This window comes from Xenorhabdus griffiniae, assembly GCF_015163655.1.
GTDB classification, from domain to species: Bacteria; Pseudomonadota; Gammaproteobacteria; order Enterobacterales; family Enterobacteriaceae; genus Xenorhabdus; species Xenorhabdus griffiniae.
In genome coordinates, this window is sequence record NZ_JADEUF010000023.1 from 1 (window position 1) to 43,070 (window position 43,070).

36 protein-coding genes are annotated in these 43,070 nt (G+C 43.8%); 7 read left to right on the top strand and 29 right to left on the bottom strand.

Annotated elements, in window-relative coordinates:
* Positions 1 to 44 precede the first annotated feature (44 nt).
* The gene (gene mdh, locus IQ211_RS05745; RefSeq protein ID WP_189758666.1) at positions 45 to 983 is read right to left on the bottom strand and encodes a malate dehydrogenase; all 939 of its coding nucleotides are present in this window, start codon (positions 981 to 983) and stop codon (positions 45 to 47) included.
* Positions 984 to 1,388: 405 nt separating this feature from the next.
* On the opposite strand from mdh, the gene argR reads away from it, so the two are divergent.
* Positions 1,389 to 1,859, top strand: coding sequence for a transcriptional regulator ArgR (argR, locus tag IQ211_RS05750; protein ID WP_047766260.1), 471 nt, complete (start codon positions 1,389 to 1,391; stop codon positions 1,857 to 1,859).
* Positions 1,860 to 1,935: 76 nt separating this feature from the next.
* Here the strand turns inward: argR and mpl are convergent, their stop codons facing one another.
* Entirely contained in the window at positions 1,936 to 3,306 is a 1,371-nt protein-coding gene (gene mpl / locus IQ211_RS05755) for a UDP-N-acetylmuramate:L-alanyl-gamma-D-glutamyl-meso-diaminopimelate ligase (RefSeq protein ID WP_189758665.1), read from the bottom strand.
* A gap of 182 nt (positions 3,307 to 3,488) precedes the next feature.
* Between mpl and fbp the strand changes: the two genes are divergently transcribed.
* From fbp to ppa, 3 genes are all read left to right on the top strand, one after another.
* Entirely contained in the window at positions 3,489 to 4,493 is a 1,005-nt protein-coding gene (fbp, locus tag IQ211_RS05760) for a class 1 fructose-bisphosphatase (protein WP_189758664.1), read from the top strand.
* Between the two features lie 426 nt (positions 4,494 to 4,919).
* Positions 4,920 to 8,093 carry an inverse autotransporter beta domain-containing protein gene (locus tag IQ211_RS05765; RefSeq protein ID WP_189758663.1) on the top strand — a complete coding sequence of 1,058 codons (3,174 nt, stop codon included), beginning with the start codon at positions 4,920 to 4,922 and terminating at the stop codon, positions 8,091 to 8,093.
* Between the two features lie 171 nt (positions 8,094 to 8,264).
* Positions 8,265 to 8,795, top strand: coding sequence for an inorganic diphosphatase (gene ppa, locus IQ211_RS05770; RefSeq protein ID WP_189758662.1), 531 nt, complete (start codon positions 8,265 to 8,267; stop codon positions 8,793 to 8,795).
* 66 nt (positions 8,796 to 8,861) lie between these two features.
* Here ppa and IQ211_RS05775 read toward each other — a convergent pair whose 3' ends face one another.
* From IQ211_RS05775 to tamA, 3 genes are read right to left on the bottom strand one after another with little or no spacing between them, the layout of a single operon-like run.
* Positions 8,862 to 9,209, bottom strand: coding sequence for a gamma-glutamylcyclotransferase family protein (locus IQ211_RS05775; protein ID WP_189758661.1), 348 nt, complete (start codon positions 9,207 to 9,209; stop codon positions 8,862 to 8,864).
* Between the two features lie 2 nt (positions 9,210 to 9,211).
* Positions 9,212 to 12,997 carry an autotransporter assembly complex protein TamB gene (gene tamB, locus IQ211_RS05780; RefSeq protein WP_189758660.1) on the bottom strand — a complete coding sequence of 1,262 codons (3,786 nt, stop codon included), beginning with the start codon at positions 12,995 to 12,997 and terminating at the stop codon, positions 9,212 to 9,214.
* Positions 12,994 to 14,736, bottom strand: coding sequence for an autotransporter assembly complex protein TamA (gene tamA, locus IQ211_RS05785; RefSeq protein ID WP_189758659.1), 1,743 nt, complete (start codon positions 14,734 to 14,736; stop codon positions 12,994 to 12,996). Before tamA ends, tamB begins: the two co-directional genes overlap by 4 nt.
* A gap of 137 nt (positions 14,737 to 14,873) precedes the next feature.
* Here tamA and msrA point away from each other — a divergent pair, with 137 nt between their 5' ends.
* The gene (gene msrA / locus IQ211_RS05790) at positions 14,874 to 15,521 is read left to right on the top strand and encodes a peptide-methionine (S)-S-oxide reductase MsrA (RefSeq protein ID WP_189758658.1); all 648 of its coding nucleotides are present in this window, start codon (positions 14,874 to 14,876) and stop codon (positions 15,519 to 15,521) included.
* 160 nt (positions 15,522 to 15,681) lie between these two features.
* On the opposite strand, the gene IQ211_RS05795 is transcribed toward msrA, so the two are convergent.
* The gene (locus IQ211_RS05795; RefSeq protein ID WP_074021057.1) at positions 15,682 to 15,888 is read right to left on the bottom strand and encodes a DUF1107 domain-containing protein; all 207 of its coding nucleotides are present in this window, start codon (positions 15,886 to 15,888) and stop codon (positions 15,682 to 15,684) included.
* A 335-nt stretch (positions 15,889 to 16,223) separates the two neighbouring features.
* Here IQ211_RS05795 and IQ211_RS05800 point away from each other — a divergent pair, with 335 nt between their 5' ends.
* Positions 16,224 to 16,796, top strand: a complete 573-nt coding sequence (locus IQ211_RS05800) for a YtfJ family protein (RefSeq protein ID WP_189758657.1) — start codon at positions 16,224 to 16,226, stop codon at positions 16,794 to 16,796.
* Between the two features lie 708 nt (positions 16,797 to 17,504).
* On the opposite strand, the gene cysQ is transcribed toward IQ211_RS05800, so the two are convergent.
* The 21 genes from cysQ to tsaE all read right to left on the bottom strand — a co-directional run bounded on the left by cysQ (position 17,505) and on the right by tsaE (position 36,901).
* Positions 17,505 to 18,248: a 3'(2'),5'-bisphosphate nucleotidase CysQ gene (gene cysQ, locus IQ211_RS05805; protein ID WP_189758691.1), complete on the bottom strand. Its 744-nt coding sequence runs from the start codon at positions 18,246 to 18,248 to the stop codon at positions 17,505 to 17,507.
* 142 nt (positions 18,249 to 18,390) lie between these two features.
* Entirely contained in the window at positions 18,391 to 19,011 is a 621-nt protein-coding gene (locus IQ211_RS05810) for a BamJ family beta-barrel-assembly machinery protein (RefSeq protein ID WP_189758656.1), read from the bottom strand.
* Positions 19,012 to 19,161: 150 nt separating this feature from the next.
* Positions 19,162 to 19,980 (bottom strand): DUF3037 domain-containing protein, encoded by an 819-nt coding sequence (locus IQ211_RS05815; protein WP_189758655.1) that lies wholly within the window; start codon positions 19,978 to 19,980, stop codon positions 19,162 to 19,164.
* A gap of 89 nt (positions 19,981 to 20,069) precedes the next feature.
* Positions 20,070 to 20,759, bottom strand: a complete 690-nt coding sequence (locus tag IQ211_RS05820; RefSeq protein WP_189758654.1) for a HipA family kinase — start codon at positions 20,757 to 20,759, stop codon at positions 20,070 to 20,072.
* Positions 20,760 to 20,953: 194 nt separating this feature from the next.
* On the bottom strand, positions 20,954 to 21,406 hold the full coding sequence (rplI, locus tag IQ211_RS05825) for a 50S ribosomal protein L9 (protein ID WP_189758653.1): 453 nt from the start codon (positions 21,404 to 21,406) through the stop codon (positions 20,954 to 20,956).
* A gap of 38 nt (positions 21,407 to 21,444) precedes the next feature.
* Entirely contained in the window at positions 21,445 to 21,672 is a 228-nt protein-coding gene (gene rpsR / locus IQ211_RS05830) for a 30S ribosomal protein S18 (protein ID WP_000135199.1), read from the bottom strand.
* A 4-nt stretch (positions 21,673 to 21,676) separates the two neighbouring features.
* On the bottom strand, positions 21,677 to 21,994 hold the full coding sequence (priB, locus tag IQ211_RS05835) for a primosomal replication protein N (RefSeq protein WP_189758652.1): 318 nt from the start codon (positions 21,992 to 21,994) through the stop codon (positions 21,677 to 21,679).
* A 5-nt stretch (positions 21,995 to 21,999) separates the two neighbouring features.
* Positions 22,000 to 22,398 (bottom strand): 30S ribosomal protein S6, encoded by a 399-nt coding sequence (gene rpsF, locus IQ211_RS05840; RefSeq protein WP_189758651.1) that lies wholly within the window; start codon positions 22,396 to 22,398, stop codon positions 22,000 to 22,002.
* A 134-nt stretch (positions 22,399 to 22,532) separates the two neighbouring features.
* Positions 22,533 to 23,270, bottom strand: a complete 738-nt coding sequence (gene rlmB, locus IQ211_RS05845; RefSeq protein ID WP_189758650.1) for a 23S rRNA (guanosine(2251)-2'-O)-methyltransferase RlmB — start codon at positions 23,268 to 23,270, stop codon at positions 22,533 to 22,535.
* 102 nt (positions 23,271 to 23,372) lie between these two features.
* Positions 23,373 to 25,811: a ribonuclease R gene (rnr, locus tag IQ211_RS05850; RefSeq protein ID WP_189758649.1), complete on the bottom strand. Its 2,439-nt coding sequence runs from the start codon at positions 25,809 to 25,811 to the stop codon at positions 23,373 to 23,375.
* 44 nt (positions 25,812 to 25,855) lie between these two features.
* The gene (gene nsrR, locus IQ211_RS05855; RefSeq protein ID WP_189758648.1) at positions 25,856 to 26,275 is read right to left on the bottom strand and encodes a nitric oxide-sensing transcriptional repressor NsrR; all 420 of its coding nucleotides are present in this window, start codon (positions 26,273 to 26,275) and stop codon (positions 25,856 to 25,858) included.
* A 177-nt stretch (positions 26,276 to 26,452) separates the two neighbouring features.
* Positions 26,453 to 27,751 (bottom strand): adenylosuccinate synthase, encoded by a 1,299-nt coding sequence (locus IQ211_RS05860; protein WP_189758647.1) that lies wholly within the window; start codon positions 27,749 to 27,751, stop codon positions 26,453 to 26,455.
* A gap of 193 nt (positions 27,752 to 27,944) precedes the next feature.
* Complete coding sequence (gene hflC / locus IQ211_RS05865; RefSeq protein ID WP_189758646.1) at positions 27,945 to 28,934, bottom strand: protease modulator HflC; 990 nt, start codon at positions 28,932 to 28,934, stop codon at positions 27,945 to 27,947.
* Between the two features lie 2 nt (positions 28,935 to 28,936).
* Positions 28,937 to 30,148, bottom strand: coding sequence for an FtsH protease activity modulator HflK (hflK, locus tag IQ211_RS05870; protein WP_189758645.1), 1,212 nt, complete (start codon positions 30,146 to 30,148; stop codon positions 28,937 to 28,939).
* Positions 30,149 to 30,171: 23 nt separating this feature from the next.
* Positions 30,172 to 30,294 (bottom strand): hypothetical protein, encoded by a 123-nt coding sequence (locus IQ211_RS19850; protein ID WP_262985587.1) that lies wholly within the window; start codon positions 30,292 to 30,294, stop codon positions 30,172 to 30,174.
* Between the two features lie 175 nt (positions 30,295 to 30,469).
* Positions 30,470 to 31,750, bottom strand: a complete 1,281-nt coding sequence (gene hflX / locus IQ211_RS05875; protein WP_189758644.1) for a ribosome rescue GTPase HflX — start codon at positions 31,748 to 31,750, stop codon at positions 30,470 to 30,472.
* 95 nt (positions 31,751 to 31,845) lie between these two features.
* Entirely contained in the window at positions 31,846 to 32,148 is a 303-nt protein-coding gene (hfq, locus tag IQ211_RS05880) for an RNA chaperone Hfq (protein ID WP_189758643.1), read from the bottom strand.
* Positions 32,149 to 32,268: 120 nt separating this feature from the next.
* Positions 32,269 to 33,210 carry a tRNA (adenosine(37)-N6)-dimethylallyltransferase MiaA gene (miaA, locus tag IQ211_RS05885; RefSeq protein ID WP_189758642.1) on the bottom strand — a complete coding sequence of 314 codons (942 nt, stop codon included), beginning with the start codon at positions 33,208 to 33,210 and terminating at the stop codon, positions 32,269 to 32,271.
* Complete coding sequence (gene mutL, locus IQ211_RS05890; protein WP_189758641.1) at positions 33,203 to 35,068, bottom strand: DNA mismatch repair endonuclease MutL; 1,866 nt, start codon at positions 35,066 to 35,068, stop codon at positions 33,203 to 33,205. The genes miaA and mutL overlap by 8 nt, the downstream gene beginning before the upstream one ends.
* A 46-nt stretch (positions 35,069 to 35,114) precedes the next feature.
* The gene (amiB, locus tag IQ211_RS05895; RefSeq protein WP_399494424.1) at positions 35,115 to 36,422 is read right to left on the bottom strand and encodes an N-acetylmuramoyl-L-alanine amidase AmiB; all 1,308 of its coding nucleotides are present in this window, start codon (positions 36,420 to 36,422) and stop codon (positions 35,115 to 35,117) included.
* Positions 36,423 to 36,436: 14 nt separating this feature from the next.
* Complete coding sequence (tsaE, locus tag IQ211_RS05900; RefSeq protein ID WP_189758639.1) at positions 36,437 to 36,901, bottom strand: tRNA (adenosine(37)-N6)-threonylcarbamoyltransferase complex ATPase subunit type 1 TsaE; 465 nt, start codon at positions 36,899 to 36,901, stop codon at positions 36,437 to 36,439.
* Between the two features lie 206 nt (positions 36,902 to 37,107).
* Here tsaE and queG point away from each other — a divergent pair, with 206 nt between their 5' ends.
* Entirely contained in the window at positions 37,108 to 38,265 is a 1,158-nt protein-coding gene (gene queG / locus IQ211_RS05905; RefSeq protein WP_189758638.1) for a tRNA epoxyqueuosine(34) reductase QueG, read from the top strand.
* 548 nt (positions 38,266 to 38,813) lie between these two features.
* Here the strand turns inward: queG and IQ211_RS05910 are convergent.
* Together IQ211_RS05910 and IQ211_RS05915 are read right to left on the bottom strand one after the other, a co-directional pair.
* On the bottom strand, positions 38,814 to 40,247 hold the full coding sequence (locus IQ211_RS05910) for a 4-hydroxyphenylacetate 3-hydroxylase family protein (protein WP_189758637.1): 1,434 nt from the start codon (positions 40,245 to 40,247) through the stop codon (positions 38,814 to 38,816).
* Positions 40,248 to 40,981: 734 nt separating this feature from the next.
* Positions 40,982 to 42,382 carry a tryptophanase gene (locus IQ211_RS05915; RefSeq protein ID WP_189758636.1) on the bottom strand — a complete coding sequence of 467 codons (1,401 nt, stop codon included), beginning with the start codon at positions 42,380 to 42,382 and terminating at the stop codon, positions 40,982 to 40,984.
* Positions 42,383 to 43,070 lie beyond the last annotated feature (688 nt).

Sequence of the window (43,070 nt, forward strand, 5' to 3'; positions counted from 1 at the left end):
ATATTTAACTTAATTCGTATATTAATAAATCATCAATAAATGAATTATCTATTAATAAACTTTTCGCCTAATTCGATATCTTTCTTCAAAACATCCAGCATGTTATTCAATGCTTTCTGTTCGAAGTCACTCAATTTACCAATATCTAAACGTTCTTCGATACCATTTTTACCTAAGCGAACAGGCTGTGCAAAGAAACGGGCATATTTGCCATCACCTTCGACATAGCTGCACTCAACAACATGGCTTTCGCCTTGCAAGCCACGGATCAGCGACAGCCCCAAACGAGCCGCTGCTTGTCCCATAGACAGTGTTGCAGAGCCGCCACCCGCTTTCGCTTCAACAACCTCAGTACCCGCATTCTGGATACGCTTGGTCAATGCTTCAACTTCTTCATCAGTGAAGCTAACACCAGGAATTTGCGACAACAGAGGCAGGATAGTCACACCAGAGTGCCCACCAATAACAGGAACTTCTATTTCTTCTACTTTCTTACCTTTCAGTTCAGCAACAAAGGTGTTGGAGCGAATGATATCCAGAGTTGTGACACCAAACAGGCGGTTCTTATCGTACACCCCTTCTTTTTTCAGTACCTCAGCGGCGATTGCTACCGTGGTATTGACTGGGTTGGTAATAATTCCAATTAATGCTTTTGGACAAGTTTTAGCAACCTGCTGAACCAGATTACGAATGATGCCCGCATTGATATTGAACAAATCGGAACGATCCATACCAGGTTTACGCGCCACACCTGCAGAAATTAATACGACATCTGCACCTACCAGTGCAGGAGTTGCATCTTCACCAGCAAAACCAGCGACTTTGACTTCCGTTGGGATATGGCTCAGATCGGTTGCCACGCCTGGAGTCACCGGAGCAATGTCATACAAGGAAAGTTCTGAACCTGAAGGAAGCTGGGTCTTGAGTAGAAGGGCAAGTGCCTGACCAATACCACCGGCTGCACCGAGAACTGCAACTTTCATCCTGATACTCCTTAAATTAAGTACTGTAAATACGATCTATTTGTATACACTATGTATTAAAACACCATGCATTAAAAACAATCTGTTAACAGCCAGATTATCCACTTAATAGCCTGATGATGGAACACCAAAGTCGTTTTATTCTAAACAAAATGCTTATCTGTTAATGAGATAACGGACACTTTTTCAAGAATTATTTCAGCCGTATTCCTCATCAATTAACGGATTACCTTACTCTTCCCTTTCAGGCCAAACAATCCCCAAACATCACCATTTAATTAACAATACATTTACTCTGTTTAATTCACTATGCTCTGTATGTTGGTTTATTCTTCCTCTTTCTTGAATAAAAATGCACTCTTTCGCATAATATCCGCCTGATAACGGATTCAACGATGGTGAAATATGCGTGTTCCTTCGAAACAGGAAGATTTGGTAAAAGCTTTCAAGGCATTATTGAAAGAAGAAAAATTCAGCTCTCAAGGCGAAATTGTTTCGGCACTTCAAGAGCAAGGGTTTGAAAATATCAACCAATCTAAAGTTTCCAGAATGCTGACGAAATTTGGTGCTGTCCGAACCCGTAATGCAAAAATGGAAATGGTTTACTGCTTACCCGCAGAATTGGGTGTTCCTACTGCCACCAGCCCATTAAAAAATCTGGTATTAGATGTCGATTATAATCACAGCATTGTCGTCATACGAACCAGCCCTGGCGCAGCACAACTCATTGCCCGACTATTAGATTCATTGGGAAAAGCAGAAGGGATCCTTGGCAGCATCGCAGGGGATGACACTATTTTTTCCACCCCAGCGCAAAACTTTACGACAAAACAACTTTACGAAGCAATTCTCCACCTGTTTGAACAGGAGCTTTAATCTTGTGGGTCGGTCTGCCGTATGACAATCTACTCAAAATATGCGTATGGCAGACCTAGCTATAAGAAAATATTGACTAAACCACGTTGGTTTTTTGCGCTAATGCAGCCAGTAGTTTTTCGTGAATACCACCAAATCCACCATTACTCATCAGCAGAATATGGTCACCGGACTGTGCCGTTTCTACTATCATCCTAACTAAAGTATCAATATCCGCACTCCAACGGGCAGGCTGGACGCACTGTTCAGCAATTTCAACAACCTGCCACGGAATATTGGTGGGTTGATAGAGGAAAACTTCATCGGCGCGTCCCAAAGAAGGAGCAATGTCATTTTTGCTCATGCCCATTTTCATGGTATTCGAACGCGGTTCCAGCACAGCAAGAATGCGAGCCACACCACCCACTTTACTTCTCAATGCTTCCAGTGTGGCTAAGATAGCCGTTGGATGATGGGCAAAATCATCATACACTGAAATACCATTAACTTCGCCGCGCAATTCAAGGCGACGACGGGCATTAATAAATTTGCCAAGTGCCTGACAGGCATCCGCAGGTTGAACGCCGACATGATGAGCTGCCGCAATTGCGATCAAACCATTATGCATATTGTGTTCACCGACTAATGACCACTTCACCTCCCCAACCTGCTCACCCTGATGGAAGACCTGATAGTGGCTGCTATCCTGGCTGGCTTTCTTCGCCTGCCAGTGACCACTTTCTCCGATCTGTTCTAATTCACTCCAGTATCCCATTGAGAGCACTTGCTTCAAATTAATATCATTATCAGGAACAATGATTTTACCGGTACTCGGCACAACCCTGACGAGATGGTGGAACTGTTTTTGAATCGCGCCCAAATTTTCGAAAATGTCGGCATGATCAAACTCAAGATTGTTCATGACCAATGTACGGGGGCTGTAATGGACAAATTTCGAACGCTTATCAAAGAAAGCACTGTCGTATTCATCCGCTTCAATCACAAAAAATGGACTTTCACCAATGTGTGCTGAAACGTCAAAATTCCCTGGCACGCCACCGATCAGAAACCCTGGTTTATAGCCACACTCTGCCAATATCCAGGTTACCATACCTGCTGTCGTTGTTTTGCCGTGAGTTCCCGCGACTGCCAATACCCAACGCTCCGGCAATATATGATCATGCAGCCATTGCGGGCCAGAGGTATAAGGAATGCCACGATCTAGAACGGCTTCTACGCAGGGATTGCCACGTGTCATGGCATTACCAATGATCACCATATCTGGAGCAGGATCAAGCTGTGCCGGATCGTACCCCTGGATCAGCGCAATGCCCTGTTTTTCCAGCAAAGTGCTCATTGGGGGATAGACATTGGCATCAGAGCCGGTCACTTCATGTCCCTGTGCCCGAGCGAGGATCGCCAACCCACCCATGAAAGTACCGCAAATGCCAAGAATATGAATACGCATTTATTTCTACCTGATTCATGAACTGTATCACTATTCTACCCCTCAAATCAGAGATTAAAAATGCAATAGCCTATGAATCATCAGATTCTTTAGCTAAACTGCCCGCGCCTAAGTGCGGCACATAAGTGCGACACATCAGTGAAGCACATTTCCTAAAAACATAACCAATTCAAGGCTTTGTCATGAAAACATTGGGCGAATTCATCGTCGAAAAGCAGCAAGATTTTCCGCATGCTACAGGTGAACTGACTGCACTACTGTCTGCCATCAAGTTAGGTGCCAAAATTATCCATAGGGATATCAATAAAGCCGGTCTGGTGGATATTTTAGGCACAAGTGGCGTATCTAATGTTCAGGGTGAAGTCCAGATGAAACTGGATTTGTATGCCAATGAAAAACTCAAGGCAGCACTGAAAGCACGCGGCGAAGTTGCAGGCATTGCTTCCGAAGAGGAAGACGACATCGTTATTTTTGATGGCGACCGAGCAGAAAATGCGAAGTATGTTGTTTTGATGGACCCACTGGATGGTTCTTCGAATATTGATGTAAACGTTTCCGTCGGGACTATTTTCTCAATTTATCACCGAATTACCCCGATCGGCCAGCCTGTCACCGAAGAGGATTTCCTGCAACCCGGTAATCGTCAGGTTGCAGCCGGTTATGTGGTTTATGGTTCATCCACAATGCTGGTTTACACGACTGGCTGTGGTGTCCATACTTTTACTTATGATCCTTCCCTTGGTGTATTCTGTCTGACCCATGAAAAAGTCCAATTCCCGGAAAAGGGCAATATGTACTCTATCAATGAAGGAAACTACATCAAGTTTCCGATGGGTGTGAAAAAATACATCAAATATTGTCAGGAACAAGACGAAGCAACCCAGCGCCCTTATACAACTCGTTATATCGGTTCTCTGGTTGCTGATTTCCACCGCAATTTGTTAAAAGGCGGTATTTATATCTACCCAAGTACGGCAAGCCATCCAACGGGTAAACTCCGCTTACTTTATGAATGCAACCCAATCGCATTCCTGGCTGAACAAGCCGGAGGCAAAGCCAGCGATGGCACAAACCGTATTCTGGATATCGTGCCAAATAAGCTGCACCAACGCGTACCTTTTTTTGTCGGCACCAAATCTATGGTAGAAAAAGCCGAAAGTTTTATGGCCGAATTTCCTGAACAATAAGCAGTATGATTAAGCCATAATTTAAAGAGGTGGGTTGCCACCTCTTATTCCATTTATTTTTCACTCCGTAGTTTTTTTCATTTCAACGACTCTCACCTTACAATCCAATAATCATATACACGCATATTGAAGTTAGATTGGTATATTCCTCCTGATACCTCATCGTCATTCCTGAAAAAAACTCTCTTTTGCATGAAAAATAACACCCAATTTCAGCATAAATAAAGCGATAACTTTGAGTTATCTACTGATAATCATTTTTCATTACGCATAACAACAAAAGCTTTCCTAATGTATGTAGGTATGGGAAATATTATCTTTTTTATATTAATGAGATAGCTATACCCAATAAAACCAAAATTTGGAACATCAAAGGTGTAATGCTAAAGCGCTGGCGACAGCCCATATTTTATGAGGAATTCATATATGGACTCGTATATAAATCATAAGGTTTTTCGGCTTTCTATTATCATGTATTCGCTTTTTTTACCCTTTACTCCTATGAGTGCGCTTTCAGCGGGTGAAAAGATTCAAGAGAATAGAATACCTTTACAAGAGTCAGAAAATGAAAGGTACGCCAATCAGGCGCGGAATAAGCAAGCTATTCTTGATGCGGAAGCCGGTGTCATCGCACAAAATATCCACAAGATGAGTAATATTTTATCCTCTTCCCCATCACAATTAACCGAGCAAGCAAAATCCTACGCTCTGGGGAAAATCAATGGTGCAATATCCACAGAAACACAAAAGTGGTTATCCAGATTTGGTACAGGCAGGATTAATCTCTCCATCGATAAAAAAGGAAAACTGGATAGCAGCGCTTTGGATTTGCTGTTACCTCTCTATGACAATAAAGCGGATTGGCTATTTTTCTCTCAGGTAGGTTATCGCCGTCACGATAGCCGCAATACCCTAAACCTTGGTCTTGGTGGACGTTATTTCACGCCTGATTGGATGTATGGCTTAAATACTTTCTTTGACAATGATTTTACGGGACAGCATCAACGGTTAGGTGTTGGGGGAGAAATCTGGACTGATTATGTTAAATTATCGGCCAATACTTACTGGCGCGTGAGCAAATGGCGTGATTCTCCCAAAGAACTGGACTATGAAGAACGACCAGCTAACGGCTACGATATTAATGGTGAATTTTTCTTACCCGCCTATCCAAACCTTGGTGGTAAGTTGAGTTATGAACAATACTTTGGCGATAACGTCGCCCTATTTAATCGGAAAACCAGGCAGAAAAACCCTAATCTTGCCCGTATTGGCCTGAATTATACCCCGATTCCACTGATGACAATGGGCGTGGATTATAAGTTCGGCAGCAGTGGACACAGTGAAGGGCTCTTCCTGGCCAATTTAAATTACCATTTTGGTATACCTTTTGCTGATCAGATTTCACCAAGTCATGTTGCAGCTATGCGCACACTGATGGGTAGCCGTTATGATCTGGTGACAAGAAACAACAACATCGTATTGGATTACAGGAAAAAGCCTGTGTTCAGCCTGGTCTTGCCAAATACCTTAAACGGATACAGTACCCAACATGTCCAAATCACGCCGAATATTACCGCTGAGGACAAACTGAAAAAATTATCATGGCAGGCTAACGAAGAATTCCGTAAAAACGGGGGAACTATCATCCCTCATGGCAAATCTGTTGAACTGGACTTGCCGAAATATTCTGTTAAGGGGATAAACAGCTATACCCTGTCTGCGACTTCTGAAATAACGGGCAGCAACAAGCCCATGACATCTTATATGAATGTGGTTGTTGAACCTTTTGCCATTAAAGAGCAAAGCATCAAACCCAGTGGCACAGGCCCTGTAATTTCCAATGGCAAACCGGCTTATGATCTGGCAGCAACCATCACCTATGGCAATAAAAACAATCCGCCGATTACAAACCAGGCAATACCGAAAGTGCAATGGAGCCTCGAGCCAGCAGATAAACATGCAACATTAGTCTGGGACTCAGCAGGCATGACCAATGATGCCGGCCAGTTAACTGCAACGTTGAGCAGCACTCAGCCACTAGATCCGAAAACAAAGATTTATCTGTCAATGGATGAGCAACCCAAATTGGAGATAAAAGGCGACAAGCCACTGAATTTCACCAATCTTGGTGATGCCATTCTAGCCAAAAATTTTGTATTTGAGCAAAAAGCGCCTTATGAGGCCATGGAACACAAGCCAATCACTGTGACTGCGGCTGTGTTCGATCTCAATGGCAACCCAATCAATAAAAAAATAGACATGAACTTACAATGGAGCGTCGAACCTACTGATATACCAGGATTATCTGTTAAGCCCGCTCCCGGCTATGAGAACTCATCTGATCAGGATGGTAATATTAAAGCGATTGTGACCAGTACCCAAAGCGCGAAAGGTGTTAAAGTTGGGGTATTGATTAATGAGCAACGTCAAAGCTTCTCTGAACCATTCGATTTTGTCACACCAAAAAGCCTGAAGTTTGCATTCGGTGTAATATCGCAGTCACCTACAGGGCCATTAACTGCTAATGGAAAGGAACGCTATACTTATAAGGTGCCAGTTATCGACGTAGACAGCAAACTTCCTCTGAAGAATCAATCTCTTGGTAAACTGGCAGTGGAACTATTGAGTGCTGAACAGCAAAATTATGTATTCCCAGACAAAACTAAGATTGAGTTTCCTGCAAATCCAATCACCGATGCTGAAGGTTATGTGACTCTCTCGATGACAAGCCAAGTCGCTATGGATGGTCTTTATTTTACCCTGTCCCCAGATCCATCCAGTGGCAATGAGGCAGATAGCATACAATCCGAACCGGTAAATTTCGATCCTATTCCGGTGCCGGTGGGGATTTTTATGGGTACGAAAGTTTCAAATAACAAGAAATATATTCAGGAGCAGGGAAGGCCGTATAACGTCCATGGAGATCTCGTAATTCAATTGACGCAAGATGGAAAAAACAATTTGTTTACGGACTATAACTTCCCTGATGGTGATGGTAACATTATCAGTCCGGTCACCTTCAAATCTTCCAATCCCAAATTGGTGAGCGTAGATACCGATCCAAGCGGTAACGGAAATATCACATTCTCCGAAAAACATTTCTCCAATGAGAGCTGGCCGGTAACAGTGACACTCATCAAAAAGACTGATCAGGGTATCAAGTATGGTTATTACTATACTTTCAACCCACGAAAATACATACTTTTCGCCGATAACGAGCCAACTGTTGATTTGAATATGGCTGATATCTGTCCGCAAGTGCAATGGAATCAAAACCGTCTCAATGGCCAGATAGCACATGATCCGAATGTGTTTGATATAGGAGCAACTCCGCAAACGACCACACCGACTTCACTAAGTTATGAATATGACAAAGAGCATTTCCCTGACTTTGGACTTCAACATCTTAGTCAGAACATAGTGGGGACAACTATATTAAGAACATTTATTCCGGGAGATAAATCCACACAATATACAAAAGTGATGTATGGATATGACTATCTTACCAGAAAAGGTAAAAAGGCAACTGAATATGCATCTAAACAGCCGTCGATACCCATGTGTGTAATACGCGTTGATGGTTATGGCGAAATTCCTTAAATTAAACCACGGTTAATATAAAATAAGCGCAGACTCAATTAGGGTTGGGTCTGTGCTTTTTTATTATGCTTTTAAGCCATGCCAACAACCGAAAAATCCGAGGAATTTTGGCCTGCTTTGGCTATAATACCTCGCACTCCATTTTGGTTTAAAATTGAAGGAAACCGTTTTATGAGCCTGAATAATGTACCGGCTGGCAAAGAGCTACCTGAAGATATTTATGTCATCATTGAGATCCCAGCGAATGCAGATCCTATCAAATATGAAGTAGACAAAGAGTCTGGTGCCCTGTTTGTAGACCGTTTCATGTCAAGTGCAATGTTCTACCCATGTAACTACGGCTACATCAACAATACCCTGTCTCTCGATGGTGATCCCGTTGACGTATTGGTGCCAACACCATACCCATTGCAGCCAGGTTCTGTTATCCGCTGCCGTCCGGTTGGTGTCCTGAAAATGACTGACGAATCCGGTGAAGACGCAAAACTGGTCGCTGTTCCTCATACCAAACTGAGCAAAGAATATGATCACATCAAAGATGTGAACGATCTGCCAGAACTGCTGCGTGCCCAAATCACTCACTTCTTCGAGCACTACAAAGATCTGGAAAAAGGTAAGTGGGTCAAAGTTGATGGCTGGGATAATGTTGAAGCCGCTAAGGCCGAGATCCTGTCTTCTTTCGAACGCGCTACGAAAAAATAATCCTGACAGGTAGTTACAAAAAAACCTCTGTCCCGATTAAGGGCAGAGGTTTTGTTTACCTCTAATTTACTCTTCTTCGTGGCGTTTCAACCAGTCACCACAGGTTATCCGATGCAATCCGTCAACAGGCAATTTATAGAGGTAGATCCATGCCTTACCATACGGTGTTTCAATCAGTTCCCTTTCATACTCCTGAGCGTTTTTTTTCAACTCATCCAATTCTGTCAGGATGGATGGTGTAATACGATAAACTTCACATTCGATTGTTCCTTCACCACGGATAACCGCCGGATAGTGCCCCAGATCATAAATTTCATAACCATCTAATCTGTGTTCTCCCAACAATTGGGCATCCGTCATCCAGTGATGATTGCCTTGTTTTCGCCTCAGGCTACCATAAACAATAACTCGCATCTTTAAAACTCAAACTCATAGAGCAGATCTAAAGCCTGATCAATACCAGATACCGCTTCCAGATACAATCTTGGCATCACGCGATAACGCAACGTCAATGTCGCTAAAGAGTCAAAAATACCCACCCCATACTTCACTTGTAAGTCATTGGTAATTCTGCCACTGACAACCACCTGAGATTTATCACCAACTCCTTGGGTATCCAAAGCCAAATCAGAGACACCGAAAGTTTCCCCAATCTTACCGACTAATTGACTACTCTGAGCAATCCCTAATCCAATCAGCATGGCCGCCATCTGCGAGTTGTCAGAATCCCCTTTTTCTAACCCTTCGCCACGTAACAAGTAAGACAAAGCTTCCTGTTGGGATTTTACCGGATCAGAAAAAACTTCCACTTTCGGTTTATCTGCCAATCCAGTAACACGTACACCCGCGATAACTTTGTTCGCTGTCGATTCTGGATTACGGATAGCTTCAATGTTCAACAATGGCTGATCTGGCGGGCCAGAGAACATAATGGTTCCCTTACGCACTTGCAAATCTTGCCCATAAGCATGGAAATTCCCTTCCGGAATATCAATCTGACCATTCAGCCCCAGCCCCTGTTTATCCTGAATGACTTTCAAATTTCCTTTAAGCTGCGCCTTCAAACCAAATGCACTCAGGTGTACATCATCGCCAATATGAACATTTAAATTACTTTGAATCAAAATAGGTGATTTTTTCTTCTCGATTGGCTGGAGGTTATTATCCAGCATCACTTCATCCGCAGAAACACCTACCGCTGATTCCGGTAACTCCTGAACGGTAATACGTGCCCACGGGATATCTACATTACCGTCAAGTTTCAACAGATTTGGTTTTGCCTCCAGCACCAAATTTGGACTGATATCCACCTTCACCATCGGTGGAACCGTGACACGTAACTGGTCACCATCGGCTGTCACTCTGGCGTACCAGGCATTCAGGTTGCGCCAGTCAGCATAACCATTTAGATTGAGTTGCCCTTTGGGTGTTCTAATCATGCCATGCATATCAGAGCTGGCACCGGCAAAGTGAACGGCTAACTGGCCTTGAGTGATATCGAATGGCAGCCAATGACTGCTCAGTTGCAGGGCATCAGCGTTAAGTTGACCAAATAGCAGCGGATCTCTGGCATTACCACCAATACGTAAATTGGCACTTAATCCCCCTTCCGCTTTTTCGCCTTTACCTAAAATGGGTTTAACCAAGCCTAAAGAAAGTGCCTGAATATCGACATTACCCGCTAATTTTCGGCTGCCTTCTAAATCAGCGACCTGCACATCGCCTTTCAATATTCCATTGCCCGCTAACTTGAATAACCATGCCAAATTCGCCTTGCCATCTGCCAGACCTGCATTCAAGGTAAGTGTGTCAAAATTAATCGGTAATGTATTACCTTCCACAACCTGACGAACTTGTACCCCATTCCCTTGGAGAGCCACTTTTGCCTGGGGCAACCCCTGCCCTGCTGTCCATCTGATCTCAGCATTACCATTGAATACGCCTTTAAGTTGAGTGCTTTTATCAAGGAATGGTCGGATCATAGCCAGATCAAAGCGTTCAAGTGCCACTTGAGCATGACCGCTACTCCCCGCTTCAATAGGTTTTGAAAAACAAAGCTGAGCATCGGGATTGAGCCAGCAATGAGGCCCCACGATGGCCTTTTGCTGCAAGTTGAAGTAATCAATGGCTATCGCTTTACTTAAACGCCACTCACCAACCGGTGTATTAAAGTCAGTCTCGTTAATACTGCCTTGCCAGTGCTCCTTTTGACGATCAAAACTGCCATTAAGTGCCAATTGGCCTGATACCGGCGTTCCTTCAATTTTCAGTTGTAAATGATGCTGCTTTTCTGTGCCTTTCGCGTTGAGTGTCAGGTTCCTGATGGTTAAATCCGCCTGCTGCAATTGCCGCACAACAATCGACAACTGCCCCTGGATCTGCTCAGCCGAACGTACATCACCTTTGATAGTGGCACTATCCACGCTTAACTCATCCTGCCAGCGCAACCCACGTGCATTCAAATCTGCCATGACTTGGGGGGCTTGCATATTGCCACGCAGTTTGACTTCACCGGTAATAAAGCCAGCCAAACCCGGCAATAAGCCAGTTAAATGTGGTGCATGAATTTCCCCATCCAGTTTCCACGCCTGATCCGTAAGCTGCCCCTGTACATTGAGCGTATTACGCCCAACGGCAAGATCAAGTTGAGGAATATTCCACTGACCTGCTGCATTACCCGATGCCTTGCCACGCGCTTTGATGACATTCTGCTTCACATGACCATCAAGGGCAATTTCAGGGACCTGGAGCTGCCAGCTTCCTCCATACAGGCTACCACGCACGGCTATTTGCCCGTTGATTTCAGCGGGCCATTCCGGCCACTGTTTGGCCGTATTAATACCATCCAACATTAATTTGGCATTCCAGCTAATGGCCTGACTCCAATCAACCACACCGACAATATCGGCTTTACCCTGCAAGGCCGCCAAACGCAAGCGCGTTAACTTCAGTAATTCTTCATTGCCTTTTGCATCCAACATTAGCGATGCCGGCGGAAGATCATTGCCTTTAATATCCGACCGGAGAGAAAGATCGTAGTGGCTTGCTTGACCATTCAAGCGCAACTTGACGCCATCAAGCTGATATTCTGGCTTGCCTTGCAGCGGCCATTGCAGTTGCTGGCTTTTCAATGTCAGACGTACAGGCAAGTCAGCTTTTGCCAATTCAGTCTGAGCATCCAAACTGGCGGCAACAGGGCCAGAAAGATTCAACGCAAGATTAAGCTGCTGTAATAACGCACCTTTTAGCGTCAAATCGATCTGTTGGCCGGTTAAGTCATCCAGATTGATATGTTTTAAATTATCGACCTTACCCTTAACCTCCAGATTTACAGGCCATTGTTCAGCAAGTTTTGCCGTCCCCTGTATCGCCAATGAGCCTTCCGGTGCCTGCACACTTAATGTTTTTATCTCGACTGCCTGCCTCTGATTACTGGCCTGTAGCCGCAAATCGTTAATCTTGATATCGGTATCACCGGTTAAATGAAGCTGACTGCCGTGGATGCTTTCCAGCGTGATATCAAGCGGAATGGGAATATTGGGTAACTCTGTTAACAGCGGTTGGGCAAATAGCGCTTTCAACGTTTCACCCAGGGATTTTTCCGGTTTAGCCTGCTGGCTAACTTTTTGTGCTGTACCGATTTTTTCAGGTGCACTTTTTGGCAATGCCACTAACAGGTTATTAATTTCCGTCGGTTTTAATATCAGTTGTTTTTCCTGCCACTGAGCTGCCGTTTTAAACTCATCCAACGCAATGGCAATACCATCTACCTGCACATGAATGTTTTTCAAGGAAAGCAAATCCAGTGAAATAGGATACGGTGTTTGCAATTCAGTCAATGGTTCCGATTCAGTCGCAGGTGCCGATGGCGGCAATTCAGCGGTATTCACCGAAACAGTAACACCTTCAGTGGTCAAGGCATTGACACATACCTGGCTGTGTTTCAGGCAGGAAAGCTGGATAGAAAGGCGTAAATTATCCGCATTAACGTTAACACCTGGCATCTGATATTTGACGCCTTTTAACGTTAAATTGCGCCAACCGCCGCTGACACTCGCAATATCCAATCCCGGAACCCAACGTGCCGCACTGTTGATCACAAAATGCAAACCCGTTTGCGTGCCAACCAGCCCAGTAACTGCCACCAATAACAGGCCGACAATCAGCAGGAAAGCAATACTTACCCTTTTTGCCCACTTCATAGTTCAGCCCCTAACCCAATATAAAATTCAATATTGCGACTATCTGGATCTCTGATTGGCGTTGCCAAATCAAACTTTATCGGCCCAACCGGTGAAGCCCAACGCACGCCAATTCCCGCACCGGTTTTAAAATTACTTTTTCTGATGTCATTCACCGCTTCACCGGAATCAACAAACAATGCACTCCACCAGTTACCATAAATATTGTATTGATATTCCAGCGAGCCAACCGCCAATTTTGATGCCCCGATTAACTTACCCCCACTGTCTTTTGGTGAGATTTTCTGGTACTTATAGCCACGAATACTGCGATCCCCCCCGGCAAAGAAGCGCAAATCCGGTGGTACTTTGTCGAATTCACTGGTTTCTATCCAGCCCAAATCTGCCCGTACCACAAAACGGTGATTCTCCCGATACGTTCTTACCCATACGTGATGTGCCTGTAATACCAAAAAATCGACATTGGACTGCCAGGCTGTATCAGAAATATCGATCGAGTAACGCTGGCTATCTCCCCAATAAGGCATCGTGCCACCACGCTGGCGAATACGGCTGAGACTAAATCCCGGATAAAGCAACATGGTGGTATTACTGACTTTAGCCTGGGTAAAGTGGCTAAGACTCCAGCGCAGATTCACGCCGTATTGCCAACCCGTGAAACGATCCCAATTACGGGAAAGATTCAAGGTTGCCGTATCCGAAATAGTGTCGTTAATATCTTTGCGTCGATAACCCGTTTGTAGTTGGTAATATTCTTCCAGTGGGTTGACTTTAAGCGGCATTTTGTAGGATGCGTCAATGACTTGATCGCGTGCAGAAAGATTAAGGCTACTACTCAAACTGTGTCCACGAGAATTCAGCCACGGTTTTTTCCATTTAGCCTGAACACGAGGCCCGACATCCGTTCCATAACCGCCCCCCAATTCAACATAGTTAGCAGAGCGAGGCACTAAGGACGCATTTAATGGCAAGACTTTATCTTTACTCTCACGTCCTGTTTTAAAATCGGGCACAACAACCGCAGAATTGAACCATCCAGTATCAACCAAACGACGGTTAAACTCGGCTAATTGTTCCGAGGTATAGTATTCACCTGATTTGAAAGGAATAAGATTATCCAGGTAGGTTTCACGAATTTGCGATCCGAAGAATGTTACTGGGCCAAAACGATAACGTTGTCCGCTATCAAAATCAAAATCCCATATAGATTCATGCAGATCCTTTGCTACCCCTAATTCACTTTTTTTCATGACAGCATCAAAATAGCCTTTCTTAACCGCCAAATTTGTCAATGAATTTTTAAAATCTTCATATTCACCGTGGTTGAGTATTGTCCCGTCTTTTGGCATATTTTTCTTAATCAGGACGGCATAATCTTGATCTGTTTTCGCACCACCTTCCAAATCAACATTCACTTTAGCGACTCGTACAGGTTCACCAAGCGTAACCTTTGCAGTTAAAACAGGGCGGGTAGGAGGCGTGTTCTCTTGATAGGTGAATTCAACGGTGGAAGCATAATATCCCAATGGACGAAGCCCTTGTCGTATCGCTTTCTCCACCCGAGCACGAAAACGGCCATCAGGAGAAACTTCATCGGTGCTGATATTGGAAAGTTGTACTCTGGCATTTTTTTCTAATTCGCCAGAAAGTCCTTCCAACTTCAATCGTAAGTTTGCACTATAAGCCGATGGAGTGATGATAGAGACAAAAAGCGCACATATGAGGGGATATCGTGACACTCGAACTCCTAATATTTATCTACCTGTTGAATAAAATTCAACAACATAAAAATGCCGCAATGAATTAATTCTGGTAAAGTTTTAATAATATACAAGCAACATATAACCATAAGACTTTGAATATACAGGAGGGAATCTTGCCAAATTCAACCAATGAAAGACAACCTGTTTCTTCACCAGATGCCATACCGGGTAGAACCACTCCATTAACCGTATCACCCTACCATGTCATCACACAGCATGCGATAGAGAACATTCCTGAAAATATGGAAATTGCCTATGTAGGAATGGGATGTTTTTGGGGCGTGGAACGCCTTTTTTGGCAGCAGGCAGGCATCTACACCACTTCCGTCGGTTACAGCGGTGGTACTACGCCAAACCCCACTTATGAAGAAGTGTGCACTGGTTTAACAGGTCACGCAGAAGTGGTCAGGATCGTATTTGATCCAACCCAAATTACCTATTCGCAATTACTCACCCTGTTCTGGGAAAATCACGATCCCGCCCAAGGTATGCGTCAACATGGCGATATTGGTACTCAGTACCGTTCCGCCCTGTACACGGTTTCACCACAACAGTATGAACAGGCCATTACCAGCCGTGATCAATACCAACAAGCGCTGACGCAAAATAACGACCAACGTACCATCACAACGGAAATTCGTGAAGCGGGACCATTCTATTTTGCCGAGGATTATCACCAGCAATATCTTCACAAAAACCCCGAAGGGTATTGTGGCTTAGGAGGTATTGGTATCTGCTTCCCACCAACACTTGGAAACTAGCTGATTGAGTTAGCCTATTAGCCCAATAGAAATTGAGGAAAGCTGCCTTGCATCAATAACTCACGATCAAAAAACGGCCGCAAGGCCGTTTATTATACTAATGCAATGTATCATATTGATCTTATTACATTATCATTAGTCGATGAGCAGTTACAAACAATCACCCTATTTCGGTCTGTAAGCGCAATACTTGCTGATTAACTTCACTCATTACATGGAAATGACGTTTATCTTTGATTTTCGGGGGTAAAATTTTTCCATAATTGAATTCAAAAGCGCCCATATCCTTAATATACAACCGCCCTCGAAATAGGGTTTTCACGTAGAGAGCAATTTTCACTGGGTTATAATGGCGAAAGATTTTCATCTCTGTTTTTTCCTCCCATGCTTCTTACGATATTATTCTATTGCTACTGCATAACATTTATTCACTACATAACGGCTCAATGCGTCACTGTTATGCCAACTGTATAGACTACGTATATGGAAATTTGTTCCCCCAATATTCAGATTCAATCACTATTTTGATATAACATAATGATATTAATGAGCATTATATTACATCATCCTCTTGTTTACTTATACATCGCTCTAAATGTTATCAAATTGTTTATTTTATTGAGGACAGACCAGTTAACAAGCGCTATGCTGAATATGTCACTCCCTGATAACATGCCACACCATGATAAATAAGGAATAAATATGTTAAAAAACAATACATTAATGAAAGTTGTGCTATCTGCAATATTGAGTATCACGTCAATATTTGCGTTCGCCCATAACATCACCTTAGAACAACCGGTTCCCGCTGTCAGTGTGACAGATAAAGGTGAACTGTTGCTAAATGATGGTAAGTTCAACTACCAAAATTGGAATAGTGCAGAACTTCTGGGAAAAGTCAGGACGATCCAACATATTGCCGGTCGTAGTTCCGCAAAAGAGATGAATGATCCCTTGATTCAGGCATTGAAAGATGCGGATTTACCCAAGGATAAATATCAAACCACCAGCATCGTGAATACCGATGAGGCTATTTTTGGCACTGGTGTTTTTGTTCGCAATAGTATCGAAGACAGCAAAAAACAGTTCCCGTGGTCACAATTTATTGTCGATAGTCACGGGCTGGTTAAAAAGGCTTGGGGACTGGAACCCAAAAGTTCGGCAATCATTGTGCTGGATAAAAATGGTAAGGTGAAATTCGTCAAAGATGGCAAATTAAGTAACGAAGACATTACACACGTTATAGGCCTAATTAAAGACGAATTGGGAAAATAGCTTATTTCCCATAGGGATGGATAATTTACTATTATTAGTTGTTTTTGTTAAATAAATTCAAGATAAATTATCTGTTATATCCCCACATACTTTTTTCTCCCTCCCCTCTGTCTTCGGGCAAGGGGATTGAGAGCCATCAAAGATAATACATTCTGCTTTTGCCACCGTGATGCATCTCAAAATTCATAACTAATCAATCTGTTATTACTTTTTATACTAAAATAACCATTGAAATAGTTCTCATTTGATATTACTTTTTAGCGAAGGTATTATTTCTATACCTAACAAAGGCACCAATGTTTACTTATCTATCCTATCAAACAAAATATAAATCACTTTTAATATCAATAATATGAGTTAATTTCACCACTATTATAGAGAATAATTCTCACCATAGCTGAGGGTAAATAAAATGAAAAAGTACATCTCTATCGCATTATGTGCGGCTTATTTTGTATTTGTGCCTCTTCAAGCAAGTGCTTTTGTCTGTAGCCCTTACCAATCAGATCAAGATTATCTTAATTGTGTATTCAATTGTGCCCAACAGTGGTGGGTTCCTACGCTTATGTGTATTTAACTCTGAGAATTATCTTGGGTAACTTAAGGTTATGTAGGTGGCTTCGATGATACACAAATCAGTACGGAGTCGCCTCATTAGGTATAATGACGTTAAAATGGCTCCCTCATGGAGCCATTATCAATTCAGCATCAAAAAACTCTGACTCTAAACCCTGGATTCAGGAAAGATTCACGCGGCGTGTAATCGAGTGTTTTCCCTTCCCAATCCGTCACATATGCCCCCGCAGCAATAGCAATGGCATGGCCAGCTCCCGTATCCCAGATGTTGGTTGGCCCAAAGCGTGGGTAAAGTTGAGCTTTTCCCTCTGCCACCATGCAGAACTTAAGTGAAGAACCTACCTCAAGTGTGTCGTGCACTCCTAGCTGGGAAAGATAGTCTTGCAACTCCTCGTCGTCCTTGTGAGAACGACTGACTACCACCACTGGCGGCTTTGCCGGCATAACTTTAATGGGAAGCGTCTGACCATTGGTTTCTTTCCATGCCTGCCGCCCTTGCCCTGAATATAAGACATTCTGTACCGGAACATAGACAACTCCCATCACAGGCACACCATTTTCTACCAATGCGATATTAACGGTAAATTCACCATTGCGGCGAATAAACTCTTTCGTGCCATCCAATGGATCAACCAGCCAATAACGCTGCCAATTTTTCCGCTCTTCCCATGCTGGTGGATCTTCTTCTGATAACAACGGAATATCAGGTGCAATGCGTAACAATCCCGCTTTAATGATCTGATGAGCTGCAATATCCGCAGCAGTAACAGGTGAATCATCCATTTTATGCTTTACTTGCAGCGGCTGTTCCGCCTGATAAACCTCCATGATCGCTGCGCCTGCTTCCCGTGCTAATTGGCAGATCTGTTGTAGCATCATACACCTCTGCGTTTGTTGTTTGGCTATACCACTTGAAGTACCATTTTTAACGCATTTTTTACTGGAATGGCGAATATTTTATTCATCCATCATTCCAAACTCAGCTAAAAAATAGCCGGTTAACCGGCTATTCAATAAGTTACAGAATTTCCAATAATTCCACTTCAAAGATCAGCGTGCTATAAGGCGGGATGGATGCCCCAGCGCCACGCTCACCATAAGCCAGATTATGTGGAATATAGAGTTCCCATTTGGAGCCAACTGGCATCAAGGTCAATGCCTCAATCCAACCTGGGATCACGCCGCTAACAGGGAATTCTGCCGGCGTACCGCGCTGCACCGAACTATCAAATACCGTGCCATCGATCAGGCGGCCTGTATAGTGAACACGAACACGGTCAGTACGGGCAGGGATAGCGCCATCACCTTGTGTCAGGACAGAAAATTGCAGACCAGACTCTGTGCTGCTGACACCTTCACGCTGAATATTTTCTGCCAGGAATTTTTTGCCTTCTTCTGCCATCGCCTGCTGACGTTCACGGCGAACGCTATCAGCACGTTCATGTATCTCACGTAGCGCACGATGTAGTTCTTCTACCGGAATAGCAGGAGAACGGCTTTCCAACGCATCACACAGCCCTGCCAACAGTGCTTCTGGTTCTAACCCTTGTAAACCGGATTCCTGTAATTGTTGTCCAACCTGCAAACCAATACCGTAACTTGCGCGTGCTTCAATAGACTCAAAAGAAGGTTTTGTCATGAAAGTACCTGTTATTAAATGAGTGAAAGCTCAAGCATAACAGCACTGTCTGGATGGGTAAACGCGTTAAAGAATTAATTGAATTATCATCTACCATAATATTTGATAGCGAAATAGGCTACAACGCAATAAATAAACTTCAAATTCCTACTATAGAGACAATCTTGCAAAATCAACGATAGATTTTTCATCATCATGCCAAACATGGCAAATATTGCGCTCAACCAATGTCTTCTGTATCTCATCAAAAGCCTTAGACTCTAATTGACTAAGATCCTCTTTTACATAAACCGTGAATAAAACCTTTCTTACATTCAATATATTTTCACTTGCAGCTCTGCTGATCCTGGCTACCCAAGAATCACAATGTTCAATCATTCCACTTGCCGCCTGCTGAGCAAATGCAAGGGGTTTTATGACACAAACGATTTCTTCTTTCTGTTTAGCAACAAATGGCAAGGTAAATTTAGATAATTCACCCTCAATTTTTTCTTTTTTAAATAAATTTCTTAAGTCATCATAACGATTCAACCTGTCTTTCAGTTCTCTGGTAAGAATGTTCTCCTTACGTTCTTTCGTATATTCTGAATGATTGATGAACTTGTTATAAATATCAGTTAGCTCTTGACTTGGGTTCTCAGATAACACCACCCTTGGAGGACTAAAAAAGAAAATAGATTCTCTAGGTGCGATGAATGTATTAAAAAAATCGGCAACTTTATAAGGATCATGAATATCGCGAATCACCCCTTGGGCAAACATTAATTCCTTATGAACAGCATCCCTGGCATAAGGAAACACTGAATCATCCCGAAAAAAATGACGAACTCTACTATTATTACTTTTTGTTAGCTTAAAATGGAATTCGCGTCGTTTAGGCACACACATGACTATACCAATATTGACAAACTCTTCCGTCTCGGCAAAAGGGGCATATCTCACAATACTGTATAAGCATGGATTAGTCATATAATGCTACTCCTAAACTCTTCTGAGTATCCTCTGTTTAGTATCTTCTTTATATTATTAACAATATCTTCATAATCAAGATGTTCGTACTACTCACTTGGAATTTTAATAATCGAATAACTGAAACTATATAGAATATTTTCTACAACATCATCTAATTCGTACTTATCTACCCTATCAAAATCCCAATCTCTGTTGATTGGAGAAAAAACATGGTAATCAAATTCATTCGATTCACAAGGTGACATAAATGCCAAATTATGATCTATGAGATAATATCTATTTGTTTTATAATTATAAATAATATTTACATTGCCTCCTTTTGCAGTCAAATTTCTATCGGAATTATTGATTAAGCGATCAAAGAAGTATATTAACTTTTGATAACTTTTTTCTATCTTTGTATGCGCTTGATGATAGGTGATACAGGCTGAGTCAGGAATATATTTTGTAACAAACGCATGTCCTTCTGAAAGTTCTCCAGTTAAACAGGGCATGAATGCCAACAATTCTCTCGATATATAGACAACTTTAATATCTGGCAGTGGAAGATTGATACTCTTAGCAAGATAAGAAGCTATCAGCTCATGAATAAGTTGGAGTTTTGGCATCTTAGGCTGGGATTTTACAACATATAAACCCCCATCATCACATTTACACAAATATGGTTCCGTTGAGCCATCTGACATTTTCCTAATTATTTCAACTACATTAATCACATCCGAGAGCATAGCTGTTCTATAACCTCTATTGCTGACATCAATTTTACACGTACTCACCCTATATCAAGCAAGTTGAAACGAAGTACCTTACTTTAATTTGATTAAGATTTCGTAAGTTATCAACGAAAATGTGGAGGATATTCAGCTTTTAGCAAGCAACAGGTATGGAGAGAAAATAATTTTGCGACACAAAACAAAAAACGCCGGCAATGCCAGCGTTTTTTGTCACATGTTCTTCAGCTAATCAACGATTAAGCTTCTGGAACGATGTTAACGTTCAACTGTGCAAATACATCGCTGTGTACTTGGAAGTGAACTTCGTGTTCACCAACAGTACGCAGAACGCCGTTAGACAGGCGAACTTCGCTCTTAGATACTTCAACGCCAGCTGCAGTTACTGCATCAGCGATATCACGAGTACCGATAGAACCGAACAGTTTACCTTCGTCACCCGCTTTAGAAGCGATAGTGACAGAACCCAGCGCACTGATTTTCTCTGCACGAGCTTGTGCTGCTGCCAGAACGTCAGCCAGTTTAGCTTCCAGTTCTGCACGACGAGCTTCGAAGAATTCGATGTTTTTCTTAGTTGCAGGAACAGCTTTGCCCTGTGGTACTAAGAAGTTACGGGCATAACCCGCTTTAACGTTAACTTGGTCACCCAGGCTACCCAGGTTCGCTACTTTATCAAGCAGAATAATTTGCATTACCTTATCCTCTCAAAGTCGTTAATGGACTGAGCCTATTACTGATGACGATCAGTGTAAGGCAACAGAGACAGGTAGCGCGCACGCTTGATAGCACGAGCGAGCTGGCGCTGGTATTTTGCACGAGTGCCGGTAATACGGCTTGGTACAATTTTACCGCTTTCGGTAATGTAGTTTTTCAGCGTAGCAATATCTTTATAATCGATCTCTTGTACGCCTTCCGCGGTGAAGCGGCAGAACTTGCGACGACGGAAATAACGTGCCATTTGGCTAGTCTCCAGAATCTATCAATTCAATCTGCTCGGCATGTAGAACCAGTTTGCTAAGACCATTGCGCCCATAATGGGAATTAATGAATCCTGAAACCATTATTCGACTGCCGACCGTTATACTGTGAGTATATTCCTGTAACAACTGTCCGCTGGCAATAACGGGCATTCTGCACCATGATTGCCTGCTGAATCCGGCTTCCTGTTGCTGTGAACGATGTTCAAGCACAAACTGACAATGAGGAATACCAGATGGACTGACTCTTCGTATCGGTGCTTTGCACACTGTGCCTGTGAGCACCAAACGATTGGTTGTCACGGTAATTACTCTTCAGAATCCCCAGCTTCATCAGCATCATCAACCAGATCTTCTTCCAAGACCAGATCACGGCTGCGACGTTCGTCTTTAGCCTTAACCATTGGTGATGCTTCAGTTATTGCGTGCTTAACGCGCATAACCATGCTACGGATAACGGCGTCGTTGAAGCGGAAGTTAGTTTCCAGCTCATCAATCGCTTCTTGTGGCGCTTCAACGTTCATCAGAACGTAGTGAGCCTTGTGCAGTTTGTTGATTGGGTAAGCCAGTTGACGACGACCCCAGTCTTCCAGACGGTGAATCTGACCTTGCGCGTTAGTGATAGTCGCACTGTAACGCTCGATCATGCCCGGAACCTGTTCGCTTTGGTCAGGATGGACCATAAAAACGATTTCGTAATGACGCATTAGCATTGCTCCTTACGGATTATTAGCCTCCTGTCAGGGTCAGCCGTGGCCCATGGAGGCAAGGAACGTGTTTAGTACGGCTGAAAAATCGACGCGTCACTATACCCGTACAATACAAAAAACTCAATAAAGAATTATCGGGCACTTCTCTGGCGCACGATTTCAAACAAGCATATCCCTGTTGCAACCGATACGTTTAAAGAAGAGACGGAACCCGCCATGGGAATACTGATTAATTCATCACAATGTTCACGAGTCAATCGACGCATACCTTCACCTTCCGCGCCCATCACCAGTGCCATCGGTCCCGTCAACTTGCTTGCATATAAATCATGCGTGGCTTCACCGGCAGTGCCGACAATCCAGATATTGTTTTCTTGCAGTAAGCGCAATGTCCGCGCAAGGTTAGTCACTCGGATCAGAGGTACACTTTCTGCCGCACCACAAGCCACTTTTTTGGCGGTGGCATTCAATTGTGCAGAACGATCACGAGGAACAATAACGGCATCAACTCCCGCAGCATCCGCGGTACGCAAGCAAGCTCCCAGATTATGCGGATCGGTGACACCATCCAATACCAGCAGAAATGGACGTTCTAGCCGAGATAACAATTCCGGCAGATCATTTTCCTGATACTGACGTCCTGGCTTGACTCGTGCAATGATCCCCTGATGGACGGCACCTTCTGTTTGGGAGTCCAACCATTGACGGTTGGCGATTTGTACCGCGATACCGATACTTTCCAACTCTTGCAATAATGGGGTTAAACGGCGATCTTCACGCCCTTTCAACACATAAACTTCCATGAAACGTTGTGGATCGCGCTCCAGCAAGGCTTTAACGGCATGGATACCGTAGATAATTTCACTCATGACTGACTGATACCTGACTCACTGATATCGTTAAGATACCGAAAATAGTGGGCGGCCGAACCCGCCCTGTTTGATGATTGTATGGATTCACTTTACTCGTGATTAGCTTGCGCTTTTTTTCGCACGCTTCGCTTTCAGTTTTGCCGCAATTTTTTTAGTCTTGCTTGACGGTTTTTTCTTTTTGCCTGACTTAGGCTCTGTAAACTTTTCCGCACTTTTCTTTTTACGAAAGGCGTTATCTGGCTCAAAATCGGCTGATTTTTTATGATCACGACCTTTTTTACTATTTTTACGCTCTGGCGTACCTTTTTTCGCCTTATTGCGGGCTGTCTTCCCTTGATTACGCGCTTTACGGGTTGTTGAAAGTAGGGTGAAATCGATGTTGCGTTCATCCATATGAACCGCTTCCACCCGAATCTCGACTTCATCACCGAGGCGATAAGTTGTTCCAGAAGACTCACCAATCAAACGCTGGCCGACGTTATCATATCGATAATAATCATTATCCAACGTTGAAACATGTACCAAGCCGTCAATAAACAGATCATTTAAGCGAACAAAGAAACCGAAACCGGTCACGCTGGTAATCAATCCAGTGAAAACATTACCCACTTGATCTTGCATGAAATCACATTTTAACCAGTCAGCCACATCCCTTGTCGCTTCGTCAGCACGGCGTTCGGTCATGGAACAGTGGTCACCCAATTGCAGCATCTGCTCCATGTCGTTGTGCCAACCTCCTGTTGGCGTCCCGTTCTGCTCAATAGCACCCTTTTCTTGTGCCAATAAGTACTTAATCGCACGATGCAGAGCCAGGTCAGGGTAGCGGCGGATTGGCGAAGTGAAGTGAGAATAAGAGCGTAATGCCAGACCAAAATGCCCCCGATTCTCCGGCTCATAGATCGCTTGCTTCATAGAACGCAACAGCATCGTTTGTAGTAACTCGTGATCGGGCCGATCCGCAACTTGTTTCATCAATTGCGCATAATCTTTCGGTTCTGGCGTCAGGCCCCCCAACAAGCTCAATCCCAATTCATTGAAGACTGAACGTAGGTTCAGGATACTCTCTTCTTTTGGTCGATCATGGATGCGGTATAACGCAGGCTCATGGTGTTTTTCAACAAAGCGAGCTGCGGCAATGTTCGCCAAGATCATACACTCTTCGATAAGTTTATGTGCATCGTTACGTACAACGTGTTCTATACGTTCAATGCGACGCTCTGCATTAAAGATAAACTTGGCTTCTTCCGATTCAAACGAAATAGCGCCACGCTGTTCACGCGCATGTTCCAGTGCCTGATAAAGCTCATGCAGATGCTCAATATGTTGCACCAGCGGCTTGTAGTGCTCACGTAGTTCTTGATCACCCTGCAAAATCTTCCAGACTTTGGTATAGGTCAAACGGGCGTGTGAATTCATCACCGCTTCATAAAACTTGTAGGAAGAGAGCTTGCCTTGGGCGGAAACGGTCATTTCACACACCATACATAGGCGATCAACTTCTGGATTGAGGGAGCACAAGCCATTAGATAGCACTTCCGGCAGCATAGGGACAACCTGGGATGGGAAGTAAACCGAGTTACCGCGGCTGCGTGCTTCCGTATCCAAAGCGGTTTGCGGACGAACATAGTAGCTGACATCAGCAATCGCTACCCACAACCGCCAACCACCACCCCGTTTTCTTTCGCAATACACCGCATCATCGAAGTCTCGTGCATCTTCACCGTCGATTGTCACTAGCGGCAAAGTCCGTAAATCTACCCGGTCTTGCTTGGCCGATTCCGGTACATGCTCAGCCAAACCCGCAATCTGTTTTTCTACCATCGGCGGCCAGCTATGGGGAATTTCATGGGTACGCAATGCGATCTCAACCGCCATGTTCGTTCCCATCGTCTCGCCCAGCACTTCAACAATTTTGCCAATGGCTTTAGTCCGACGAGTCGGGCGATTTGTCAATTCAACCACCACAACATTACCCATTCTTGCCCCGCAAGTGACTTCTTTCGGGATCAAGATATCGAAACAGAGACGGCTATCATCTGGGACGACAAATCCCATGCCAGCATCCATAAAATACCGGCCAACAATCTGGCTACTCTTGGGTTCCAAAACCCGCACGATACGCACTTCAACGCGGCCTTTTCTGTCTGGTCGCAAGGGCTGTGCCAGTACCACATCACCGTGGATCGCCATTTTCATCTGATCGGCTGGCAGGTAATAGTCTTCTTTGTGCCCTTCCGCACGCAGAAAACCATAACCATCACGGTGTCCAATCACCGTGCCTTTCAATAAATCCAGCCGCTCTGGTAATGCATAACATTGCCGGCGGGTAAAAACCAACTGTCCGTCACGCTCCATTGCCCGCAAACGGCGGCGCAGTGCTTCCTGTCCATCTGGAGTGGTTAACTGAAGTTCCTGTGCTAATTCCTGACGGCTTACCGGCGTGTCGTGTTTAGAAATGATATCCAAGATGTATTCACGGCTTGGGATAGGAGATTCGTATTTTGCAGCCTCTCGTTCCTGAAAAGGATCTTTTGACATCATCATTCCTCTATTGTCATCAGCAAGCTGTTTATCCCCTTGCTTCACTTAACCAAAAGTAATTGATAAAGGGGACGATTGTCATTGACCATGTCGGCCACAGTATGTTTATCCAACTCTTCCAAAAAATTTTCTACCGCTTGATTCAAGACCGACTTTAAGCGACATGCAGGCGTGATTTGACAGGCACTACAGTTAACCAATGACAAAGGTTCTAATGAACGAACCACATCACCAATTTTGATCTCGTTGGCAGGTTTCCCTAAACTGATGCCGCCATTTTTTCCCCTGACAGCATTCACTAATCCTAAGTGACTCAGTTGATTGATGATTTTTACCATATGGTTACGCGAAACACCATAAACTTCAGTGACTTCTGCAATACTCGTCATTTGGCCCTCTGGTAACGAGGCCATATAAATCAAGGCACGTAATCCATAATCGGTAAAACTGGTTAACTGCACACTCACCTCTGGGAGACTGAATATAACGGGGCTTATTTGGCACCAAAAAATGTATGTTTATTGGTTTTCGTTAGTTAGTCATCATTATGTGGGTATTTTAAAAATTAAGCAAAACGGGAAAAAACAAAAACCGGGCAATAAGCCCGGCCATGTGTGCATAAAAGATGAATTTATCGATTAAGCATCAAAGGGATCACGCAGGATCATAGTTTCCGCACGATCTGGGCCTGTAGAAATAATATCAACAGGAACGCCTGTCAGCTCTTCTACACGTTTGATGTAGTTCAATGCTGCTTGTGGCAATTGGCTGTGATCTTTCACGCCAAAAGTGCTTTCATCCCAGCCAGGCAAGGTTTCATAGACGGCTTCAAGCCCTTCCCAGTTTTCAGCGGCCAGGGGCGTTGTGTCAATGACAGTGCCATCAGGCAGGCGATAACCAACGCAGATTTTCACTTCTTTCAAGCCATCCAGCACATCCAGTTTAGTCATGCAGAAGCCAGACAGAGAGTTGATTTGGATCGCGCGACGAATAGCAACGATATCCAACCAGCCAGTACGACGGCTACGACCTGTAGTCGCACCAAACTCCTGACCTTTCTGACGCAGGTATTCACCTGTTTCATCAAACAGCTCGGTTGGGAATGGACCGGCGCCTACACGGGTAGAGTAAGCCTTAATGATACCCAGTACATAATCAACATAACGTGGACCCAGGCCAGAACCTGTTGCAACGCCACCCGCCGTGGTGTTAGAAGAAGTCACATAAGGATAAGTACCGTGGTCGATATCCAGCAAAGTCCCCTGCGCACCTTCAAACATGACCAATTCACCTTTCTGGGTTGCTTTGTACAGCAAGTCAGAAACGTCAACTACCATGCCCGTCAGGATATCGGCAACCGCCAAAATGTCATCTAAGGTTTTCTGGTAATCAACGGCAGGTTCGTTGTAATAGTTAACTAACTGGAAGTTGTGGTATTCGATGATTTCTTTCAGTTTGACAGCGAAAGCTTCTTTATCAAACAGATCACCCACACGCAAGCCACGACGTGCAACTTTGTCTTCATACGCAGGACCAATACCACGACCTGTTGTACCAATCGCCTTGGCTCCACGCGCTTTTTCGCGGGCGTTATCCAATGCAACATGGTAAGGCAGGATCAGCGGACAAGCTTCAGAAATAAGCAGGCGCTCACGTACAGGAACCCCACGTGATTCAAGCGCTTTCATCTCTTTCATCAAAGCATCTGGTGCTAAAACGACGCCATTTGCGATAATGCTAATGACATTTTCACGTAAGATCCCGGACGGGATTAAGTGGAGAACGGTTTTTTCACCGTTGATGACTAGTGTATGGCCCGCGTTGTGGCCCCCTTGATAACGAACTACATATTTAGCTCGTTCAGTCAGCAAGTCGACGATTTTACCCTTGCCCTCGTCACCCCATTGGGTGCCCAATACGACAACGTTCTTACCCATTTCAAAACTTCACTCGGTTGCTTAAAAATGGATTCTACCATCTCATTTAGCACCTTTCAGTATTTTTTATTACTTCTTGTTATTTCGTTTCATTATATAAATGGGATGATAAGTAAATAATTAGTAATTATAGCGGGTTATAAAAAAGCCACTGTCATTTTTTTACAGTGGCTTACAGTAAGTTAAGAGAATATTACTTCGCAGGGGCTTTCATATAACGGAAGAAGTCAGTATCTGGACTCAGTACCATTACATCATTACCGTTATTCTTGAAGCTCTTCTCGTAAGCACGCAAGCTACGGATAAACGCATAGAATTCAGGATCTTGATTGAACGCATCCGCGAATAGTTTAGTGGCTTCCGCATCACCTTCACCACGTAATACCAATGCTTCGCTCTGTGCTTCTGCCCTGATTTCAGTTGCTGTTTTATCAGCAGCAGCCCGGATTTTTTCTGCTTCTTCCGAACCTTCTGAACGCAGGAGACGCGCTTCGGCTTCACGATCAGCACGCATACGCTGGTAAATAGCTTCTGAAATTTCCTGTGGCAAGTTGATCTGTTTGATACGAACGTCAACAACTTCAATACCTAACGCAGCCATGCTGTTTGGATTAATGGCTGGTTGCTTGCTTTTTGTCTCTTTTTCTACCAAGGCCGCAGCAGAGGCAATGGCATTATCGACATCTGTTGCATCATCTTCTTCGTGGGTTCCCCGATTCAGGGCATCACGCACATCGGTAGTTAAACGACCACGAGAATCAGTCACAATACCGCGTACATCAAGACGACCAATTTCAGAACGCAAACGGTCACTGAATTTACGTCTCAGCATCATTTCAGCTCGGTTAATATCACCGTTACCTGTTGCCAGATAGTAACGACTGAAATCATTAATGCGCCACTTTAAGTAAGAATCAACGATCAGGTCTTTATTTTCACGTGTTAAGAAACGGTCTGCCTTGATATCCATAGTTTGAATACGGGCATCAAGCGTCTTAACCGTTTCCACAAACGGTATTTTGAAATGCAGACCCGGCTCATAAATGATCGGTTTATTCTCTGCATCACGTACAACCTTACTAAAACGCAACACAATGCCACGTTCACCTTCTTTGACAGTAAAGATTGATGAATAGAGAACAACCAATACCGCAATAATCGCAACAATAAATGAATTACGCATGATTATGGTCTCCCTATTCTGACCGTATCACCGCGCAGGTTATCGCTACCACCATAAGTGTTAGATTCCCGTTGTGATGTAGGTTGATTCTGACGAATCATCTTCTGTACTGCTGTGTTACTCGACGTATTTTGCTGAACATGTGCCTGATCTTTCACTGCTTGATCCAATGGCAATAACAGCACGTTGTTACTCTTCTCGTTTGCAATGACTTTACGTGTATTGCTCAACACACGTTCCATCGTCTCGATATACAAACGTTCACGAGTAATTTCTGGAGCCGCCTTATATTCAGGTAAGATTTTGGCAAAACTAGCCACTTCACCCTTAGCATTCAATACCGCGCTAACTTTATAGGCTTTGGCATCCTCAATAATACGCTGAGCTTCACCTTTCGCTTTAGGTAATACTTCGTTCTCGTAAGCTTTAGCTTCACGAATGGTTTGCTGCTTCTGTTCACGCGCTGCGATCACATCATCGAATGCAGCCTTAACTTCTTCTGGTGGACGAGCAGCCTGGAAGTTTACATCGACCACAGTAATACCCATATTGTATGGACGGATAGTCTCTTCCAGTACCTTCTGAGTATCGTTACGGACAATAGTACGCCCTTCCGTCAGATTGGTTTCCATCGAATATTTGCCAACAACACCACGCACGGCACTGTCTGTAGCTTGGCGCAAGCTATTATCAGGATTAGTCACACTAAAGAGATAAGCCGCTGGATCGGTAACACGATATTGAACGTTCATTTCTGCCAATACCACGTTTTCATCTGAAGTCAGCATGGCACCCGTTGTTGCTAAATCGCGAACAGATTCAACGTTAACCGCCCTGACATGATCGATGAACGTCATTTTCCAATTCAAACCAGGCTGTACAACATGATTAAATTTACCAAACCGAGTTACTACACCACGTTCTGTTTCTTTAATCGTATAGAAACCACTTACAACCCAAACAGCAATTGCAGCAGCAACGGCAAGACCAATAAGACGCCCGCCAAATTTAGGGTTCTGTCCAGAACCATTTCCACCTTTGTTTCCACCGAAACCACCGAGTTTTTCACTCAGCTTACGGAACAGATCGTCGAGATCAGTTGCCCCACGGTTACGACCACCTTTATTGTTGCCGCCGGAGTTGCCGCCATTATTATTGCTGCTTCCCCACGGGTCGCGGTCCTGTCCGTTATTACCGGGCTGATTCCACGCCATGTTTTAGCTCCACTTTCTAGTTTTTACTGGTTTTTCAGAGGTGACTGCTCTCCACCCAGATGGGTGAGGCTTCCCACTTCACAGGCCGTTGCCTGTCCCTGACAGGTTTGGCAGCGGCCTCCGTGGGCAGAAACGACAAACTTCATCGTTTTTGTAAGCAACCAATATTATTGGGTGATAACTTTTGACAATGCTGACCTGTCACTGCAATTCTGGCACAGTCATTTCATCACCGCCATTTCATCTCTGCCACTCCATAACTATAAGCACCTTGAAATGACGGATAAAATGATACCTTGTTTGTTGTCTTGCGCCAATCAATCAGACAACATAGTCGGGTAATTTTGGTTCTTGTTTACACAGACGACGCCAATCGACCATTGGCATCCTGACTTCAACACCAACCTGACCATTCTCTTCCAGCCACTCACGCTCAATGGCCTGAAGCTGATAAAAACGGCTACGCAGACGTCCTGCTTCAGGTGGAAGGTGCAATTTATAGTGCGCAATTTCACCTGAAAGACGCTCAGTCAATGCTTGCAGTAACAGAGGAATACCTGCGCCAGTTTGTGCAGATAACCAGACTCTGACCGGCCGATTTTCTTCATCACGATCAATACGGGGAATAAAATCTTCTAACATATCGATTTTATTCATCACCATCAGCGAAGGGATCTCATTGGATTCAATCTCTTCAAGAACACTGTCAACAGCAATAATGTTTTCATCGAAGCGAGGATCAGCCGCATCAACCACGTGCAGCAATAATCTCGCCTGCCGAGTTTCCTGCAAAGTCGCCTTGAACGCTGCCACCAAATCATGGGGTAAATGGCGAATAAAACCGACTGTATCAGCCAAAACAACCGTACCAACATCATCCACTTCTATTCGACGCAGTGTCGGATCCAAGGTGGCAAAAAGCTGGTCAGCCGCATAAACGTCGGCAGAAGTGATTTTATTGAATAAACTGGATTTTCCCGCATTGGTGTAACCGACAAGGGAGACGGTTGGGATATCGGCTTTATTACGTGCCTGGCGCCCCTGTTCACGCTGCTTTTCAACTTTGTTGAGGCGTCCCAAAATCTGTTTGATTTTGTCACGCAGCATACGGCGGTCACTTTCCAACTGGGTTTCCCCAGGTCCACGCAGCCCGATCCCCCCTTTTTGGCGTTCAAGGTGAGTCCAGCCTCGAACCAGACGGGTGGACAAATGACGCAATTGCGCCAATTCGACTTGCAACTTGCCTTCGTGCGTTCTTGCTCGTTGGGCAAAAATATCCAGAATCACCCCCGTGCGGTCAACGACACGGCATTGGCACAAGCGTTCAAGATTACGTTCCTGAGCAGGGCTGAGGGCATGGTTAAACAACACCACATCTGCACCGCTGTTTTTGACAGCTTCAGCAATTTCCTCTGCCTTGCCCTCTCCGACAAAATATTTCGGATGAGGTGCCTTCCGGCTTCCCGTTACAATCTGCACAGGAGAAACACCAGCGGAAGTTACCAATGACTCGAATTCACTGAGATTTTCCGTATCTTTTTCCTGTGAGAAGAAAACATGCACCAGAACGGCTAACTCTCCGCCTTCATAACGATCAAACAACGGTGCAACCCCTCAGGCTGAGTAAAAATCCAATAAGAAAAAACATAGGTAAAGTCTCCCTACCTATGTTTTTATTTTCAGGCACGGCTGCTGATTTATTCAGCGCCATCGCCTTCCTGTTGTACTGTCGAGTTAGTGCCCGCATGATAATTTCCAACACTAGTTGGTACATTCTGGTTGTTACCATGATGAGACACAGGACGGGAAGGCACAACAGTAGAGATGGCATGTTTATAAACCATCTGACTAACCGTGTTCTTCAGTAAAATGACAAATTGGTCAAAAGATTCAATCTGACCCTGCAACTTGATGCCGTTTACCAAATAAATAGAAACCGGGACCCTTTCACGTCGTAAAGCGTTCAGGAATGGATCTTGCAAAGATTGCCCCTTAGCCATTCTATATTTTCCTTATTTTGTTGTTTTTAACTAAGAACCGTTTGGTTCGAAAAGTAACTACTCAAAAATGATACTTTGTACTGATAATGGGTACTGATCAATTGTACACAATCAATGAATTTATGTACTAATAACCTGCATGACTGTGTTTAGGTTTTGTTTAGGTTGATCGCTATCCAACCAAGTCACATTGTCCCAACTCCTGAGCCATGTAATCTGACGCTTCGCCAATTGGCGTGTCGCACAGATACCACGATAAACCATCTCATCATGAGAGATTTCGCCCGCAAGGTAAGACCACATCTGACGATAACCAACACAACGAATGGAGGGTAAATCTGTATGCAAATCACTACGAGCATAAAGCGCTTTGACCTCATCTTCAAACCCTGATTTGATCATTTGTTCAAAACGGGCTGCGATACGTTGATGCAACATTTCACGACTTGCTGGCGCGATCGCAAATTGATGAACTCGATAAGGCAATATTTCTCCAGACGTTTCAGTCAACTCAGTTAGAGTTTTACCCGAAATTCGAAAAACTTCCAGTGCACGAGTAAGACGTTGTGGATCATTAGGATGAATCCTTGCCGCAGAAACGGGATCAATTTCCTGTAATTGTCGATGTAACGCGTCCCATCCCAGCTCTGCTGCCTGCTGCTCAATCTGCTCCCTCACCACCGGATTTGCAGAAGGCAAAGGCGATAATCCTTCCAACAATGCTTTGAAATATAGCATGGTTCCACCAACCAGGAGTGGTATTCTCCCAGCCGCGGTGATTTCTGCCATTTCTTGCAATGCATCACGACGAAAATCGGCAGCAGAATAGACTGCTGAAGGATCAAGAATGTCGATCAAACGATGAGGTGCTAGTGCCTGCTCTTCTGCGGAGGGTTTGGCTGTCCCAATATCCATTCCACGATAAATCAAGGCAGAATCGACACTGATTAATTCAACCGGAAGATGCTGACGCAAAGCGATCGATAACGCTGTTTTCCCTGAAGCCGTCGGCCCCATGATAAAAATAGCTGTCGGCAGATGTTGAGTTTTTAAATCACTCATGATTAAGGAATGCCACCACTGCTTGTAAATCAATTAACTGTAATAACCCATCTGGCGGCGATCTCACCAGCTGAGGGCAAAGACGTTCGACATCAGCCAAAAGCTGGACAGCTTGTGCGATGTTCCACGTTTCATGCTCGCTATCCACGTGACGGGAAAGCCAACTGGCAACCTGCTCAACAGAAGCGGCTGACTGTTCCCCAAGATAGCCCAACAGTTCCGGCAAGAGTTTCGGCAGGTTCTGTTGACGCAGAGGCAACGATACCGCATGAATGGTTACTTTTCCATGTGCGACTGTCGATTCAATGCCAAAAGTCTTTAATAAGTCGCTATTCTGCTTTAAGACACTCATTTCTGACTGATTGAGAGCCAGTTTCAGCGGGATCAATAACGGCTGGGATTTAAGCCCCTGTTCTCCGGGGGTGAGTTGTGCCTGTTTCAGCCAGCGTTCAGCAACGGGCAGGGAAAGCAACCCGATTCCCAATGGGGATTCGATCAAAGCATAACAACCTGCATAGATACACAATACTTTTCCAAAGCTATGTTTCCCCTGTCCCGTTGGCACAGGCGTAGCAGAAACCGATACACTTTCCCGCGTACCCCGCTCTGGAAATAACGGGCGTTTTTCTTCCGGGGAGAATTGCATCATTTTTTGGTACAACTCCCCCTGTTTTTTCTGGTAGCTTTCCCCATGCTGTACTGGTTGCGTACCACGATCATGATGCTCATGACGGCGTGAAGAGGATTCATCCACTTGCTCAACACGCTTACGGGTAAAATGGTTTTCTCCCGCAGAAGGGCGATTCTCCGGCACCCACCTTGTAGCACTCTCCTGACAGCCGAGCGCCAATTCATCTCCCGTGCCGCGTTGTTTCAATACCGTAGCTACCCCCTGATAAATAAAATCATGTACCAGGCGAGCCTGATGGAAACGCACTTCATGTTTGGCTGGATGTACATTGACATCCACCTGACGCGGATCGATTTCGAGATACAAAACATAAGCGGGTTGTTGCTCCCCCTGAATCAAATCCTGATAAGCTTGACGAATTGCATGATTAATCAGGCGATCCCGCATCATACGCCCATTCACATAGCAGTATTGGATCTCGCTTACTGCCGTATTCACGGGATCTACAACCCAACCCTTAATAGACAAAGCATCATGCTGCCATGACAACGCCAGCGCCTGTTGCACAAAGGCAGTTCCACAAATGGCTGCCAGACGCCGTTCATGCTGAGATTCATCTTTAGCGGGACGATACTGGCGCACTAATTTCCCATTGTGATTGAGGTTAATGGCGACATCCAACCGCGCCAAAGCTATCCGACGCACGACTTCATCAATATGGCCAAATTCTGTTTTTTCTGTTCTCAGAAATTTGCGGCGGGCAGGGGTATTATAAAACAGATCCAACACTTCAACCGTTGTTCCCACGGGATGAGCAGCAGGTTTTACCGTGACATCCATATCACGGCCTTCGGCATAAGATTGCCATGCTTCTGCCTGACTTTCGGGACGGGAAGTTAATGTCAGCCTTGAAACAGAGCTGATACTCGCTAAGGCTTCCCCACGGAAACCCATGCTGACAATCGCTTCCAAATCGTCCAATGAAGCAATTTTACTGGTTGCATGGCGCGCCAGTGCCAGCATCAAATCCTGTTTGGCTATCCCACAGCCATTATCGCGGATTCGGATAAGCTTTGCGCCACCCCGTTCAATATCAATATCAATACGGGTTGCACCGGCATCAAGGCTATTTTCCACTAACTCTTTCACTACAGAAGAAGGGCGTTCAACCACTTCACCGGCAGCAATCTGGTTTGCCAATTGTGGGGGTAATATCTTGATAGCCATAATGTGACCTTACTTACAGTTCAGAGCCTTGATAGGCTATATTTGGTTACTTTGGTGCAGACTGCAATGGATTGGCCAGAAAATAGTGACGTAATCCCGCATGAATAGCCTGTGCCAGTTTTTCCTGATACTGACTGGAGCCTAATAACGTTTCTTCAGATACGTTACTGATAAAACCGGTTTCCACTAAAATGGACGGAATATCCGGCGAGCGCAAAACACCAAGGCTTGCATGTTCTGGTGTACGTTTATGCAGAGAACCAATTCTGGATAGCTGACTCAACACCTGCATGGCGACGTCATAACCAACCCGCTGTGAATGCCCAAATTGCAAATCCAGCACGGCCTTACTCAGATACGGATCTGTGCCATTGGCGAGAGCATCGCCGGCACCGCCCAGTAATTCCGATTGTTTTTCATGCTGCTCCAACCAGTTCCCCAATTCACTGTTTGCACGGCGGTTGGAGAGCACCCAGACAGAAGCACCTCTGGCACTGCGATTGGGAGCGGCATCGGCATGAATTGATACCAGTATATTGGCTTTATGTTTACGGGCGACTTCAGAGCGTCCTGCCACAGAGATAAAATAATCGCCATTTCGCGTCAACACAGGCGTGAACATGGGATCGTTACGTAAAAGGACTTCCAATTTACGAGCAACATTAATCGTGACATTTTTTTCTTTCAACCCCCGTTGCCCAATCGCCCCAGGATCTTGCCCTCCATGCCCCGCATCAATAGCAACAACAATCGGATGAGATACTCTTCCTTGTGCAGACTGCTTTTTCACACTTTGCTCACGGTGGTTCGAGGCTGGCTGAGTCTCTTTTCCCGTCAGTTGAGCATTATTTGTAAGTAATCGCTTACTTTCATTTTGTAGGGCATGATGATTCGATACAGGTGAATTTTTCGCTACTCCATGGGCTTTTAGTGTCATCACCACTTGCGATTTATTGCCGACATTTTTCACCGTAGAGGTCACTGTAGCCTTATGTACCAATTCCAACACCACCCGCTGATGATGTGAATCAGGTGGCTGGCTGGAGCGAACCCGTTTTACCAGATTCTGGCCGGATAAAAGCATTGGTAATCCAATAACTTTACCAGGTTGGCGAATGTCTACCACCAACCGTTCAGGAGAATGCAAAGAAAAGAACCGATAATCAGGATGCCCGCCAGCGAATTCCAGCGTTACTACGGCCTCAGCTGGAGCATTCTTCACATGAATATTCGACAGCGTAGCCGCCGACGCTGTCGTCATAACCAGCTGGCTTAACATGAAAAACAAAACACAGGCCATTACCCAATAGGCTCGCCATTTTTTTATCACATCCACGAAAAAGGCATTCATCATGGTCGGGTATTCCTTCATAAGGACTTCAAATTATCCAACAGACTTTCACCATATTCAGATAACGCAACAAAACGTGCCTGGCGCCCTTCACTGTCATAACTCAGGTGCAACTCAATATCTGCATCAGGCAAAACGCCAGCACCCTGTTGAGGCCACTCCACCAGACAAATAGAGTCCTGATGGAAATAATCCCGAATTCCCATAAATTCCAGCTCTTCAGGATCAGCCAGACGGTAAAGATCAAAATGGTAGACAGGCCGTGGTTGTAAGGCATAAGGCTCGACTAGCGTATAAGTCGGACTCTTCACATGCCCCTGATGGCCGAGAGCTTGCAGAAAACCACGGCTGAATGTGGTTTTTCCCGCACCAAGATCACCATATAGATAAATAACATAGCCGCGATCGCCAACTGCCGCCACTGCATTACCTAATGCAACTGTGGCATTTTCATTTGGAAGTGATAAAACGAGTTCTTTCATTGAAAAATATCTGTTTTGATTGATTGAATGAGAAACTAATCAGGTAGACATATCAGTTAAATAGCTTAACCCGTAACCATAACATAATTCAGACATTATCATTTAGTCTCTTCTGTGCTACCGTAACAACTATATACCGCATTTTTTGTATTCAATTCCCGCTGTGTTAAGCTAAACCTCCTCTTTCAGCAGTAATTTGATATTTCATGGCAACCCTCCTCGATCTGAATCTTTTGGCAACCAACATCAAACAATGGGGCCTTTCCCTTGGCTTCCAGCAAGTCGGCATTTGTGACACCGATTTATCGGCAGAAGAACCAAAGCTACAGGAATGGCTTGATAAGCAATATCATGGCGAAATGGACTGGATGGCTCGTCACGGTATGATGCGCGCCCGTCCCCACGAGCTTCTGCCAGGGACTTTGCGGGTTATCAGTGTACGCATGAATTATCTGCCTGCTAAGGCAGCATTTGCCAGTACGCTTAACAATCCACAAATGGGTTATATTAGCCGCTATTCGTTGGGCCGAGACTATCATAAACTGCTGCGTCAGCGTCTCAAAAAGCTGGGCGACAAGATCCAAGAATATTGCAGCACTCATGAATATCAGGGAACTTTGAATTTTCGACCTTTTGTCGATTCCGCTCCGATTATGGAACGTCCCCTGGCAGAAAAAGCGGGGCTTGGCTGGGTTGGTAAACACTCACTTATATTAAATCGTGAATCTGGCTCGTGGTTTTTCCTTGGTGAATTACTGATTAATCTTCCCCTGCCCATTGATATTCCACAAGAGGAACAATGCGGACGCTGCGTAGCCTGCATGACAACTTGCCCAACCGGTGCCATTGTTGAGCCTTACACCATTGATGCCCGACGCTGCATCTCTTATCTGACCATTGAATTAGAAGGTGCCATCCCAGAAGAATTTCGCCCACTGATGGGTAACCGGATTTATGGCTGCGATGATTGCCAGCTTATTTGCCCCTGGAACCGTTTTTCTCAATTAACAGATGAAGCTGACTTTAGCCCACGTGCCGCACTGCACACCCCTGACCTGCTAGAACTATTCAATTGGAGCGAGGAAAAATTTCTGCGTATCACGGAAGGCTCGGCAATTCGCCGTATTGGATATTTGCGCTGGTTACGTAACATTTCCGTCGCCCTGGGTAATGCCCCGTATCAAGACGACATCGTGTTAGCATTGGAAAAAAGGTTCGGCTTAAGTGAAGTTTTGGATGAACATATCCACTGGGCGATAAGCCAACAAATGGCCCGCCGGAATGTTAATGCCATTGAGGTTCAAACCTCACAACAAAAACGATTGATAAGAGCGATCACCAAAGGCTTACCCAGAGATGCCTAATAATTAACCACCTAAATTTTTGGTAAAAAAAGCCGTTCATTTCCTTGTGAATAAAATAAAAATACTATGCTGATCAACTAACAAACAGAGAATAGATGTTGATCATGTTTTTTTTAAATTAGGTTAATTACTTTAATTAATCAATAAGTTAAGTTTGAACTGTTGTTATGAATGATAAGTCAAAAAAAGCAAACACAAAGATGCCTCCTGTGGATAACTCTGTGTAACAAGTAGAGTATCATCAGGTGACTAAATAGGGTGATAATGTTAAAAACTGTGGATAAAAAACAAGAATTGAGTTCTAGTCACGCACACCAGAAATCAGCAGCAAAATAATAGCCCACTCATCCATTCTAGACGCTAGTGGAGAAATTTTCCTCTACCCACCCAAAAATGAGGCGGCATTATGGACCTGTTGGGGCAGGATAGCAAGCGCTTTATCAACAATTTATTTTGGGTGGAGTTTGCAATAAGTGCCAACATTCCACGCTGGCACCTTTCCCTTTCCTTACTCATTTTCCTTACTGACTACGCCTTCATGCCCCAAATTAAAGTATTCTTATCTTCTCCACCAATGCTCTGGACGCTTCCCAATCGTACTGATTGTAAAGACGTCCTAACGTCTGATAAGGGGCTCCCGCATAAAACAACTCATATTGGAGATGCCTTGAAGCAAACTCTGATCCAACCGCATCCCACACTAACTTCATCAACCTGACCCTTTCGACAGGAGTAGCAATTGACGAATATTGGGTTTTCTCAATGATGCCTAAAATTTCGCTATTTTCTAAATCTGCCTCACTTGATGGCAACATCAAAATGCCACCACCAGCTAATTTCCTTATCGTTTCTAATACCTTGGGATATATTGACTGCGAGATAACCCGATAGGTGTAAAGCAGTGTTTTATCCGGTATATAAAACCCGTTATAAACTTTGGGACAATGGAACACGCTATTGAAAAGCCCTTCGACATTCATTGCATAGCAGGCTAACTGTGCAAGTGATTCCTTCACCGCAGGGATCTGCTCAACACCGTTTGTTTCAGCCATCGCCTGAGCCAGGCCAGCCAAAAAATGCAACTTAACAGCGTAACGAGCCAAGCTTTGGGTATCCATCATCACTTCTGTTGCCGTTGAGTCTAACTGCGTGAGGCACATTTCAATGTCTTCGAAGACAAATACCCTTTCCCAAGGTACCAGCACATCATCAAAATAGATCATTGAATCATTTTCATCGAACCGAGACGATAGTGGATAATCCTTGGGATTTGCCCCTAATTCGTAAGATTTTCTTGAAATGATTTTGATGCCTTTGGTATTAAGTGGCAGAGCGAAAGAAAGTGCATATCGCTCATCAATGCCCTGTTTAAAGGGATAATGTGTACCAACCAAAACTTCATCTGCCAGAGCCGCTCCTGTTGCCAACATTTTTGCCCCTCTGACAACAATTCCCTTAGCATTCTTTTCCACTACACCAAGAGTGTGATAAATATTCTTAGTATGCTCACCAGGTGTTTTTGAACGGTCGCCTTGTGGGTTAATCAACGCATAAGTCAAATAAAGATCTTTCTCACTCGCATAGGAAAAATAATTTCGCAAAGCATCGGCCCGTTCTTGTGAATAAGATTCAAATAACTCAATATGCGTTATCATTCCGGTAAGCGCCGATGCGACATAATCAGGGCTTCTTCCAAGCCAACCCACTGTCTGTTTAGCCCATTCATATGCAGCCTGACCACGAGCAATTAATTTTTCCGGTGTAGATGGTAATTGCCAATACAGGCCAATCTGCTCGCCTGTTTCGGTCTTAAAAGTCATCTTATCGGCATGTTCAACTTTATAATCATATAAGTTTGCAACCGATCTAATGGCATTCTTAAACGCTGGATGATCCACATGATTAGTGATCTTCTCCCCATTAATAAAAATGGTTCGGCCATCACGCAAATCATCAAGATATCTTTCTCCAGTTCTTATCATCTTTTTTATACTCCTATCGCTAAATAAGTTTTCATAATACTGAGAGTATTAGATGTTGGAGTGCCTTACCCCCGCGCGGAGCGCGGGATAAGGAATACTCCTGCCATTTTGAAACGCTCTTTAGCTACGATTTTTAAAAGGTTAAGAAAAGAGTTTTTTTAATCAGCACCAGCGATGAATACACGAAGATAATTGCCCCTATTTAGAACGAGCATAACGACAATCCAGATATTAATATCGCAAAGAGCAAGAATCTATGAATGCCATGAAAACCTACTTGCCATTATTCTACAGGCGCAAGATCTCAATGGGGAACATTACCTTTCCAGTGCTAACAAAAAACTTTACTTTTCAATGCACTGAAATATTCCTGTGAATTAACCAGAAAAGCGACATCAAATTCTAACGCTACCGTGATAATGAATAATATACCAATCATATTTCAAGATGCGTCTTATATCTCCCCGCTACGCAGGGAGATATAAACAATCACATTGATTTGTAAGCTGTAGCTTGAAATTCATTGGGTATAGATGGATTAGCTTAATTAACGAAAGTTATTTTTTTAAGACATGATTATTAAATCCACTTAATAATATAAGGAAATAATTTCAGTGTCTAACCTTCATGAGATACATCACAATATTATTTGAGCTATATACCAATCTAACGTCAAGATGTGTGTGATTTTTCCCTATGCAGAATACATTGTACTTTTCATTCTTAACGCCTCATCAACGTTCAATTTCCCTGAAACGAGCGGTAAATTGTCTTAATATTTTGGGTTCATATTCAAATTCAAGCGGTTTTAACATGTCAGCTTTTTTAACAACATCAATAAGTGAATCAGCGACGTAATTCATATGATTATCAGTATAAGTTCGGCGCGGGATAGTTAATCTCATAAATTCAAATAATGAAGGTTCCTGCTGTCCTGTCATAGGATCTCTTCCCATCATTAATGAGCCTATTTCGACTGCTCTGACGCCGCTTTCTAAATACAAGGCATTACAAAGAACTTGAGCAGGGAAATTTTCCGGTTTAATATCAGGCAATATTTTACGCGCATCAACAAATACAGCATGTCCCCCAACAGGAGTTTGGATAGGAATACCTGATTGTTGTAATTTATGTCCCAAATATTCAACTTGAGCTATTCGACTGCGTAAATGATCTTCATTCAGTGCTTCCTGCAATCCAATGGCCATTGCTGCCATATCACGTCCTGCCAACCCTCCATATGTTATGAATCCTTCCATTGGGACACATCTTGTCTGAGCTTGTCTAAATAAAGATTCATTATTACGGAAGCAACATAAGCCTCCAATATTCACCATACCATCTTTCTTTGCAGACATAGTGAATATATCCGCCTCACTAAACATTTCTTTAACTATCTTGGAGATGCTTTCGTGAGAAAACTGGCTATCCCTTTGTTTAATAAAATAGGCATTTTCTGCAAATCGAGCAGCATCAATAATAACTGGAATACCAGAATCACGCGCCATTCTGGCAGCAGAGTGAATATTCCCCATAGAAATTGGTTGTCCCCCCACACTATTACATGTAATTGTAATAATGATGGCAACAATATTCTTGCAATTATGTTTGATTTCATTGGACAATTTATTTAAATCAAAATTACCTTTCCAATCATCCACAATTTCTGTTTGCAAGGAAGAAGCACAAATTAAGTTCTTAGCTTTGGCTCCGGCTATCTCTACATGGGCTTTTGTTGTATCAAAATGGTGATTAGATAAAAAGACAGGCTCAGAAGCACCTTTTTCTTTCGCTAACTCCACAAGTAATGGAAATAGTATTTGTTCCGCTCCTCGACCTTGATGCACAGGGATTGTATATTGAAAATCAAATAATTGCTCAACAGTCTGTGATAATAGATAATAACTCTTACTACCAGCATAAGCTTCATCACCTAAAAACATATTGGCCCATTGCCGATCGCTCATAGCACCTGTTCCACTATCGGTGAGTAGATCAATAAATACATCTTCTGATTTTAAAATAAAGGGATTTAATCCGGCTTCTATCAATGCACTTTTACGTTGAGCTTTGGTTGTCATTCTAATTGGTTCAACCATTTTAATACGCCAGGGTTCTGGGATAGATCTCGACATAACTTTTCACCTCAGATAATGATTACTATTAAGATGCTATTGCCACATGAATAAATACGACTTCAGGACAGAAACTTGCTCATCACTAAGATCAATTTTTTTATTTTTATTCAAAATATACGCATTAAACGTCAATTTACAACATTTTATGAAACCTGATTTCTTCCCCGCTTCGCGGGAAGAAATCACATGCACTTTGAGGTTAGATTGGTATATGTTTGATTGTGTTCAAACCACGATCACCATATTTATGAATATATTCTTTGACATACTCTATTGAATCTGAAATAAATGCTATATCAAATTATAACATCCCCCTGACAATTAATAATGGTATATACCAATCGTCTTTCAAGATGCGCCTTATATCTCCCCGCTATGCGGGGAGATATAAACAATCACATTGATTTGCAAGCTGGAATTTGAAGTTGGATTGGTATAAACAGAATATTCTATTTCGATAAAAGTCCCGATGACTTTGTCACACAGTCATGCATTTCCGGTGAGGTATTTAGTCTGTGGGCAACAAGTTGTATACCCATCTCACTTCAAGATGCATATTGTTTCTCCCCGCTTCGCGCTGAGGAATCCCCAGAAAATAGACAAGCATAGCGTTGTGTGATCTACTGATTGTTCCACCAAGTCAATAGGGTCACTGCTATGCCTGCACGTCAAGTATGCCATAACT

What these genes read in the sequence shown, in the direction of transcription:
- mdh (WP_189758666.1), bottom strand. Translation starts at nt 983, where the DNA reads ATGAAAGTTGCAGTTCTCGGTGCAGCCGGTGGTATTGGTCAGGCACTT.
- argR (WP_047766260.1), top strand. Translation starts at nt 1,389, where the DNA reads ATGCGTGTTCCTTCGAAACAGGAAGATTTGGTAAAAGCTTTCAAGGCA.
- mpl (WP_189758665.1), bottom strand. Translation starts at nt 3,306, where the DNA reads ATGCGTATTCATATTCTTGGCATTTGCGGTACTTTCATGGGTGGGTTG.
- fbp (WP_189758664.1), top strand. Translation starts at nt 3,489, where the DNA reads ATGAAAACATTGGGCGAATTCATCGTCGAAAAGCAGCAAGATTTTCCG.
- IQ211_RS05765 (WP_189758663.1), top strand. Translation starts at nt 4,920, where the DNA reads ATGGACTCGTATATAAATCATAAGGTTTTTCGGCTTTCTATTATCATG.
- ppa (WP_189758662.1), top strand. Translation starts at nt 8,265, where the DNA reads ATGAGCCTGAATAATGTACCGGCTGGCAAAGAGCTACCTGAAGATATT.
- IQ211_RS05775 (WP_189758661.1), bottom strand. Translation starts at nt 9,209, where the DNA reads ATGCGAGTTATTGTTTATGGTAGCCTGAGGCGAAAACAAGGCAATCAT.
- tamB (WP_189758660.1), bottom strand. Translation starts at nt 12,997, where the DNA reads ATGAAGTGGGCAAAAAGGGTAAGTATTGCTTTCCTGCTGATTGTCGGC.
- IQ211_RS05795 (WP_074021057.1), bottom strand. Translation starts at nt 15,888, where the DNA reads ATGAAAATCTTTCGCCATTATAACCCAGTGAAAATTGCTCTCTACGTG.
- IQ211_RS05800 (WP_189758657.1), top strand. Translation starts at nt 16,224, where the DNA reads ATGTTAAAAAACAATACATTAATGAAAGTTGTGCTATCTGCAATATTG.
- cysQ (WP_189758691.1), bottom strand. Translation starts at nt 18,248, where the DNA reads ATGCTACAACAGATCTGCCAATTAGCACGGGAAGCAGGCGCAGCGATC.
- IQ211_RS05810 (WP_189758656.1), bottom strand. Translation starts at nt 19,011, where the DNA reads ATGACAAAACCTTCTTTTGAGTCTATTGAAGCACGCGCAAGTTACGGT.
- IQ211_RS05815 (WP_189758655.1), bottom strand. Translation starts at nt 19,980, where the DNA reads ATGACTAATCCATGCTTATACAGTATTGTGAGATATGCCCCTTTTGCC.
- rplI (WP_189758653.1), bottom strand. Translation starts at nt 21,406, where the DNA reads ATGCAAATTATTCTGCTTGATAAAGTAGCGAACCTGGGTAGCCTGGGT.
- rpsR (WP_000135199.1), bottom strand. Translation starts at nt 21,672, where the DNA reads ATGGCACGTTATTTCCGTCGTCGCAAGTTCTGCCGCTTCACCGCGGAA.
- rpsF (WP_189758651.1), bottom strand. Translation starts at nt 22,398, where the DNA reads ATGCGTCATTACGAAATCGTTTTTATGGTCCATCCTGACCAAAGCGAA.
- rlmB (WP_189758650.1), bottom strand. Translation starts at nt 23,270, where the DNA reads ATGAGTGAAATTATCTACGGTATCCATGCCGTTAAAGCCTTGCTGGAG.
- rnr (WP_189758649.1), bottom strand. Translation starts at nt 25,811, where the DNA reads ATGTCAAAAGATCCTTTTCAGGAACGAGAGGCTGCAAAATACGAATCT.
- IQ211_RS05860 (WP_189758647.1), bottom strand. Translation starts at nt 27,751, where the DNA reads ATGGGTAAGAACGTTGTCGTATTGGGCACCCAATGGGGTGACGAGGGC.
- hflC (WP_189758646.1), bottom strand. Translation starts at nt 28,934, where the DNA reads ATGCGTAATTCATTTATTGTTGCGATTATTGCGGTATTGGTTGTTCTC.
- hflK (WP_189758645.1), bottom strand. Translation starts at nt 30,148, where the DNA reads ATGGCGTGGAATCAGCCCGGTAATAACGGACAGGACCGCGACCCGTGG.
- IQ211_RS19850 (WP_262985587.1), bottom strand. Translation starts at nt 30,294, where the DNA reads ATGAAGTTTGTCGTTTCTGCCCACGGAGGCCGCTGCCAAACCTGTCAG.
- hfq (WP_189758643.1), bottom strand. Translation starts at nt 32,148, where the DNA reads ATGGCTAAGGGGCAATCTTTGCAAGATCCATTCCTGAACGCTTTACGA.
- miaA (WP_189758642.1), bottom strand. Translation starts at nt 33,210, where the DNA reads ATGAGTGATTTAAAAACTCAACATCTGCCGACAGCTATTTTTATCATG.
- mutL (WP_189758641.1), bottom strand. Translation starts at nt 35,068, where the DNA reads ATGGCTATCAAGATATTACCCCCACAATTGGCAAACCAGATTGCTGCC.
- amiB (WP_399494424.1), bottom strand. Translation starts at nt 36,422, where the DNA reads ATGATGAATGCCTTTTTCGTGGATGTGATAAAAAAATGGCGAGCCTAT.
- tsaE (WP_189758639.1), bottom strand. Translation starts at nt 36,901, where the DNA reads ATGAAAGAACTCGTTTTATCACTTCCAAATGAAAATGCCACAGTTGCA.
- queG (WP_189758638.1), top strand. Translation starts at nt 37,108, where the DNA reads ATGGCAACCCTCCTCGATCTGAATCTTTTGGCAACCAACATCAAACAA.
- IQ211_RS05910 (WP_189758637.1), bottom strand. Translation starts at nt 40,247, where the DNA reads ATGATAAGAACTGGAGAAAGATATCTTGATGATTTGCGTGATGGCCGA.
- IQ211_RS05915 (WP_189758636.1), bottom strand. Translation starts at nt 42,382, where the DNA reads ATGTCGAGATCTATCCCAGAACCCTGGCGTATTAAAATGGTTGAACCA.